Source organism: Photobacterium rosenbergii (genome assembly GCF_003026455.1).
Taxonomy (GTDB): domain Bacteria; phylum Pseudomonadota; class Gammaproteobacteria; order Enterobacterales; family Vibrionaceae; genus Photobacterium; species Photobacterium rosenbergii.
Window position 1 is genome coordinate 346,030 of sequence record NZ_PYMB01000003.1, and the last position, 57,671, is coordinate 403,700.

The window sequence follows — 57,671 nt, forward strand, 5'->3', positions numbered from 1 at the left end:
GGTTAGAAATGGGAGTGTATCGAATGTGGAGCTATCTTGAAGATGAGTCTATATGGGAAGTGAGCTTTAAAATAAAACAACGCCAATGCTCTAGGGAGCATTGGCGTTTAAAGTAGCTAACAGAGGTTACTCTACTGGCGCCCAGACTTTGTAATCAACGTCCACATCTTCCTGTGCGTAGACTACCAAAGGAAGCTTTGAATTGTAGCGCAACAAATCACTGTGGAACTGCAGTTCTGTATCTGCCGCTTCTTTCTCACATGCCATCATAGTGCTGGCATAGTTAGTTTGTTTTTCCAGTACATAGTAAGAATAACCCCACCCTTCCAGTGAACGTCGCTCAATATCCATCGGCAGCGCTTTGATGTTGCAATCTACCTTCATAACACTGTTAGCGACAAGTTGAACACGGCGGTCTAGGTTCTCATTCTCAACTGCATCGAGCTGGATAACATGCTTGGTAAAGCCTGGCATTTCAGGGAACATATCAGCATTATCACTCGCGAAAACGTGAGGGGCTGAAATCAATAAAGCTGCAGTCAAAAGTGTCTTTTTCATTGTTATTCCTATTATTTTGGATTGCCCTAGTTTTACCATCTTATCCTGAACCTTGGCTGTTCAGTGCCACTTACAAGTATTTTTCTATCGGGAAAAGCTGTAAAAATCGCGACTTTACTCGATCCCACTGGCTAGTATCAGGCTCGGTCTCCCAGCTTTTTGTACCGGAATACCACCTGACGCTGCCTTCCTCTAGACTCAGGTGCCAACTGTTTTCCTCTTCCATCGCCACCTCTATGTCGTCAGCCAATGAAGCTGCAATACTTTCATTTTCGATGACTAAAATAGATTCGGTATTAAGGTACGTTGAACGCAAATTAAAGTTGAAGGAGCCAACCCCTGCGATTTGCCTGTCAAAGACAACAGACTTTGAATGCAGGCCATAAGGCGTTGTGGGTGCGCATTTAGCAGTATCTTTTGTTGATTGCTCACATAACTTGGTATCAGGTTTTAATTCAAACAACTGCATACCATTCTCAAGCATGTCCTGACGCCTTCCTGCATAACCCGAATGGTTAGTGATAAGGTCATTGGAGACCATAGAATTGGTCAACGCCCTTACCTCAACACCATCATTGGTTAGATCTTGAAGACTTGCCAACTGGCCATCATCGAAAACGAGATAAGCCGATTCCACAACAATTTCTTGTTCAGACTTCAACGCTAAATCCGCCAAAGCTCTGGCTGTCTTCTTGGGTGTGTCGGTATTATCAACATCATCTGGGACAGGTTGGTCGGCGATGTAGCGCGCTTTGACCCAAGTGATCTCCCCCATTAACTCCTTTAGAAACTGATAGGCAACCTCGCTTCCTTCAGGCAATGCCGGGTAATATTTGTAACGAGGAGCATAAACCCGATCTAACGCCGCCAGTTCAATAGAGGCTTCCCCGCCCAACATACTGACAGGGTAAGACCAACGGCTATCCCAATATTCAACAAAGCTCGTTTGGATATCATTGACTACATCCCCCATCACCAACACATCGCGATCGCGGAAATTAATATCATCAGAGAGATCAAAGTACTCATCGCCGATATTACGCCCTCCGACAACTGACATCGCCCCATCCACGGTGAAAGATTTATTGTGCATACGGCGATTGAGGCGGGAGAAATCACCCAACACATTGAGCCACTTTGCAACTCCACGTCGGGTCGGAATTGGATTAAATACACGTATCTCTATATAAGGGTGTGAGTCTAACGCTATTAACAGGTCTTCTCTTTCGTTTAGGTTTATGTCATCAAGCATGACACGCACTTTGACACCGCGATTCGCAGCAGCAATCAAGCGGGTAGCCAAGTATCTGCCCGAATCATCTGAGTTCCAAATGTAGTACTGGATGTCGATGCTATGTTCAGCCGTTTCAATAAGGGCTAAGCGCTGGGCCAAGGCGTCCCAACCGGTATCTTGCAGTACAACGGCACTGTTAGTTGGCGTTAAACCTTCAGGCTGATAAGTCTCAACCAATGCCGATAAAGTGCTAGCCTGCTGCGAAGCCTGTGACTCAATGGGGTGCTCGATTTCATCGGATATAGATGCGCAACCATGCAGAAACGTAAAAATAAAAATGGTAAGACTAATGCGTTGCAGCAAAGACATGTATAAATGATCCTTTTTCTATTTCTTGTAACCCATACTGAGTTTTTCAGCTGACATCTAATTAAATGCACTGAAATATTTGGGCTTTATCCATGAAGAATTGTATACCAAGAAAGGCAATGAGAGATGAACAAAAGAAGAGTGAGGTCTGTATTCCCCCACTCTAACCAACAAAACTGAAGATACATAAGATAAAAGGAAGGCTTGCAACGACTCGTGCGGCTTTTATCGCATTCTCCTTCAGCCGTTCGGATTGCATTTCAATATCCAACAGCATCTTTTCCTCAGAGGGTGACTGTTCGATAAAAACCGTCTTCTCAACCTTAAGCATCGCTTTTTGATTGATTTTTTCTATCGCAACTTTTGCCTTAATGTCTCCCTCCATTAAGGCTCGTTCAACTAATTGATCAACTTTGTTGCTCAGCATCGCCTAGTCCAACCCTATACACAGAGATTACTTGGATATGGCTCTATTGCCGGTAATTTTTCACCGTTGAGTACTTCAGTTTAACCGGCCGCTTAATTGGCCTGTCATAGCCATAAATATCTTCTCGCAATTGTAGCTGATTATTCTCATCAACCCATGCGGTTACGTAAGTCACATCCACATCAAGTTTGCGCGGTAAAGTGATGGTATCAGTACTTCTATCACTGACTAGCTGTTGGTAATTGCGCCAACTTGGCCGCTGCTGGTAGTCCAACACATATTCAGCCAGTTCTGCAGCCTTTTCTACACGCACACACCCAGAGCTTAGGTTGCGCTTGGCCTTGTTAAACAGGCTTCGTGTCGGCGTATCATGCAAGTAGACAGAGTAATCATTGGGCATTAAGAATTTCACATTTCCAAGCGCATTCCCGCGACCCGGCCTTTGCATAAATTCATACGGAAATGTATGGGGGTTCACAGTGCTCCACTCCACCATTTCAGGAGAAATCTCAGTACGATCCCGCCAGCTGCGGATCATGGTTAAGTTCTTCTGCTGCAAATAATCCGATGATGCCTTCATACCGGGTATCACATCTTTCTTCTTAATTGTTTCCGGAACATTCCAGCGTGGGTTGACCACCATGATATTCATTGAAGAAGAAAACAGATTCGTTGGCCGTGTTGTCTGCCCTACTATGACTTTTGACTCAAAAACGACTTGCTGATTATGGGTAATTTGCATTCGGTAGTCGGGAATATTAACCCGGATACTTGGGCGTTCATCACCGGTAGCACCCAATTGGCTGCGATAATGATTTAGAGCAATTAAACGGGAAACTTCTTGATAAGGCAGCGCAATTTGCCTAGACGTTGAGGGGCCAAGGATGCCGTCGTCCTCTAAGCCATTTCTTAACTGAAACCGCCTGATAGCTTGGTTAACAACACCACTATTTGAAATCGTCTGTTGTTCCCTCACGATTAAGTAATCATCGATATCGATATCACCATAAGTGTTCAACACATCAAGTAAATCATGGCCATCAGGTATAGATTGTCCTTGTTTGATTAAACCTCGCTTAAGGGGTTGATAACTGTGAGAGGCCAAATCATTGAACGATTCAGCAAGGTGAATCGCCGTCTTGGTTGATGAGGGCAGCAAAAGATCGGCATAGACCTGATTTAAAAATCGCGTCTGCTCCAATTCAAAGTAGCCATAGCTTGTGGAGAAAATGGATATATCATCTTTATGCAAAGGCTGTACAGTTTGGTGTCGAAATAGGATTGTTGGCTTATTTTCAATATTTTGCTCTATGGCCTTAAGAGCCAAATAACTGTCTGTAGCAAGGATATCAAACCCACGCTTATCTTGGCGGGCTTCTAGCCTTTTCAACTCAGATAAACGTTGGTTAGCCCCAGAAAACAGACCAGAAAGATGCAAAGCAGAGAGTTTGGTGTATAAACCTTGTCGTAGTGCGGTATCATCCCAAATCGGTAAAAAGCCATTGTTTACATAGATTTTCTCGGTAAGTTCGGAAAAGCACACTGAACTGCCTGCGTCTGGGCAAATTTGTTGGGAACTGTAGATATCAACGGAGTCAATCAAAGAATAGTCCAGCCTGACATCCGTGTTAACAGGCTGTGCACTGATGGCATTAACATATAAAAAGCCGCCTAACAAAAAGGCAGTGTTTACTGATGGCATTTTTTTTCTTTTATTAGCGCAAAACATCACGAATTCCCGATCAGATAAGCCTAAGCTGCTGTTGCTTCCTGCATTGCAGCATCAAACAAATTCGTTTTGCTTCATCCTTGTTATATCAAGTTTTAGTCAAAAAATTGACAAAACAGCAACTTTTTGACCGCATAATTTCACAAGAATATGACTTACTTTTATTTAAGCACTTCAAATGACATGCTTTATTTTTCTTACAGGGACCAACAAAAATTTCGTGATCAAGCATACTTAATTTCCATATAGGAAATTAGATTTTGACTTCTTTTCACTTCAAGAAATCGTTCTGACCACTTATGTTATTAACCATAATTCAAACATGGTTAATAACATGAGCATTCAAGAAAAATTCAGACAGATCATCAATGATCCGACGCTTTCTCCCAAGCAGAAGAGCCAATACCTTGCGTTAGAAGCCGATGCCAGCCTGCCCTACCTCGAAGTTTCGGAGTCGGTCAAAGCCGCCATTGAAGACAATATCATGTGTGATATGTTTGAAGGCAATGCTCCATTTAAGCCTCGCTACGTACTGCCTGATTACGCCAAGTTTCTAAAACAAGGCTCTGAATATCTGGAATTGCCTCCTGCACAGAATTTCGACGAAGCGCTTAACCATCTCTCGATCATTTATCATCATGTGCCATCGGTAACAAACATCCCGGTTTATCTCGGCCAACTCGATGATGTATTGCTTCCATACGTCGAAGAATTAGACGCAGAAACGATTTACCGTAAATTGCGCCTGTTCTGGATCATGCTAGATCGCACCCTGCCAGATGCTTTTATGCATGTGAATATCGGCCCGACTGACAATGTGATCTGCCGGACAATTTTGCGTGTTGATGCCGAGCTCAAGCAAGTCGCTCCTAACCTGACCTTTATGTATGATCCTGAAATCACCCCAGACGATCTACTGCGACAGGCCAGTCACAACATCTGCGAATGCAGTAAACCGCATATTGCGAATTATCCTATCCATGCCAAGGCTTATGACAATAGCGGTTTTGGTATCGTGAGTTGCTACAACTCTCTACCTTTGGCGGGCGGTGCAAACACCCTGGTTCGTATGAACCTTAAAGAGGTCGCCAACAAAGCATCATCTACTGATGATTTCTTTCGCACGGTCTTGCCAAATTACTGCCAAACCATGTACGAGCTAATTGAAGCCCGCTCTGCTTACCTCCATGAAGAGTCGGGTTTCTTTAACAGCTTCTTGATTGAGGAAGGTTTGATTGATGAAGACCGATTTGCGCCAATGTTCGGCATCTATGGCATGGCTGAAGCGGTCAATATCTTGGTTGCTAAAGATGACCTTGACGGACAATACGGCCACCAGCAAGGTGCTAATGAGCTAGGACACCGAATTTCCAAAACCTTAAGTGACATTGTCACATCCACACCAGTGAAATATGGCTACCATGGTCGTGCCCTACTTCATGCCCAAGGCGGTATCAGTTTAGATGAAGATGTCACTCCGGGAGTACGTATCCCTTATGGTACTGAGCCAGACCCAGTTAGCCACATCCAAGCGCTAGCTGAACACCACCAGTACTACACATCGGGTATCAGCGACATTTTGACCATTGATGAAACCGTCAAATCAAACCCTGAAGCTATGTATCAATTGTGTAAAGGTGCGCTGGCTATTGGCTTTCGCGAGTTTACCGCTAACGTACACTCTAACGATTTGGTCAGGGTGACAGGCTATATGATCAAACTGTCTGATATCGCTAAGTTCAAGGAGCAAGGCTCTCGAACCAACACCACAGGTCTCGGTGCAGAAGCCGCAGAGAATACCGGAATCCTCAATCGCAAACCACGAGTTGTGAGTCATGAGCAAGCGCCGCGCTACTGCGACAGTCAGTAAAATCCTCAATTTCTCGTGTGTCGACGGGCCTGGCAACAGGCTCGTTATCTTCATGCAAGGGTGCAACTACCAATGCAAGAATTGCCACAATCCACACACTATCGGTATCTGCAACCATTGTGGAGATTGCGTTAAACCCTGCCCGAGTCATGCATTATCACTGAGCGAAGGCAAAATACATTGGGATGCTGCGCTATGTACCCATTGTGATCGCTGCTTAGAAGTTTGTCCTAACCAGTCCAATCCCAAGACCCAGTTGATGGGCGTTGAGGACATTTTGCAGCTTGTCCGCAAGCACCAGCTGTTTTTATCAGGGATCACTGTCAGTGGTGGCGAGGCAACACTCCAGTTGCCTTTCATTGTTGAGTTGTTCAGTGCAATCAAAGCCGATCCAACGCTACGCCACCTGACCTGCATGATCGACACTAACGGCAGTCTCAGCCTGACCGGATGGGAGAAAGTACTGCCGGTATTGGACGGTGCCATGGTTGATTTAAAAGCTTGGCAGGAAGAAACCCACGCTTGGCTAACCAGTCGCAGCCATCACAGGGTCATACAGACTATAGATATGCTCGCAAAACACGATAAACTGGAAGAGGTCCGCTTGTTACATATACCGGGTATCACAGACTTCGAGCAAGAAATTGATGCCCTAGCCCATTTCTTGGGCTCACTGCCTCAGAGGACATCAGTAAGGCTCAATGCGTTCCAGCATCACGGTGTTGCCGGGGAGGCATTACAATGGCAGACATGCAGTCAAAAGCAGATTGAATCATTAGCCAATGCGCTTGGCCAAAGAGGCATCGACACTCTTTATCGAAAGCCCATTGGATAATTTTTATTAAATCTAGCCTTTTGACTCAGACTCATGCGATACCGCAACGATCTGTTCATACAGCCAACGCTGGGCAGGATCGTTCATACTCGGTTGGTGCCAAACTAGGCTGTAGGACACCTCACCATAATTGAATGGCAGTGGCTTGGTGATCAATTCTCTTGCCTGTAGCGCGACATCCGCCCATTGGCGTGAACAAGTGAACAGCAGGTCACTGTGGTGACACATCAAGGCAGCACCACCGAAATCAGGTACGTTTACCGCAATTTTTCGTTTTTGGTGTTGCTGGGCAAGCTGAAGCTCAAAAAACGGCACATTCAAATCGTTATCAGTTATGCCGATATGACCGTAGCTCAGGTAGTCATCAATCGTCAGGGTTTTCTCTGCCAACGGGTGATTGGGGTTCATTAAGCACACCATTTCATCATCCAGCAAGGTTTCCCATACTAGGTTATTCTGGGTGCTCGGCGGCTGGCTTTTATCATGCGGTAGGATAATAAAATCCAACTGACCTTTGGCAAGGCTGTCAAAGCCCATATTGTCCCGCGACCAAATCTCCAATCGCATACCCGGTGCTTGCTCCAACACCCTGGCACTGAGCTTGGCAGCCAATAATTCGAAAGTACTTTCGCGCATCGCCAGCGAAAAGCGACCTTGATATGACGCCGGGTCAAAGGCTTCCTGCGTCAGCATCTGGTTCATTTCGTTAATCATCTGGTGCACGGTCGGCCCTAGACGTCGCGCGAGAGGCGTAGCTACTAGCTGGTTACCATGACGGTAGAACAACTCATCATTAAGGTTGTCCCGCAGTTGGGTCAGAGTTTTACTCACAGAGGAAGGGCTCAGGCATAACCGCTCAGCACTGGCAGTAACACTAAGCGTGTCCAGCATCACGTGAAGAGTGATGAGGTGCTTCATGCTGATTCGAGACAGTTTAATTAAATCCATAAGCCTTAATATCCAGATGAGATGGCAATAGCTACAAAAAAGCCAGTAGATTACCTACTGGCTTGTTTCATAATAAATTATTCTGGATGAGCGTCAAATAAAGATTAACGCAGACCGTTCAGAAATTCAGCGCGAGTGGCAGGGTTTCGCTTGAAAATACCGCCCAATGCTGTCGTTGTCGTGGTGCTAGTGGCATCCATTACACCACGTGCTTTCACACAATAGTGGGTAGCATCCATTGTCACTGCCACATCATCGCTTTCCAGCAAGGTTTGAAGAGCAACAAGGATCTGCTGTGTCATACGCTCTTGTACCTGTGGACGCTGAGCGAAGAAGCGGACAATACGGTTAATCTTTGACAAGCCAATGATCTTACCGCGAGGGATGTAAGCAACGGTCGCAGTACCGTCAATGGTCACCAAATGGTGCTCACAGGTACTGGTCAAGGTAATATCTTTAACACGAACCATTTCATCACAGTTCATCTTGTTTTCAATGACAGTGATCTTAGGGAAGTTGGCGTAATCTAGGCCAGAAAACACTTCATCAACATACATTTTCGCGATTCGATGGGGAGTCTCAATCAAACTATCGTCGGTTAGATCCAGTGAAAGAAGTTCAAGGATCTCACGCATGTGATACTCGATTTTTTCTTTCTTCTCTTCGCGGCTTACCACCTTATCAGTCATTGGGGTTTCTAAGCCACGCTCAACCAGTGCTTGGCGCACCTTCAATGCAGATTCGCTTAATGCAGTCATTCTTTTCCTCCAACCGGCTGGGCTTAAGGCAAACATCAAGTACTTTAGATACTTATATGTATAAATCGTGCCCAAATACGAGTGCCAGCAAACTTTAAGACGGAAGGATACCCGTAATTGATCAAAATTACACTACAAAACTAGTCAGGTATTAGTGCTAGTGGCCTTTTTTTGTCATAATTACCCCACTAAAACCTATAACGACAATAGACGGATAACCTATTATGGGATGTTGTGACACTCCAGGCTTAATGCCAGTCGAAACCGCACTGACTAAAATTCTTGACCAAGTTGAACCGCTGAAAGACGTTACCTCAGTTGCTCTTTCGGAGGGAATGGGCTTGGTACTTGCTGAAGATATTTGCTCGCCAATTAACGTACCGCCTTTTGCGAACTCGGCGATGGACGGCTACGCCCTGCGCATTGAAGACTTGGAAAACACCGATACCTTACGTATGGCAGGTAAATCGTTTGCCGGTATCCCTTATGACGGTGTTTGCCAGCCTGGTGAATGTATTCGCATTATGACCGGGGCCCAAATGCCAGAAGGTGCCGATACCGTTATCATGCAAGAAGAAACCGAAGTCGACGGCGACAACATCCGTTTTACGGCTAAAGTTTCTCACGGTGAAAACGTCCGCCCTATTGGTGACGATGTTCACCAAGGGGATGTGGTTGTCGCCAAAGGTAACCGCATTACCGCACGTGAAATGCCCCTGCTAGCTTCACTGGGCATCGCGACCCTGCCGGTATACCGCCGCCCAGTTGTTGCATTTTTCTCTACCGGCGATGAGCTACGTCCTGTTGGCGAGCCTTTGGAAGCTGGTCAGATTTACGACAGCAACCGTTACGGTATCCGCGCACTGCTGGAAAAATTCGGCTGTGACGTTATGGATCTGGGCATTATCCCAGATTCTCCTGAAAAACTCCGTGAAGCATTTGATAAAGCCACCACCGCAGATGTGCTGGTGACCTCCGGCGGTGTTAGCGTGGGTGAAGCGGACTACACCAAAGATATCCTTGATGAACAGGGTGAAATCGGTTTCTGGAAAATTGCAATGAAGCCAGGTAAGCCGTTTGCCTTTGGCACAATCAAAAATACCTGGTTCTGTGGCCTTCCGGGTAACCCTGTCTCTGCGATGGTAACGTTATACCAATTGGTCCAGCCAATGCTTGCCAAACTGTCGGGCCATAGCCAATACCAAGCGCCGCAGCGCCTAAAAGCCAAAGCAACCACGGTATTCAAAAAACGTCCTGGTCGCGCTGATTACCAACGCGGTATCTACCAAATTAACAGTGAAGGCCAAGTTGAGGTCGCGACAACGGGTAACCAAGGTTCAGGCGCATTTAGCTCCATGCACCAAGCAAACTGCTTTGTGGTACTCGAGCAAGAGCGTGGTCGTGTGATGCCGGGTGAAGATGTCACGATCGAACTTTTCAACCACGCCATGTATTAATCAATGATTGTGTCCGCTCTATTCGGCGGACACAACACTCTCAATTTAGAACTCCCTACAGGAATACACAGTGGTAGAACTTACCGACGCAGAAATGCTGCGCTATAACCGCCAGATTATTCTTAAACAATTTGACTTTGACGGACAGGAAGCACTCAAAGCCACTTCCATGCTAATCCTTGGTGCTGGTGGATTGGGCTGCGCATCAACCCAATACCTTGCTGCGGCAGGTGTTGGCAAACTAACGTTGATTGATGACGATAAAGTTGAGGTTTCCAACCTTCAGCGACAGGTTCTGCACAACGACAATACGGTTGGCATGTTGAAAGTTGACTCAGCCAAGCAAGCCCTGCAACTAATCAACCCGAACACCGTTGTTGAGACCGTTGCCAAGCGCCTTGATGACGATGCGCTGAAAGCGCTTATCGAACAGCATGATATGGTGCTGGACTGCTGCGATAACGTAGATACCCGAAACCAGTTAAACCGTTTGTGTTTCGAGACCAAAACACCGTTGATCTCTGGTGCAGCTATCCGTATGGAAGGCCAAATCAGTGTTTATACCTATCAAGACAATGAGCCTTGCTACCAGTGCCTGAGTGCTCTATTCGGCCAGCAAGCCCTGACCTGTGTTGAAGCCGGGATCATGTCTCCGGTAGTTGGCATTGTCGGTGCGGTACAAGCAATGGAAGCCATTAAGGTCGCCGCTAATATGGGGCAACCGTTGACGGGTAAAATCCTAATGCTTGATGCGATGACAATGAACTGGCGCGAAATGAAACTAGGTAAGCAAGCTAGTTGTCAGGTTTGTGGTTAAAACCCAAAAAAAGGAAGCGTCCGCTTCCTTTTTTGCTACTGCACCAAAACATCGAAAATTGGGGTGATCCTGAGCTCGACTCGTCGGTTAATTTTACGCCCTTCCGTTTTCACTTCCGAGCAATTGTAGGCAAAACATCTATCCCCTTTTAAAGTGTTAATTTCTTTCCCTTCTGCTCCACTTCCCCGTACCGGTCGATTACCACCAAGAAAGCTATGACCGCAGACTGTCTCTATCGACCACGTCATCATTCATCAAATGTATGAGTTTGTATGAATCGCCTGTCAGAGCAATGAATAACATTAAATTAATGCTACTATCCCAGAAACATAATGAACAGTGTTTTATAGTGCAAATATAATGAAAAAAATGGGACTAATCGCGTGTGGTTTGAGTGCATTGCTACTGGCTGGTTGTGCAACCCCGTATGATACCGATCGTGACTCTTTTTGGTCATTCGGTAAAGGCTTTGAAGTGACTCCCCTAGCACAAGATACTTGGCAAATCAGCTTCATCGGCAATGAAAACACCGACCGTACCCTAGCGAGAAACTACCTTCTTCACAAAGCAGCAGAACTTGCTCAAGGTGCTGGCTACCCTTACTTCGCTCTTCGTGGTGAGCAGAACTTCCGAGATCAAACAGGCAGCTCCTCTGGTATCGGTTATTCCAGCAGCGACTTCCTATACGGTATCGGCAGCACAATTTCAGAAACCACTGTTATGGTTGAGGTGATCGGCATGAACGAAAAGCCAGCAGAAAGCAGCCTTCCCGTTTACGAGTCTGACTTCATCTTGAAAAATGTTGATGTGAATTCATAATTCACCATTCAAAAAATCAAATTCATGTCATTGTCGGTTCTGTTGCCGGCAATGACCTGTTATGAACAATATTTCATCATACTCGCAAGGTCTCTGACATAAAGATTCAGATAATTTTGTATTAAGTATCGGTAAGAAAGTAGTAATGAATAAATTGTGTAAGGTTGGTATTCAAAACAAAAAATTAAAGCATTGCTAATACTGCACGCTAGAAAAAAGGGGCACCAAGGGATAGTGCCCGCTCCCAAATGGGTAAATTTATTTTAGCTATAACACAAAATATATGTCGACTCTAGGAACGGTCTGTCTTTATTGGAAATTGGCCAACGTCCAACAAAACAGTGTAGCTACCCGTCCTTAACAACAGGATTAATATTACTGCCTCAATGTAGCACGAACAAATTGTACCTATCTATTAATCCAATAGCCCATACCTTCCTTATTTTAATTCTGGGTTACGCCGATGAAGAATAAGTCATGTTGATCTCTGAAATGATAAACCCCTCTCATTTATCACTAAGATTCTTTACCCTCCCAGCATTCAAACTAAGCTTCATTAAAACAACAAGTTAAACTTGAGCTTAGAGGTCTGCCCAATGCACGACATACTGACTGTTAGCGTTACCGTTTTTATGGGTTTCTTCGCCATCATGAACCCTATCGCTAACACCGCTGTATTTATCGGCTTAACCAGTAATCAAACCCACCAGCAGCAAAAGGCGACGGCCTTCAAAGCCCTGTTTACCGCCTTTTGCATTGTTGCGGCTTTCAGTTTGCTCGGAAAAGGGATCTTCCAAGTCTTTGGGATCACCCTGCCGGCACTGCGCATTTCTGGGGGGATTTTAGTGTTCTTGGTGGGTTACCACATGTTACAAGGCAGTAGCTCTTCAATGCACAGTGAACAATCAGAGGGAGACAGCAAAAATACCCCCCCAAGTGAAGGTCAGGATGTGGCGATATCACCACTCGCACTACCAATACTTGCAGGGCCCGGGACCATAGCAACAGCCATGAACTATTCAGCTGCTGGCGGTTTCTTAAGTATTGCTGTCACTATTTCAGCCTTTGCTTTGTTGTGCCTTATCAGTTTAGTTTGCTTTATTTATGGCCAAAAACTGGTGAGCTTGCTTGGAGAGAACGGCATCAGTATTGTTACGCGACTGATGGGATTGATCCTTACCGTGATCGGCATGCAAATGGGCATTCAGGGAATACATGATGCAAGAGAATTACTTAATCAAGTACCCAAATAGCTTTACCCCACGAGCTCTACCCTGTAATCGCTTTCCCTAATCAATGCGCTTGAAATAGTGGCCAGGCGTTGTACCGAAGTGCCTTTTGAACAAGCGGTTGAAGGCACTCAAACTAACGAACCCAACATCAAGCGCGACTGATGTCACTGATTGTCCACTCGCAAGACGCTTCAAGGCTTGAAATAACCTTACCTGATTTCGGTATTCAATAAACGACATGCCCATTTCTTGCCGAAATAAGCGACTTAGCGTGCGGCTACTAATATTCAGACTCTTTGACCAATCGCTGAGTGATTTATTTTCCGCTGGCTGGGCCATAATCGACTCACACACCATAACAAGCCTTTTATCCTTAGTAAGCGGCAAACTCAGTTCTGCTTGATCGGCGATCTTGAGTTGATCTAACAGCACACCTACCAACCTTTCTTTCTCGCCAGTATTTCCTTGCTCAAACCGCCCGGTAGTCATATAAGCAATGATCTCGCCTAGTAAACTCGAGACATTCACCACAGTACTGCTATTAGGAAGATGGGGTGAGCAATGAGGCTTGAGGTAAACATTCCTCATTTCAGCAAGCCCGTACATTTCAACCTTGTGGCTAATCCCTGCTGGTATCCATACCGCCCTTTGCGGCGGGATCACCCACAAGCTTTGCTCAGCCTCAACCACCATCACACCACTACAGGCGTAGACTAACTGGCAATAATCATGGTTATGCCAACCTATGGTATATCCATCCGGATAAGTTTTCGGCACAACCACAACAGGTATGTCCGCTTCTGGGAAAAAGATGTCGCGTTTCATCAACCTTGTGTCTCATATGGGCAATAAGTTGTCATGATATAGGCTATGAGACAAAGCGGTGCTCTGTAAACTGATTTCTATCATTTAACAGCTAGAAGCCGAACCATGCACAAATACCATTTCCAGCTCATGAATTTAGGCCATGCGCTGAACCACTTTTTCATTCTGATTTTTCCAACGGCTATATTAGGGATTCAACAAGACTGGGGAATGTCTTACGACGAATTATTACGACTGGGTAGCTTGGGCATGCTCGCCTATGGGTTAGGTTCATTGCCCAGCGGCTGGTTGGGCGATCGCTGGAGCAAAAGAGCCATGATGCTACTCTTTTTCTTTGGCATGGGGATTGCCGCTATGTTTACCGCGCTCGCACAAACCCCGTTTCAGCTATCGATCGGGGTAATAGCTATTGGCCTGTTTGCTTCTATTTACCATCCCGTCGGCATCGCCTTAGTTTTCGCTACCACCGAAAAGACAGGCCGGGCAATTGCCGTCAATGGTCTGGCAGGTAATATTGGGCTTGCCTGCGCAACTGCAGTGACAGCTTTCCTGACCCAAACCATTAACTGGCAATCATCTTTTTTTATCCCGGGCATCCTTTGTGTACTCACTGGTATGGTTTATAGCAGAGTGTCAAAGGATGTGTCCTACCAACAGCAGAATAGAAAACAACAATCATCGGTGAGCCAAAACCAACTACTTCGTTTGCTGTTGGCAATTGCTATCATTGCCACATTCGGTGGGCTCGTTTTTCAAACTATCACGGCGGCACTGCCCAAGATCCTGCAAGACACCTTTACCCTGCCACTCAGCCAAATTGGCTTACTCGCGACAGGTATTTTCACACTGGCGGCCTTCGCCCAACTTATCATTGGCGAATTGATCGATCGCGTATCAGCGAAACAACTATTATTTTGCGTGGTAGGCGGCCAAACCTCTTTTCTGTTACTGGCCTCAGTCACATCAGGATGGACGCTTGTACTTTGTTTAACTGGACTCGTTTTCAGCACCTACGCTCAGATCCCTATTAACGACTGGCTCATTGGCAAAAGCACCTCCGATAAATGGCGCTCAACTGTTTATGCTGTGAAATATATGCTGAGCTTCACTACCGGTCCTATAGCCTACTGGTTGATTGCCTATAGCTATTCAACCCCAAGCGAAACTACTAACCATTTCTCTTCCTTGTATTGGCTTTTAGCTGGTGTCATGTGCCTATCGGTGGCAGCAGTTGTATTCATGCCTGGCGAGAAAACGTCCAGTGTAAAGCAAAGTACAAGAAGTGTTGTTCCTAACCGCTAAGCACTAAAAAGCCGGACAATCGTCCGGCTTTATATTCAATGGCAAATTGAAAGCGGCTTACTGCATCAAATATAAGTCGCGGGTGTAACGCGCTTCAGCCGCATTAGTTTTAGAATAGCCACCGACCTTGGTATTCTTCAGCACAGAGCGCGTGTAGTGATACAGCGGAATAGCTGGCATCTCTTCTGAGAAAACCTGCTCTGCCTGCTGGTAATACTTGTTACGCTCATCATTACTTGGCGATTGAATAGCTTTCGCCATTGCCTCGTCATAGGCATCACTCGACCAGCGCGAGTAGTTCATGCCCGTGCTTTCGAAATATGACAAGAAGGTTGATGCTTCATTGTAATCTCCTACCCAAGCATAGCGGGCAACGGTAAAGTCTTTCTGGCCCAGTTTCTGGAGGAAGGTCTTCCACTCTTGGTTAGCCAGATCAACCTTGGCTCCCAATGTCTTGTTCCACATTGATGACATGACAATAGCCAGCTTCTTGTGGGATTCAGACGTGTTATAAACTAGCTCGAAAGAAAGCGGGTTGGATTTGTCATACCCAGCCTCTGCCAGCAACTCTTTGGCTTTCTGGTCACGCTCTTTCTGCTTCAACTCACCCCATGCTTGTTTCGGTGGTACAAACCCGTCAACTGAAGGAGGCGTGACACCATAGGCTGGCACCTGACCCTGCCCAAGGATCACTTTAGTGACAACGTCACGGTCAATCGCATATGCCAGCGCTTTACGAACTCTTGGATCATCAAATGGCGCTTTGCTTACATTGAACAGGTAATAGTAGGTGCCCAGTGAAGGCATGGTCAGCAACTCATCCGGACGCTGTTTCTTGATCGCATTGTATTGCTCTAGCGGGAACGAAGAAGTGATGTGGATTTCACCGGTTCTAAAGCGGTTATATTCAGCCGTCATATCTGCGATAGGCAGGTATGTCACCTTGTTGATCACTGTTTTATCGTTGTTCCAGTATTGCGGGTTTCGCTCTAACACAATACGTTCGTTGAGCGTCCAGTTCGCGAGTTTATAGGCGCTACTGGTGACGATATTTTCAGGTTTAGTCCAAGCGTCACCGTGGGCTTCGATAGCTGGGCGGTAGACCGGGAAGGTTGACTCGTGGACCATCATCTTGACGAAATACGGAACGGGCTTATCGAGAGTGACCTGGAAGGTTTTATCATCAAGCGCTTTTACGCCGAGCTGATCGACCGGCAGTTTGCCTTCATTGATTTTATCGGCATTCAAAATATGTGCGGTGCTGTAATACCACGCATACGGCGCGCCCGTTTTAGGGTCTACCACCCGCTTGAAGCTGTATTCAAAATCGCTGGCGACAATCGGCTCACCGTTTGACCATTTAATGTCATCGCGCAGATGGAAAGTGAAGACTTTACCGTCCTCTGATTGCTCCCAATGAGTCGCTAAAGCAGGGATGATTTCACCATCCGGGCTTTGAGTAACCAAGCCTTCGAACATATCAGCTATGACACGGGCGCTCGAGGTATCTGAAGAATAAGAAGGATCTAACGTAGGGACTTCATCGCCATTACCACGCACTATCTCCTGAACCTTGGCTAACGACACTTTGGCGGGGACATCTGCTGCCCAGATAGGGCTTGTCGTTAACATAGCGACAGCTGCGGCGATCACTGTTAGCTTACTTCCTTGCATAATCTATCCTTGTGATGTTTGTAATAAAAGGGTTAAACCGCTTTTAACATACACATATATTCACTTGGTTGATATGCTACCGCTCACAAAAAAGCCGGTGACAAACACCGGCTTCTGAATCAATATCGCAACCATTTGCTGGTTAATTATCGTTAAGGCGAATTCCATCTCGTTCGATGACGATAAGGCCTTTCTTGTAAAGGCCACCAATGGTCTTCTTGAACGTTGCTTTACTGGTGCGGAACTCTTTGAAGATCGCATCCGGTGATGACTTATCACTCAGTGGCACGAAACCGCCCTTGCGTTCAAGGGTCGTTAAAATTTTATCGGCCAAGTCATCAACCTTTGCCTTACCCGCTTTTTGTAGCGATAGGTTAATTTTACCATCTGGGCGGATCTCTTTGATGTAGGCTTTTAACTTCTTGCCCGGGAACAACTTACCGAATGATTCGGTCTTGAACAGCAGGCCCCAGTGCTGCTCTTCGATCACGGCTTTGTAACCCAAGTCGGTCGTTTCAGCGATCTGAACCTGCACTTCCTGGCCCACTTTGTAGTTAGCCGGTGTTTTGTCCAAGAAGCGGTTGAATTTGGTAGAGCCAACAATACGGCCTGATGCTTTATCGGTGTAAACACGCACCATGATATCCTGGCCTTCTTCTAGGCGGCGACGTTGCTCACTAAATGGAACGAGCAGATCTTTCTCTAGGCCCCAATCCACAAAAGCACCCACACCACAGATACCCACAACACGTAACAGGGCAAAGTCACCCACTACGGCATAAGGCTGCTTGGTGGTGGCAATAATGTCATCTTCAGAGTCGAAATAAACAAAGACTTCCAGCTTATCCCCCAGCTCAGTGCCAGCAGGAACACAAGCTTTAGGCAATAGGATATTGCCAAAGTCTTCACCACCATCTAGGAAAACGCCAAAATCTACCAGCTTGACGACTTCTAGCGTGTTGTATTGTCCAATTCTAATCATTCTTTCGACACTCTCTGGGTAAATAAAACGGCTTGTTTATCTCACAGCCGATAGCATGCGTTAGTCCGTCATGCCTTCATCGTAACATCAGGCGGCGCATTATACGTGATGTTAACCCAATACGCCTGACCTATCTTTCATTTTTTGCTTACTTTTCACTCTAATAAAGCGCTAAATACCAATTAACTCTGCTATTAACTGACTAATTCATCTAAAATTAATTTTAATTCCAATAGTTAACGCTACATTTACAGCGTTGCATATCCAGTTCCCCCATCCCTTGAGAGGTAATGTAGTAGAGTGATCACAGTTGAAAAAAAAGACGGGCATAAGCTAAAAATCTCCCACGTCATCCCTGAAACAACTAACCGTCAACTGGATCTCTTTATTTTTGTCCCCGGCGAACTGGGCCTCAACAGCAATATCATTGCTGAAGATGAATTTTTCCATAATGCCATTCAGGGCAAACGAACCTATTACAGTGATGTGAACCATTTGCCGCTGGTTCACAGCCGACTTGCCAGCCGTGGCAAGCTCTCGACTGAACAATACCGTTTGAGCTTGAGCCTTTATGCCTATCAGTATGCTCTGGCGCTGGAAAAAACTACCCAGCAGCTTCTTGATGTCAAAGAAGAACGCTCCCGGGAAGAAGTCGAGGAAGTGGCCCAGCTTACCATGCGCATCCTCAAGCGACTTCGCCGAAACATCCCGACGGATAAAAAGCTGCTCAAGTATTACGAGAACGTTGATAATTACCTGTCGTGGTTTACCGAGCAACGGTTGCTTGAACTCGTCGCCCACCTACCTCGTGGCAATGATTACAGCGAGATAAAATCACTACTTTTCGAGGTCTGCGAAAAGGAATCAGAACACCGCAGCAAACACAACTACAACTCCTCCAAGGCAATGGAAGATCCCACGCGGATGTCGAACAAGATGCGCCTATTGCGCCGCTTGATTGAATACCCTGTCACCATGAAGGAAAAAACCAGCGAACTGGGCCAGAATACCCGTAAAATCGTTACTGGCTTTGCAGCGGGTTTCGTGATGATTTTCGTTACCTTGATGCTTATCAAAGCTCGAGGGGTGCTTGGCGATATTACCGCTTCTTTCATTTTGGTACTGTCGGTTATCTATGCCGCCCGTGAAGTTTTCAAGGATGACTTAAAAACCATTCTTTGGCGCTGGGTGCGTAAAGGTAAGCCAAAGTGGCGCAAACAGTTTTTCGATGTGAACTCCAATCAGTTGATTGGCCGACAGCTTGAGTGGATGGAATACTGCGCCTTTAAGGCTCTGGATAAAGAGATCAGAAAGATTCGCAAGCACAAGGTATCCCAGCATGAGGAAACGGTCTTGCATTACAAGAGCACAACCCGGATGTCTCCGACTAAGTTCCTCACGGGTTACGAACAAACCCGTGAATCCATTATGTTGGATCTCCGCACCATCACCCGTTTGATGGAGAAAGGCTCGCAGAAAATCTACCAGCTCAAAGACGGGCAAGTTTCCAAAGAATCAGTAGAGAAGCGCCACCTGATCAACTTGGTAACCCGCGAAAAAGTGGATGACAAGACCATATCGATCCAACGCTGGAAAGTTATCATGAACCGTTCGAAAATTGTCGATATCGAGCCGATTGAAACCTACAACGGGGAATAACCCTACACTCTCTCCGTTGTAAGCCTGCGGACAGTTGATACGCTTAAAGGGAAGCCATTGTGATGATCCCTCTATGAAAAAACTGTCCGAGCTTGTTTTCAGCAACACCTACAGCGCCCTACCAAGCAGCTTTGGGGCATTTATCCAACCGCAGCCGCTTGATGATCCTTTTCTCGTCAGTGTGAACCCACAAGTCAGTGAAATGCTTGAGCTCGATCCCGCTCAGGCAAACACCCAATACTTTGTCGACCTATTTACTGGCAATGATGATCACCCAGCGATGTCGCCTTTCGCCATGAAATATACCGGTCATCAATTCGGCCAATACAACCCCGACATAGGCGACGGGCGGGGCTTGTTGATGGGCGAAGTACAGACCTCAACTGGGCAAAAATGGGATATTCACCTTAAAGGCTCCGGCCTTACCCCCTACTCTCGTCAGGGCGATGGCCGGGCGGTATTACGCTCCAGCATCCGTGAATATTTAGCTAGCGCAGCTATGGCTGGACTCAACATCAAAACCACCCACGCTTTGGCAGTGCTTTCAAGTAATACCCCCGTATATAGAGAAACCGTTGAGCGGGGTGCAACCCTTATCCGTGTCGCAGAGAGCCATTTACGCTTCGGCCATTTTGAGTATTTCTTTTATAGCCAACAGCACGGCGAACTTAAAATGTTGGCCGACTACCTTATCAAACATCATTTCCCTGACATCGACTCACAGCTAGATGATGCAGATCGTTACAACCAGATGTTCAAAAAGATCGTCAACCTGACCGCCGAGATGATTGCCGACTGGCAATCGGTAGGATTTGCTCACGGAGTAATGAATACCGATAACATGTCAGTACTTGGCCTGACGTTTGATTACGGCCCATACGGCTTTCTTGATGACTACCAACCCGGCTTTATCTGTAACCATTCCGACTATTCCGGCCGGTACGCATTCAACCAGCAGCCAACCGTTGCCTTGTGGAACCTTTCTGCCCTTGGTTATGCTTTAACGCCGTTGCTTGCTAAAGAGCAGATAGACCACGCTCTCGAGCAATACCAACCAATCCTGCAAAAGGCCTACAGTGCCAATATGCGCGCTAAACTCGGCCTTAAGGAAAAGCTTAAAGAAGACACAGCGCTATTTTCAGCTATGTTTGATATGCTGAAAACGCAAGGCATCGACTACACCCTCTTCTTTCGTACCTTATCGTCCATTCCGCATTGCGAACTCAAAACTTCGGGCCATTTGTTTGAAGACCTATCCCAAGATATTGGCCCCCTGAAATCATGGCTTTCTTTATATTCAGAACGACTTGAGAAAGAGGCATTGGCGGATAGTGATCGACTTGATCTGATGCGATCCACCAACCCTAAATTTATCTTAAGAAATTACCTTGCCCAACAAGCTATCGAACATGCAGAAAAAGGTGATTTCACAATGATCGAGCAACTGATGGCAGTACTGCAAAGCCCCTTTGATGAGCACCCAGAGTTGTCTCATTTTGCCGAACGTCCGCCAGAATGGGGCAAAAAGTTAGAAATTAGCTGCTCTTCATAGCACTTATTTACTGGCACCCTAGCCGTTGAAACCAAAGTGCTGAGACATAGTTCACGAAACAAATAAACACTCTCCCCAGCTAAACGATACCTATCAATTCCGATAGGTATCTCTGGTAAAGTCGCTCAAAACGTTTTAAGCAGTAGTAACCATGTCAAACAACCGCATTGCCAGTTTCGAAGTCGGTAGGCTTATTGCCCTTCTCGGCGTTATCGCTATCCATAGCCAACTTTTCATGACAGCCCCCTTAATCAACGGTGAACCTTGGTTAGGGTTACTTATCAATCAGCTCAGCCGTTTCGCAGTGCCACTTTTCTTCATCCTGGCCGGATATTTCATCGCACCGAAGCTTGTAGCACTTCCGACAAGTACTCTTAAGCAGTACAGCTTACCGTTACTGAAAGTGTGGCTGGTTTGGAGTGTGATATTTTTCCTCGTACCATTCAACCTACAACTGGCCTTGGAATCAGGCTACCTTGCAGAGCGCAGCGGCTATTGGCAATACCTCCTTTCCCAACCGCTCAATACCCTGTTCGAGGGAAGCTTGGTGCACCTTTGGTATATCCCCGGCTTGGTCTGCGGCCTTTTGGTGATAACCGCTTGTTGCTATAAAAAGAAACTCAACCTGATCTTGCCGGTTGCAATTGCACTTTATCTATTTGGTCTAGCGGCGGGCAGTTACGCACCACTGACTGGTATCGAGTCGCCGCTGTTTACCCGCAACGGACCATTCATGAGTACACTGATGCTGACAATTGGCTTCCTGATCCGGCAGAAAGATTGGCAACTCAGTTTTAGCAAGGCTTTGATGCTTGCCCTTATAGGAATGGGGATGCACTTAGTTGAGGCGCTGTACTTAACGCGATACGACGTGCCGTTCAATATGCATGACTTCTTAACCGGAACACCACTCTGGGCGACGGGTATCTTCTTCATGCTTAAGCAACGCCCACAATTTGGTCAAGCGATGGCAAAACTTAATATCAGCAAGCACGTACTGGGTATTTACCTCATTCACCTGCTGATTATTATCTACCTCATGCGCTTATTACCAATGCTAGGCTTCACAGGCTACGCCAACGACATTCTGCGTTTTGTGCTTACCTGTTTCATTAGTTACGGCCTAATCGCGCTTATTAATAAAACGCCACTTAGAAACTGGCTCCTGAGATAAAAAGAAACCCGGCATACAGGAGAGTATGCCGGGTTATAAATTTAAGTATTTACCCTTCTTTATTACTGCGTGATCACCTTAGACACATTGTGCTCAAGCAACCACAACTGTAAGTTTGGTGCTTTATTGATGTAATGGCTGACCACATCACAGGGTTTATTCGTCGAGGATGCAGCTTTCAGAGCATGATCAATAAGTGCCAAAACCGCTTCATTTTGATCATCATGCAGATATTCGAGAGATGGATGAGTTTGATCCAACCCCAATGCAAACTGAGCCAACTGATCAATATCGACCACAAGCCCGTCAAAGTACTGCAGGAACTTTTCTGCCATTAAAGCATTGGCCGGCAATTCAGCAAGCAAATGAACCCGAAGGCCATTTGCACCACGACACAAGCCTTGTTCAGCAAGTAGATCAATCGCCGTAGCCGATTCACTGAAAGTACGGACAAACGGAATAACCAATTCAATATTCGCCATTCCCTCGGCAATGCGAGCGCGTTTGATAGCCTCGCACTCAAGTTCAAAAGCTTTACGAAACGCTTTATCAGCCCAGCGCGAAACACCTCGCTTACCAATGAGTGGATTAACCTCTTGAGTTTCAAGCTCTGAGCCCAATAATGCCAATCTTTGATGAGAGTCTGCTCCTGCCAAGCGTACCTTCAATGGCTTTTCTCCCGCTTTCTGGGCGGCAGAAATAAGCTTCGCAGCCAATGCAGAGACAAAAAACTCAGCAGGGTTATTGTCTGTCTTTGCCAATAACTGCTGTTGGACATCTTCTGGCAATTCCGCTGGGTATGCGGCCGCGTATGGGTGAATCCCTATTTCTTGTAATAGATCATCTACGGAGACCAAGCCTATATCAGCCTGTAAATTAGAAAACTGGTCAGAAGATTTGAGAATTTCTGAAAACTGTAGACCTGACTGAGCGCTATTTGTCATAAACCACCATAACTGCTTTAACTTGGGTTTTAATCAATCAGGAAGAAAATATAGGGATAGATACGAGCACCAAGGCTTGTGATTCCGTTTGTATATCGACTTCCATTATTACCCATAATGAATGGGTAGATATTCACATAGACCCAACATACTGACTCAATACGCTTGACGCAAGTGGGGAATCAGAAAGTTTTATCGCTTTGATTGATGAAACGCGTTGTCTTATCCGCTTATCCATTTTTCAGCTCTGGCTGTATACCAGCAAGGTATTGCTTTACCCACTGGACAAAATGGCAGCAATCATTGATCTATCTTGAGAAAAGGCGAAGTAAAACAGAAAGCGCTAGAATAAAAATCTAAGTGATATCACAAGTTTGGTTTATTCCTGCCGACTTTTGGGCTATCTTTACGCGTCAATAATTTTTGTTATACCGAGATAGGCAACACTATGCCAATGAAAACAGATGAACTCCGCACCGTTAGCCTTGGGCTTATGCCAACGCCAGCTGCGGTAGAAGCTGCTTACCCAATCACAGATGAAATTGCGGAGCATGTCGCCCACTCTCGTCGTCAAGTTGAAGCGATTCTAACGGGCCAGGACTCCCGTCTTCTTGTTGTCGTTGGTCCTTGCTCTGTCCACGACCCTGATGCAGCCATCGACTATGCAAAACGCCTGCATGCCGTCCAAGAGAAATATAAAGATACGTTATTCATTGTGATGCGTACCTACTTCGAAAAGCCACGTACGGTTGTTGGCTGGAAAGGACTGGTTTCCGACCCTAACCTAGACGGTAGCCTGGACCTAGCCAAAGGCCTTCACACTGCCCGTAAGTTGCTAGTTGATATCAACGCATTGGGCATGCCAACCGCCACTGAATTCTTGGATATGATCACAGGCCAATACTTGGCTGATTTGATCAGTTGGGGCGCAATCGGTGCGCGTACGACCGAATCTCAAATTCACCGTGAAATGGCGTCTGCCCTATCTTGCCCAGTCGGCTTTAAAAACGGCACCGACGGTAACATCAAGATTGCGATTGATGCTATCCGCGCCACTCGTGCGTCACACGTCTTCTGTTCACCAGCGAAAAGCGGTGAAATGACGATTTACCGTACATCAGGTAACCCGCACGGCCACGTGATCCTCCGTGGCGGTAAAATGCCAAACTACCATGCAGAAGATATTCAAGCGTCTTGTGATACTTTGGCATCCTTCGACCTACCGACCCGTTTGGTTGTCGACTTCAGCCACGGTAACTGCCAAAAGCAACATAAACGCCAACTTGATGTCGCTGCCGACATTTGCCAGCAAATTAAATCTGGTAGCCGGTATGTTGCTGGTATTATGGCTGAAAGCTTTATTGTTGAAGGCAACCAGCCAGTTGATACCGACAATTTATGCGCACTAACTTACGGCCAGTCAATTACTGATCCATGCATTAACTGGGACGATACTGTCACCATGCTGGACATGCTTTCTGAAGCTGTAGGCAGCCAACAATAAAACCAATAGCCGGGCCAAAGAAGGCCCTGCTTATATTACAATTACATCAACATACAATTGGGATTACGCACATGCCATCTTTTGACATTGTTTCTGAAGTCGACTTCGTAGAGATCCGAAATGCGGTAGAAAACTCATCTCGTGAACTAGACACTCGTTTTGATTTCCGTGGTGTCGAAGCTAGCTTCAAGCTAGAAAAAGAAGTCGTTAAAATCACAACGGAATCAGATTACCAGCTAAGCCAGTTGGTCACTATCCTTCGTGGTAACCTAGCTAAGCGCCATGTTGATGCGCAATCAATGGATCAGAAAGAGACAACCCGCACAGGTAAGTCTTTTGCTTGTAATGTTGAGTTCAAGCAAGGTGTCGATACTACCGTTGCCAAGAAAATCGTTAAGATGATCAAAGATGAGAAGCTAAAGGTACAAGCTTCTATCCAAGGTGATAAGGTTCGTGTAACCGGTAAGAAGCGCGATGACCTACAAGCAGCTATGGCTTTGGTACGTGGCGCAGAACTGGGCCAATCATTCCAGTTCGACAACTTCCGCGATTAATTCATTAGCCTGAAGTCATACAAAAACCGCCAGCAGGCGGTTTTTGTCTTTTAGCAACCACCGAATTTTCTGAAAATCTTCAAACCATCAGTTTCTGTTTCACTATCTTGGTATTGCATTAATTGTATATAGCACTGATCAGCTTTGAACCTTTCACCATCTCTCTCTTCACCGAAGTAAATAAACGTCCAATCGTCATATTCACTCACTGTTAATCCGTCAATACTCATTGCGCTATGCAAGTGTGTTGGCTTTACGCTTATGTAATTATCTCGTACATAGAGATCGGTACCTGGGATATTTTTCTCTTTTCCCGTACCATCCAAAATCCCTGCCACTTCCGCTTTTGCCATCACAATCTCATTGGCTGCATAAAATGCAGCTTCAAACCCTTTAAGCACCGCAATTCTGGCATCCGCTTGGCTGTTCATGAATTTTGGAGCTGCTGTCAATGCCAACACACCAATAAGTACAATGACAACAACCATTTCTATCAGAGTATACCCCGTCGACAGATATTTATTACTACATTGAATATTATTCAAAACATATTCCACTTGTCACATATGTAATTTAAATGAATTATACTGAATGCTGTTAGTCAATCAATCTTACAGTCAAAAAAATGACGATATAATTCCTTATTACTTAATTTCCACTCTTAAATTAGCCATCATTCAAACTACTCCTTTTTGACTAGTTAAAAATACATCTAAAGCACCTCTCTGATAATTGTACCTACACCACATATCAATCTGGTCAAATAACACACAACCGGCGCTCATGATTACGTTTAATGCCTTTTAACATTAACAATATTTAATACATTTTCACCATCAGACATAAAACCTCATAACTGGATATTTTATGGTTTTAAACAAGTGCACGAATATTGTGCAAACAGACGCCTAAAAGCGAAAAACCATAGTTGTGCTACGGATAATCCCCTATACTTGCCCGCGTCCTATTTAGGGTTCCAATTGTCATTATTAAAGGTTTTAATAAGTTAGAGATTTAGAGCAGTCATTACCAAGTAGCATTGTGCATGCATGGAATTAGCGCTTTTAGACCCAGGACGTCACCATAATCACTTTACCGTTTGAAGTGATTCTCTCCCACAATTCGCTCCTTACTTTGTTCATCTGAACTGCAAATAGTTGTTTGCAAAACTGCTCTTACTCCTTTACTGACGTTCCATCAGTAAAGCAGGGAAGATACACAGAAGAGAACCCTTTGAAGGCTATATAAACTATACCTATAAAGGAGATGTCCATAATGGACACTGTGAAAAACAATACCGTTCATTCTCAATCAACCACAAAAGCCAAGCTTGGCTGGAAAAAAGCCGATACCCTTTGGGTACTTGGTCTTTTCGGTACTGCTGTTGGCGCAGGTACCTTGTTCCTACCAATCAACGCAGGTGTTGGTGGCCTGATCCCACTATTGGTAATGGCTGTACTAGCACTACCAATGACCTACTTTGCACACCGTGGTATGACACGTTTCGTGCTATCAAGCTCCAACCCTGGTGCCGACATCACTGAAGTGGTTGAAGAACACTTCGGGGCCGGTATGGGTAAAGTGATCACCCTACTTTACTTCTTTGCTATCTATCCAATTCTATTGGTGTACAGTGTTGCCCTAACCAATACGGTTGAAAGCTTTATGATCAACCAGCTAGACATAGTTCCACCAGCACGTTGGATCCTTGCTCTGCTACTGATTGTTGGTCTAATGGCGGTAGTTCGCCTAGGTGAAGAACTGATTGTAAAAGCAATGAGTATGCTGGTATTCCCGTTCGTCGCGGTTCTACTAGCTCTTGCTCTATACCTAGTTCCTGAGTGGAACGGTGAGATTTTCAATCATGTTGTGCCTGCTGAAGGTGGTATGACGTCTGTCTTCATGGCGGTATGGTTGATCCTTCCGGTTATGGTCTTCTCATTTAACCACTCACCAGTGATTTCATCATTTGCCGTTGCAATGCAAAAAGAACACGGTGAAAACGCCGAGCCTCAAGCACGCCGTGTACTTCAGCGCGCCCACATCATGATGGTTGTGACTGTGATGTTCTTCGTATTCAGTTGCGTACTTTCCCTGTCTCCGGCTAACCTTGCAGAAGCAAAAGCACAGAACGTATCTATCCTTACGTACCTGTCTAACCACTTCAACACGCCAATGATTGCTTATGCTGCACCTATTGTGGCTATTATCGCGATTACTAAGTCTTTCCTAGGCCACTACCTAGGTGCAAGCGAAGGCTTGAACGGTTTGATTGTAAAAGTTGCACGTGACCAAGGTAAGAAAATGGGTCCTAAAGCACTGAATACTTTCACAGCAGGCTTCATGCTTATTACAACTTGGGCGGTAGCAACTATCAACCCAAGTATCCTGGGTATGATTGAAAGCCTAGGTGGCCCAATCATCGCAATGCTGCTATTCATCATGCCGATGTACGCAATCAAGAAAGTACCGGCAATGCGCAAGTACTCAGGTGCAATCAGCAACGTATTTATCGTTGTTATCGGCCTGATTTCTATCTCAGCGATCTTCTACTCTTTGGCACAGTAAGCCATATAGTCGAACATGCAAAAGGCCATCTCTGGATGGCCTTTTTTTATTCCTGCCCCTAACTCATTCCCCTGCCAATTAAATCCATTCGATTTTTTTAAACATCTTGTTCGCCAATGCCTACTGTTTGTCACGCTAAAGTCTGCTTACACTGAAACCATAAATAAATCAGGAGGCAAACATGGCTATTCGACAAATACAGTCCCTTATTCCCGCCCATCCTTCTTCCGATGGTGACGGCGTTCGTATCCAACGAGTCCATGGCTTTAACAATGCGCAATTTTCGCCTTTTTTGATGATTGATGAATTGAAGTCAGAAAGCGCAGCTGACTATATTGGCGGTTTTCCCCCTCACCCCCACCGCGGCATAGAGACGCTGACATATATGCTTAAAGGCCACTTCCAACACAAGGATCATATGGGTAATGTGGGCGAACTCAATGATGGTGGCGCGCAATGGATGTCTGCTGGGCGCGGGGTGATCCACAGCGAAATGCCAATCATGACAGACGGCGAACTGCACGGCTTTCAGATTTGGATTAACCTACCGGCAGCAAAGAAAATGCAGCCCGCAGATTACCATGACTTCCAGCCAGATGTGATCACTCAGCACCGTCAGGACGATGGTAGCCTTGTGCGCGTTATTGCCGGTGACCTAACCATCAAAGGAACAACTCTTGCTGGTCCACTGCAGCAAACAGGGGTTCCAGTAACCATTGCAGACTGGCAATCAGAGCAAGCCGGTAGCCTTAACAGTTGCCTTAACCCTGATTTTCAGGCCATGCTCTATGTCTACAAGGGCGCAATAAATATTGAAGGGAAAGAGGTAAATGCAGGTAATCTTGCCATACTCGGTAAAGGTGAAGGCTTAGCGATTTCAACAGATAAGCAGGCTGGCGTATTGTTATTATCGGGCCATCCAATAGACGAGCCCATAGTACATTACGGCCCGTTTGTGATGAACAGTATGGATGAAATAGAGCAAGCCATACAAGATTACCAACAAGGTACACTGGTATAAGCTTCATCCACAGATACTAATTGCCGACTTACCTGTATCTTCTGCGTAAGTCGGCATTTATATATGGTTAGTCTGGATCTGAGCCTTTCATTTTCTCTTGAGCAAGCAACTCAAAATATTCCTTAGTCAGCTTGAACACAACTGGGCTCAACAGCAATAACGCTATTAAGTTCGGGATCGCCATCATGGCATTGAGGGTATCTGCAAGTAACCAAATAAATTCTAGCGAACTGGTCGCCCCAATTGGCACCGCAATAATCCATAGCACTCGAAATGGCACGATTGCCTTTACCCCAAACAAATATTGGATACATTTTTCACTATAAAAGCTCCAGCCTAATATGGTAGTAAAGGCAAAAATAGACAGTGCGATGGCAACAACATAATTCCCGATCCCCGGCAATGCAGAAGCAAATGCCGCTGAAGTCAGAGCAGCGCCGGTTTCACCACTGAGCCAACTTCCCGATACAACAATCGCTAAGCCAGTAATACTGCAGACAACAATGGTATCAATGAAGGTACCGAGCATCGCAACTAAACCCTGCGCAACAGGGTTTTTCGTTTGAGCGGCAGCGTGGGCGATAGGCGCACTGCCCAACCCCGCCTCATTGGAAAAAATACCCCTTGCAACACCAAAACGGATGGCGGCCCATACCGCTGCACCAGCAAAACCACCTTGTGCTGCAACCGGCGTAAACGCACTAGTCACGATTAAGCTAAAGGCTGCCGGTATTTCAGAGATATTCATAATCAGAACGATAAGCCCTGATGCGATATAAAACGCCGCCATCAAAGGCACCAACTTACCGGCAACATCAGCAATACGCTTGATCCCGCCCATCAGTACCAGCCCGACTAAAATCATCATCACCAAGCCTGAAATCATTGGTGATATGCCAAAGCTTGATTCAACCGCTGCAGCAACAGAGTTTGACTGTACCGTATTACCAATGCCAAAACCTGCTAAGCCACCAAAAATGGCAAATGCCGTTCCGAGCCATGCCCACTTACTGCTCAAGCCATTTTTGATGTAATACATCGGGCCACCAACATGGTTGCCATTGGCATCCGTCTCACGGTATTTCACTGCGCATACCGCTTCGGCAAACTTGGTCGCCATCCCAACTAATGCCGTGCACCACATCCAAAATAATGCGCCTGGGCCACCCAAGAATATTGCCGTTGCTACCCCGGCAATATTACCGGTACCAATCGTTGCAGAAAGAGAGGTCATCAAGGCATTGAACGGGCTTATCTCCCCTTTGGCTTCCTCTTCTTTTTCAGGGATCCTACCCGTCCAAAGTAACTTAAAGCCGGCTCCAATTTTCGCAATCGGCATTAGCTTCAAGCCAAGAGTAAGATATATACCTACCCCGAGGATAAGTACCAGCATGGGGACACCCCACACAAAGCCATTTATGGCTGAGATAAAATTCGCTAATGACTCCATCCTTACCCTCTCTTTTATAGTTTCATATCAAAAAAACATAGGCGTCCTTGTCTATAACTTCAACATAGAGATGAACAATGTTGCTAAATACAAAAGCTGAAAAGATAAGTAGATACAGCCCTGAACCTAACCTTTAGATATAAAAAAAGCTTCCAGAGGAAGCTTTTTATTCACATCAAATAGCTCTATTAGTCATACAATGATGGTTCACCTTCAGGGCGTGTTTTAAAGCGGCGGTGCAACCACATATATTGCTCAGGCGCTTCCATAATTGAACGCTCAACTGCTTTATTCACATAAGCGGCAGCGGCATCTGGATCGTTGTGAGGGAACGCATCCAACGGTGGGAAAACTTTCAGGGTATAACGACCGGAGTCGGTATTACGCACCATAGCAAACGGAACAACTGCGCAGTGTGAAGCATCAACCAATAGGCTAGTACCCGTGGTTGTACAGGCCTTCTCTACCGCAAACAGAGGCGCGAACGTCGAACGGCGCTTACCATAGTCATGGTCAGGGGCATACCATACCCGCTCGCCTTTACGAAGGGCACGCAGCATACCTTTCACATCTTTACGATCAATCATGTATTTGTTTGAACGGATGCGGCCATTAAACTGGAAAAAGTCAAAACAAGGGTTCTTGTTTGGTCGATAAACACCTACACCTGGCGTTTTCATACCAAAAGCACGAGCGCCAAGCTCTAGGTTCAAGGAGTGAACAGCAACAAGCAATACCCCTTTGCCTTCAGCTTCAAGCTTATGGATGTGCTCCAAGCCTTCATAGGTCACGTGGCGTTCCACTCGAATATCAGGCCAGAACCAAGCCATACCGGTTTCAAACATTGCCAAACCAGTATTATCAATATTCTTCTTCATCAGCACATCACGTTCTTCTTGCGACATGTCTGGAAAACAAAGCTCCAAGTTGCGAGCAATGGTCTTCTTGCGCTTCTTAATAATGCGCATCGCCAAGCGCCCAAGCCCTTGCCCCATTCGAAACTGAATAAAATATGGCAACCAGCTGATGAGGTACATCAAACCAATCATCAGTAATGTTAGCCAATATCGAGGGTGTAAAAGCGATTTAGTAAACGTAGGCGCTGTAAATTTACTCATTAGCGATGATATCCCTTTATTATTTTTATTCCGCACTCACATTATGACTCATTAAAGCATGCCTTAGTGGAAGATCTATTTACGGAAGTTATATCGAACACTGCATTCTATTGCGTGGGGATAGGCTATGCAAGTGGCTGAAGTTTTGTACCGTTAATTTTCAGTATTCATTAAGCCAGTGAGTAGAGATAAGGCGATTGTCGTAGCAAAACTAAGCAACCAATGAGCGGTAATGCATTGATGACTAAAAATATAGCGCAAATATGGATGAAGGGATAAAGAGGAAAGTGGCTTGTTGATTCCAAGCCACTAAGGGTCTACGCCGAGTTTAAGGGTGGTGCTATTGCGACATTATGCTGCGCGGGAGTTCAACTCAGTTCTCGCTTTCTGATATAGAGAAACTTCACCTTCTGGCCGGGTTTTAAAGCGTCGGTGAAGCCACATATACTGACAAGGCGCAGCAAGGATTGATCTCTCAACCGCTTTATTAACAACAATCGCCGCTCGTTCAGGTTCATTACGTGGAAATGCCTCCTGAAGCGGTTCAATCGTAATTACGTAATCACCAGAATTAGACTCACGCACCATTCTAAAGGTCATCACCTCACACCCGCTGCCATCTACCAATAAGCTTGTACCTGTTGTCGTGCAGGCTTGCTCAACGGCAAAAAGTGGAGCAAATGTAGAACGTCGAACACCATAATCATGATCTGGGGCATACCATACACGCTGCCCCGTACTCAGTGCATTGAGCATACCTTTTACATCTTTACGATCGATTAAAGTACGGTTTGAGCGGGCTCGACCTCGATATTGCACAAAGTCAAAACAAGGATTGTTGTTAGGGCGATATATGCCTGTACCAGATTTATGGATACCAAATGCCCGTGCAGCCAACTCTAAGTTTAATGAATGAACAGCAATAAACAGCGCACCTTTACCTTCAGCTTCGAGTTGTTCGATATGCTCCATGCCCTCAATGCGAACGTGGCGTTTCACGCGGGCATCAGACCAGAACCAAGCCATACCAGTTTCAAACAAGGCAAGGCCCGTATTGTCAATATTGGCCTTGATAATTTGCTCCCGTCTCTCCTTTGTCATATCTGGGAAACAAAGTTCGAGATTTCGCTCAATGGTAAAACGCCGCTTCTTCATTATTGTCAAAGCCAATCGGCCAATCCCCTGCCCTAAACGACGCTGAACAACATAAGGCAGCCAACTTAGCAAATACATAACAAGGATTAATAGCAGTGTTGGCCAGTAACGCGGTCCCAACAGTTTCATTGAGAAGCGAGGTGCAGCATATTTGCTCATAAAAAAGGTATCGCCGTAGGTAATTTCAGAAATATTTACCGCCTCTAAATGACGCAGTAAATCGCTGCGAATTCTACCCTTGATAACCTTACAAGCACAGTAAAATTATAAGCTTCAAGCCATTATTTGGCTGCAGCACGCAAAACAATAAGATTCATGAATAATCTGCTGTACTTTAGGGCAATTGAACAATAAAAAGCACAGATAAAAAAAGGGCCAAAATCGACACAATGCAATAAAAATGTCAATTTTGGCCGTTTAATTTTACTAATCAATCCTACACGCTATATCTATAACTAAATGCAGGCTTAAAACCCTTCAACACCTTTCATATCTGGTAGGCGATGAGCAATACCTTTATGACAGTCGATACAGGTTTTCGAACCATCAGCCAGTGAGCTTGAGTGTTGAACTGAGGCGCGTTGTGACTGCTGCGTAAAGTCCATATAGCTAAACTCATGACAGTTACGGCACTCAAGGGAGTCGTTTTTCTGCATCCTGGTCCATTCTCGCTCCGCCATATGCAAACGGCGGGCTTCGAATTTCTCTGGAGTAGAAATTGCCCCGGTTACCCAAGCCCAAACCTCTTTGGAGGCTTGCATCTTACGGGCCATTTTATCCGTCCAGTCATGTGGCACATGACAATCAGAACAAATCGCCCTAACCCCTGTACGGTTAGTGAAATGAATGGTTCCCTGTATCTCCTGATAGACATTATCCTCATGGCAACTAACACAGAATGGCTCTGAGTTAGTAAACTCCATCCCAGTATTAAACGCCCCCCAGAAAATCACCCCAGCGATAAAACCACCGAGTGTCAAAAAACCAAGACTAAAATACTTTGCCGGTGAACGGATTAGCGCCCACCATTTTTTCAACCATTGCCACATACGCTTCCTCCCTTACTTCTCTTGATCGAGCAGCGTATCGAGATCGGTAAATGAGGTACCAACCAATGGTTTAGCATCAGTCTGTACCACATGACACTGCTCGCAGAAGTAACGCCGTGGCGAGAGCTCTGCAAGGAAGTTACCGTCTCTATCCATATAGTGAGTGACACTGATCATTCTCGCCTGGGTTTCTTCCACTCGACTACGTGCGTGGCAGGCCATACATTTGTTCGCATTCAAATCAACTTGGTAATTATCGATCTTATGTGGGATCACCGGCGGCTGCATTGGGTAGTTTCGCTTAGGGATCCTATCGTCGTTAATGGTTTTGTTCATCATTGGCGGTTTAGGTTCACCGTTAAGAGCATGTTGCCGGGTCGTCGCTAGCTCATCTCCTCTAATCGCTTCAGTCGCCGCAATGACAACCCCTGTGGTAAACAACATCAAAAGCACAGCAAGTATTCTGTTCATGATTAACCTCCTATGCCTTTACCACTTTGACAGCACACTTTTTAAAGTCTGTCTGTTTGGAAAGCGGATCGGTTGCATCAAGTGTTACCTTGTTGATCAGCTGGCTAGAATCAAACCAAGGGACATACACCAAGCCTTTCGGTGGTTTATTTCTCCCCCTAGTTTCAACTCGGGTAATGATCTCCCCCCTTCGTGAGATCACTTTCACCGCATCACCGCGCCGCATGCCTCGTGCCTTTGCGTCATCTGGATGCATAAACACCTGGGCGTTCGGGTAAGATTTGTGTAGTTCAGGGACACGGCGGGTCATTGAGCCTGAATGCCAGTGCTCAAGTACACGACCAGTGGAAAGCCATAGATCGTATTCTTCATCCGGGCTTTCTGCAGGTGGCTCATAAGGCAGGGCAAAAATAACCGCCCGGCCATCAGGTTTACCATAAAACTCATAACCGCTACCCGGCTTGACGTAAGGGTCAGAACCTTCCTTGAATCGCCACAGGGTTTCCTTTCCATCTACAACCGGCCAACGTAACCCCCGTACTTCATGGTAAACCTCAAATGGCGCCAAATCATGGGCATGGCCACGGCCAAACTGGGCGTATTCTTCAAACAGCCCTTTCTGCAAGTAATAGCCGTATTGTGTTGATTCGTCGTTGCTGTGCCCTTCTGTGATATCTTCCAGTGGATACTGGTTGACTTGACCGTTGGCAAACAAGACGTCATATAACGTTTTGTCTTTGTAGTCTGGGTTCGCATCAAGCAGTTCTTTCGGCCACACTTCATCCGTTTTGAAGCGTTTAGAAAACTCAACCAATTGCCACAGGTCAGACATTGCCTCTCCCGGTGCATCGACCATCTTGTGCCACAGTTGGGTACGACGTTCTGCGTTACCGTATGCTCCCTCTTTTTCCACCCACATAGCGGTTGGCAAGATTAGATCGCCAGCCTGTGCCGTGGCTGTAGGATAAGCATCGGATACCACTATGAAATTGTCTGGATTACGGTAACCTGGCAGGATTTCTTCATTGATATTTGGTCCGGCCTGGAGGTTATTGTTAACCTGGATCCAATACGCATTGATCTTACTGTCTTTGAGCATCCGGGCTTGCAATACCGCATGTGCCCCGACTTTCTCAGGAATCGTGCCATCAGGCAGTTTCCAGATTTTTTCAGCGACTTTACGGTGTTCTGGGTTGTTCACCACCATATCAGCAGGCAGGCGGTGAGAGAAGGTACCGACTTCACGGGCCGTACCACATGCCGATGGCTGACCTGTCAGCGAGAATGGGCTATTGCCCGGAGTAGATATTTTACCGGTAAGCAGGTGGATGTTATAAACCAGGTTATTACACCATACCCCTCGGGTGTGCTGGTTAAAGCCCATAGTCCAGAAAGAGGTCACTCTAGTATCTGGGTCAGCATAGAGTTCAGCAAGTTCAATGAGTCGTTCAGGTTTCACACCAGACATCTCACTGGCTTTTTCAACCGTGTACTCCGAGACAAACTCTTTGAATTCCTCAAAGGTCATTGGGTCAGAGTCACCGCTGTCAGGGTTCTTGGCTTGTTGCTGAAGCGGATTTTCAGGGCGTAGTCCATACCCAATATCGGTTGCACCTCGGCGGAAGTTAACATGCTTGTCGACAAAGTCTTTATTCACTTTGTCGTTGGTGATGATGTAATTGGCAATGAAGTTGAGGATAGCCAAATCAGTTTGTGGTTCGAACACAATCGGAATGTCAGCCAACTCAAAACTGCGGTGTTCAAAAGTAGAGAGAACTGACACTTTCACATCGGGGTTAGACAGTCTGCGGTCCGTGACCCTCGTCCAGAGTATCGGGTGCATCTCTGCCATGTTTGAACCCCAGAGGACGAAAGCATCAGCTGATTCGATATCATCGTAACAACCCATTGGCTCATCAATACCAAAAGTACGCATGAAGCCTACTACGGCAGATGCCATACAGTGTCGAGCATTCGGGTCGATATTGTTTGAGCGGAACCCGGCTTTCATCAGCTTAGCAGCAGCGTAACCTTCATAGATTGTCCACTGTCCTGAGCCAAACATACCAATCGCTTCGGGCCCTTTTTCTTTCAACACCGCTTTCCATTTTTCGGTCATGATATCGAAAGCTTGATCCCAGCTAATCGGGGTGAAGTCGCCTTCTTTATCGTATTTCCCGTCTTTCATTCTCAGCAGGGGCTGAGTCAGGCGATCATCACCGTACATGATCTTCGATAGGAAATAGCCTTTCACACAATTGAGGCCGCGATTAACAGGCGATTTAATATCACCATGGGTGGCGACAACCTTGTCATCTTTTACACCCACATTTACCGAACACCCTACACCACAGAATCGACAAGGTGCTTTCTCCCAGGTGATCTGGGTTTTCGATGCATCCGTAACTACATTACTGGCTACAACCGGTATCGAAATACCTGCTGCTGCAGCTGCACTGGCCGCGGCCTGTGCTTTGATAAACTTACGCCGGGAACATTTCATTGCTTCCTCACTCAACTATTGCTTCACGGTAAAGACAATCACACAAGCTGTTGATTATTTTTATTACTAGCCTGTCACTACCTGTAAAAACCAAACAAAAAACCCATAGCCACCAACAACGGCAACAGCAAGAATGGGAAACAGTACAACGGTAATAAACAGAAAAGCCTTCAACTCAGAACGGTGCTGGTTAGCATCACTCATCTTATTCTCCAAATTTGATGGATACCTATAACTCTAGCTAGCTTCAGAGAAATTGATAACTTGATGAGATCAAAAACCTTAATTGAGAATGAGTCGTATTAGTTGAATCAAGATTTATTAGTGCAACGGTAATGGTTTTAATGCTAGTGTGATAGTTAAGAGGTTGTTTAGAAAGGAGTCATGGAGTGACTATCAGCAAAACCAAGTCTAGTTTTTATCGACGGCTTTATGTTGCCCACCTTATTGATTCAGGTATAGCAACGGTGCCGGGCATTTTGGAGTATACCGGCATGCCACGAAGGACCGCGCAAGATACCATCAAAAGCTTGGCTGATCTTGATATCGTTTGTACCTTCAAACAAACGAAAGGCGAACGTAACCGGAGTGGAAAGTATGAAATAGAGGATTGGGGGGCGATCAACAAAACGTGGATCGCCGAAAATATTGCAGATATAAAAGGGGTACTCAATTACCCTTGATCCCTGCTTACCTTGTTGGTTACTTTTTCTTTTCCATCATTGCTTTGAGATCAGCAAAAGGATTGAATGTCGCAGCTTGGTGATCATCTTCACCCGCTTTAACTACACTGCCCATCTGGTTGTCGTGCTCAGTGTATTTTTCGTGCTCATGATCATGGCAGAACAAACAGAGTAGTTCCCAGTTGCTGCCATCTTCAGGGTTATTCGTGTGGTCATGGTCAACATGGTGGACCGTCAACTCTCTTAGGTTTGAATAGACAAACTCACGGGCACAACGACCACAAACCCAAGGAAATAGTTTCAGCGCTTTTTCACGGTAGCCTTGCTCTTTACGAGCATACGCTGCACTGGTTCCATAAAAATCAGAAGACATTCTCTCACCTAAGATTGATAGATTTCGGCGCTAGTCTACCGAAAATTCGCTTGAGGCGCTGCTAAACAATAGCAAATTCATGAATAGTCTCACTGAATGAAACACTCAGGCGACAAAATGGCAGCTATGTTTATGCAAAAAGCAGCGCAAAAACAGTGTATCATTTTATAAACGACCAAATGACAGAGCAATGTAAACCTTATTTGGTGTTAAATTAAGCGATAAGGTAGCTAAATGCTTAATAGAGGGCAAAAAAATACCCCCCTTAGATGTATTGCACCTTGATTATGATAATATTCGCCCTAATTTGTGAATTAAACTCTCACTTTATAGAGAAGACGACATATGGCTTTTGATTTTTCTGAATTAACTGTGGACTTATCGGCAATGCCGACAACGATTGATATGGGACATGCTTGGTTGGGCGGTTTGTTGCTCGTCATGCTGGTACTTTATATCTCGAAGAAAGGTAAACCTGTCGAAGTCGAGAAAGTTGTTGAGAAAGAAGTCGAGAAAATCGTTGAGGTTGAAAAACCTGTCGAGAAAATCATCGAGGTCGAAAAAGTTGTCGAAGTTGAAAAGGTAGTCGAGAAGATTGTCGAAGTTGAGCCTAAGCTAAAAACTTCTACACCTGACGCGGCACTGCAACTTCTATCACTGCTTCAACAAGAAGCACGTTTTATCGACTTCATGCAAGAAGACCTTAAAGGTTTCAGCGATGCTGAAATCGGCGCTGCTGCCCGCGTCATTCACGAAGGCGGCCAGAAAGTGCTATCAGAATACTTCAGCTTTGCCCCAGTACGTGCCGAAGAAGAAGAAACACGTATTACATTACCAAAAGGCTTTAACGCTTCTGAAGTGCGCCTAACAGGTAATGTCGTTGGCGAAGCACCATTTACCGGAACCCTAATCCACCGCGGCTGGAAAGTGACTGACATTAAACTGCCTAAACTGGCAGAAGGTCACGATGCGAAAATTGTTGCCGCCGCTGAGGTAGAACTGTGATGCAAGAAATTCAAGAACACCGTTACAGTGTTGGTATCGACTTAGGTACCACCCACTGCGTATTATCTTATGTAGATTTGCAAGACGAAGACGCCAGCGTCAACGTTATGCCAATTGCCCAGCTAACGACGCCGGGCAACGTTGAAGAAAAGAGCCAACTGCCTTCTTTCATGTATCAGGCCCATGAGTCTGAACTTGCGGAAGGTGATACTGCCCTACCTTGGTCTGCGCAGCCAAACGCGATTGTTGGTGCTATGGCTCGTAACCTAGGTAGCAAAACCCCGATTCGTTTGATTGCTAGTGCAAAAAGCTGGCTATGCCATGGTGGTGTCAACCGCCGTGATGCCTTCCTGCCATTGAACAGCCCTGACGAAGTCACCAAGGCTTCACCGCTAGAGGCGACCCGTCAATACCTTGCCCACCTAGCAGAAGCTTGGAACCACCAACACCCTGAAACGCCGCTTTTTGATCAGGACGTAACAATTACCGTTCCTGCATCCTTTGACCCTGCAGCTCGTGATCTTACGGCTGAGGCGGCACGAGAAGTTGGCTTCAAGCACATGACACTGCTGGAAGAGCCGCAAGCGGCCGTATACAGCTGGTTGAGAAACAACGACGATACATGGCGTGATCAGGTCACTGTCGGCGATGTGATCTTGGTGGTTGATATCGGTGGTGGTACGACTGACCTTTCATTGGTTGCTGTAACCGAGGAAGAAGGTAACCTGACACTTAACCGCGTTGCTGTTGGTGACCATATCCTGCTTGGCGGCGACAACATGGACCTTGCTTTGGCCTACCGCTTGAAGATGAAGCTTGCACAAGAAGGCAAGCAGCTTCAACCTTGGCAGATCCAAGCCATCACACACGCTTGCCGTGATGCTAAAGAAGCACTGCTAAGCGATGCTGAGCTTCAGGCTGTGCCGATTGTTGTCCCAAGCCGTGGCTCTAAACTGCTTGGCGGCACTCTGCAAACTGAGCTTACTCAGGAAGAAGTTCAGCAGACGCTGGTTGAAGGTTTCTTCCCTCGCAACACTGTTGAGCAGCACCCTGTCGAGATGCAGCGTGGTGCATTGACCCAAATGGGCCTGCCATACGCTCAAGATGCTGCGGTTTCTCGCCATGTTGCTGGCTTCCTAAGCCGTCAGTCTTCGGCTGTCGATGAGCTATTCGAGAAATACGACCAGCTTCACGAAGGCTTTATCCGCCCTACAGCTATCCTGTTCAACGGTGGTGTGCTGAAATCAGATCTACTGTCTGAGCGTCTGCTTTCTATCATCAATAGCTGGCTGACAACAGCAGGTAGCCCTGAAGCAAAACTTCTTGAAGGTCTGGATCTCGATCTTGCTGTTGCAAGCGGTGCGTCTTACTACGGCTCTGTGCGTAAAGGCAAAGGCGTACGTATTCGTGGCGGTATCGCAAGTAGCTACTACGTCGGTATCGAGAGCGCTATGCCTGCAATCCCAGGTATGGAACCACCACTAGAAGCACTCTGTGTTGCCCCATTCGGTATGGAAGAAGGAACCCACGCCGACGTACCTAGCCGTGAGTTCGGCCTGGTCATTGGCCAACCTGTTCAGTTCAAGTTCTTCGGTTCAACAGTGCGCCGTGATGACCCAGCAGGTACTCACCTTGACTGGTGGCAACCAGAAGAACTAGAGGAACTTCCTGCTATTCAGGTCACTCTACCTGTATCTGATGGCCGCACTGCAGGCGAAATCGTTCCAGTTCGCCTGGCCTCTCGTGTCACTGAGCTTGGCAGCCTTTGCCTTGAAGCGATTCCGACCGATGGCGGTCAGAAGTGGCAAGTCGAATTCGACGTTCGCGAGAAATAACACTTTGTTATCTAAAACGGCGCCTCAGGGCGCCGTTTTTATTTGCGTTTAGATAGGACATTTTCTTTTTTTGAAATCAAAGATTTGATCATAAAGATAGCACCTTCATTAATGCACTCAATCCCCTTTTGGGATACTATCGAAAACCTTAAAAAGTATTAAAACAACACGTCTGGAGTGATGCATGACTTCTCCTCGCTACCTTGTCGGTATTGATCTCGGTACAACACACACCGTTGTCGCCTACACACCGATTTCAGATAACCTAGAATCAAGCCCAATACAGATTTTTGAAATCGACCAGCTTATCGCCCCGGGTGAGGTTGCACGTAAACCACTTCTTCCTTCATTTCGCTATCACCCAGCCGAAGGCGAAATTGATCCCGCTTTAATGGTGCTACCTTGGGATATCGAACCTGTCGCAGGGGATATTCAACATGCGATTATCGGTGAGCTCGCAAGGGAAATGGGCGCAAAGGTGGAAGGCCGGCAAGTCGTCAGTGCCAAAAGCTGGTTATCACACACCGGCGTTGACAGAACCGAGGCCATCCTTCCTTGGTCGTCCAATGCAAGTGTCGAAAAAGTCTCTCCTGTTATCGCAAGTGCCAGCTACTTAAACCATGTTCGTCAGGCATGGGATTACCATCACCCTAGTGACAAACTCAAAGATCAGGAAGTCGTGATCACAGTTCCTGCTTCTTTTGATGAGGGAGCAAGGGCGCTAACGCTAGAAGCGGCGAAACTGGCTGGCTTTGGCAATATTCTACTATTGGAAGAGCCTCAAGCTGTCTGTTATGACTGGTACGCCAAACACAAAGATAACGCCGAAGATATCCTCAAAGATATTCCATTACTCATGGTCTGCGATGTAGGTGGTGGTACGACCGACCTTAGCCTGATCAAAGTCGGTACCAAGGATGAAAAGCTCACTCTTGACCGAATTGGTGTTGGTGACCACCTAATGCTAGGGGGTGATAACATTGACCTTGCCCTCGCCCACCTTGCCGAGCAACGCCTGCATGGCGGTAGCAAAAAGTTAAGTGCCTCTGGTCTTTCGAAGCTGATTCAACAGACACGCAAGGTTAAAGAACAATTGCTGTCAGGTAACGCTCCTGATACGGCCAAAGTCACTATGCTGGGCAGTGGTTCGCGGTTAATCGGCGGGTCGAAAAGCATTGATATGACTCGCGATGAAGTCCATCAAATCGCCCTTGATGGCTTCTTCCCCCAAACTGACTTCAGTGACCAACCAAGCCACCGTCAGGCTGCAGTGATTGAGTTCGGTCTTCCATATGCAGCCGACCCAGCTATCAGCAAACACCTAGCCCAATTCATTAGCCTGCATGATTCAGTCTGTCGTGAGTCCCTAAAAGGCAGTTCACAAGCACCGCAAGACGACCAACCAGCCATTCCGGTAGCAGTATTGCTTAACGGTGGTGTCTTCAACAGCCCGCTGCTATCTAATCGAGTGCTTGATACTTTCTCTAACTGGAAAGGTGACAGCGTCACCCAGCTTGATAATCCGCATCCAGACCTTGCTGTCGCCTATGGCGCAGTCGCTTACGCCAAAGCTCGTCACGGTGCCCAACTTAAGATTGGCGGCGGCTCTGCCCGTTCATTCTTCTTGGTACTTGAAAATAAAAAGCGCCAGAAGCAAGGCCTCTGCCTATTACCTAAAGGCATTGATGAAAGCACTGAAATTCGCCTGAAAGACCGCAAATTTGCACTAACACTAGGTGAGCCCGTTAGGTTTAACCTTGTGTCATCTACCGATGACAGTCACACACAAGCAGGTGAAATATTCACGGTTGATGAGGAGAGTTTCGTATCGTTGCCACCATTTATTGCAACGCTTGACAGTGATCGTGATCGGGCAGAGCTTGCAGCTAACCAAAAAGATCGCGAAGAAGTCACCCTCGCCTGTCAACTGACAGAAGTGGGTACACTGCAACTAGAGTGCGTGAGCATCCATGATGACAACAAACGCTGGAAAGTAGAATTTGCCATCCGTAAGGATTTAGCAAAACTCAGCCGTGAGGGCGACGACTCTACCCTTGCGCAATCTGCCTTACCAGCACGCATGGATGATGCGATTTCGCTAGTGAAACAAGCTTACGGCGGCAGTACCAAGAACAATGATCCGAAAACCATCAAGACCCTCCGTAACCAGTTAGAGAAAACCCTCGGCAAACGTGACGATTGGGAAACCCCGTGCCTCAGAGAACTCGCCAATGCATTGCTAGAAAGCAAGAAAAGGCGTCGCCGCTCTGATCTCCACGAGCGGAACTGGTTGAAACTGACCGGCTTTACCATGCGCCCGGGCTTTGGCTACCCATCTGATGAATGGCGAATGGAGCAAATCTGGCAGTTGTACCAACATGGCGTCCAATCAAACACTAGTGCTCAGACATGGAGTGATTGGTGGACGTTCTGGCGCCGGGTATCAGGCGGGCTAAGCCAAGAGCAGCAACTTGTTATCTACAAAGACATCGCGAAGTACATCAACCCTACGGCAAGCCGTAACAGCAAACTTGCCAAAGAGATGCAAGAGCGAAGCTATGAAGATATGGTTCGCTTGGCGGCTAGCCTTGAAAACCTGCCGTTTGACAAAAAACTTCAGCTAATCGAATGGATTTTTGGCCGCCTACAAAAAACCCAGTACTCGCAGGCACATTGGTGGGCGATTGGCCGTATTGCCACACGCAGTCCGTTTTATGGTAGTGCTCACAATTTGCTCACCCCGCAGCATGTTGCCTACTGCTTGCCGGAGCTTATGGACTTCGACTGGCGTAAAGACTCGAACATCGCTTTTGCCGCAGTAATGATGTGCCGGATGACTGGAGACCGCACTTTGGACATCGATGAAAAGAATCGAAATGACGTAATTTCGAAGCTAAAATCGAGCAAAGCGCCAGAAAGTTGGATAGAAATGGTATCGAGCGTCAAAGTGCTGACGGAGAGTGAAACTAAGCGCGTATTCGGTGATGCACTACCAACAGGATTACGCTTAATCGATTAAGGTTCTGTTAGGGTTCAGCTGGTAATCTCATCAATCATAAATGAGAACTAACTTTTCTTCCTTAGAGATTTCCTCTGGGAATGTTTTTTGCCTAGCGAGTACACAACACATGAACCGTTCACAATATAAAATTATTGCACAACGCATCTTCAAATCTGAAAACCAGCGTATTGCTGTTGAAGCTGTGATTTTCGAAGGCCTATCTAGCTATGAAGCAGAGAAGCGTTTCGATGTGCCTAAAGGTACCCTTTCACGCAACGTACGTAAGTACAAGCGTGAGGTAGAGTACCTAAACACTGTTGTAGCGGCATAGTTAAACCCGCTCGAATCCATAATTAAAAAAACGGAGAATGACAACATTCTCCGTTTTTTTATATCTGAGGGTAGTACTTGGACTACATCATCCTTAGCATATCATCCCGCCCTCTCAGCCAGCAGCTCATCAAGAACAAACCCACTCCAACCAACAACATAACCAGATGGGAAAAAACACCGAAACCAGCAAAAACGCTCAAGGCAGACGATCCCGTCAAAATTGAGAACGGTAAGCCATAAATCTCTGAAAGCACATTGCCGACTTCGCTTGAGCCTGTCGCCTGAAACATCGCAATTTTAAATAAGATCACCACTAAAATCGCTGCAAGAAGTGGGTAGCGAGTAAGCTGTGACAGTGCCATAAACCCTGCGCCAAGGGGAAACAACGCAATACTCATTAATCCCAACCGACCTAGAAACTCAAACCAATGAGAAACTAAATTGGCAAAAGAAATCCCCCAACTCGCCATCAGGTCTTGAGTTAACCAAATGGTTGCCATTATCCAGATAATAAAATCGGCGGCCAGCATCAAGATAGATGCAATCAACGGGATGACTATTAGGGCAAAAACCATTTTGGCCGCTACGGCCTGATAATCTGAAACCGGCATTGAACGCCAAAACAGCAAGCTTCCCTCTTGCTTTTCTTTGCGTAGTGTTTTGGGTACGTATATAAAAAACAAAACTAAGTAGACAACACCAGCCACAACTTCATTTAGTTTGCCGATAAGGCCCGCAAATGTTCCTTGAGCAATCCCCCAATCAATGATCCCTTGCCCACTTGATTGAACGGAGAATGAGACATTGTCTCCTTGCATGACAAAAACAAAATTGATAATGGCAAAAGCCAGCAATAAAAGCGGAAGCCGAACGACAATACGGTGTTCAATCAGCTCTTTTTCCAGCAGAGTAAACCAAGCTCTCATGCTTCCTCCTGCTGCAGCGCAATAAACACTTCGGACATGGAAGGCTCGCTGACCTCGCCTAACGCTACAAGCTTATCTGCTTTAACATTTTCATATATATACATAGATTCTTTTACCCCTTGCTGAATATATAGGGGCCTTGCAGCTTCAGCTTGGCGCTTGTTTTCTTCTATTACACAGACCTTTTGAAAACGGCCCATTATCTCTTCAACCGTACCAGCAGCTACTGATTTCCCTTTCTTTAAAATCAGCAAGTCTGTCAGTAGATGAGCGACTTCTTCAATTTCATGGCTGGCAATAACCATTGAACGCTCACCTTGCTTCAGCCAGTCCATCAACTGATTATAGAAGCGCTCTCTGAACATCAAATCCAGACCTAACGTAGGTTCGTCCAATATCAACAAACGGACATCAGCAGACATAACTAAAGCTAAATGGAGTTGTACCTTCATTCCCTTTGAAAGGCGGCCAATCTTAGTCGATGACTTAATGTCGGTTTGAGATAAATATTTTTCTGCTAAAGCAAGATCGAAATTAGGGTGTACACCAGCACTATATTTAATTATCTGTTTTACTGTCATCCACTCTGGAAGAACAGCAACATCGGAGAGATAGGCCAAGTCACGTACTACTTTAACGCGCTCTTTCCTTGGCTCGAGACCAAAAACACTTAATGCTCCATCGTAGTCATGAGCACCGAGTAAACATTTAATTAGCGATGACTTACCAGCACCATTATGGCCGAGGATACCTAACACCTGCCCCGGTTGAATGGTAAGATTAATGCCCATTAACGCTCGAAACTTACCGTAACTTTTTCCAAGCTGTTGCGCTTCTACCAACGTATCCACTATTTAACCTTTTCAGCTAATGTTATTTCTTACATAAGCATACTATCAGGAACACATTCGCCCTAATACCGTTAATGTGGATACGAGTATATGTATTTAGAGACAATGCACGCTGTGTAGTAACAGTGTGCATATAATATAAAGAAAGAAATGTGCCAATTGATTGATTGACACATTTAAGAGGCATATAAGGGGTTACTCTAAGTCAAATAGAGTAAAAGTTCTGAAGCTAGGATGTTCAGAAGACTTTAAATTAGCTTAACCACACTCTACCGAATGCTGGCTAATATCTACAATTAACAGTTAGAAGCGCGATTGTTATTCTTCGAATTGATCAACCAAATCTTCAGGAACGACACCATCTTTTTCCATAAGGGCCAAGATTTCCATCATTCTTACCTGGCGGGCTTCTTCTTTAAACTCATGAAGAACAGCAATAAGGTTGTTAATTTTGTGTAGAGGCATGCGTTTAATCACAGCCTTTTGGCGACCCGGTACTTCATCAGCAAAATCAATCAGTACTTGGCGGTAGTCAACACGCTCTTCTTTTACGACACCGGTTTTTGTATCAACTTTAACGGTTTTCGCTTCAACACTATTAAGCATTGCTGATAAAGCTTTTTCAGCAGCTGCAAAGTTATCCATCAATATTACCTCTTAAACTGAATATCAAGCAGAGTGATCACAAGCAATTATATGAGCTTTTTCGTGATGTCATGATGATACGCAAATAACATTCTAAAATATTGTACCTTGCATCAAGGCAAGAGAATTCTTGTCATATTGAACCACATCCAATGCAGCACAGAAGTTGTTAGAAGCAATGAGTGGCAATAGTTAAGGAACTACTAAGGGTAGATGCGCTGATAATACCTCTTGTTAGAATCCTTGTGAACATAAATTTAAGGAAATTATCAAATATTCAGCAATCAGAAGGGTTTGATTGCATATTGTCATTGTGGACTAGGGTGAACACTTTAGCAAATTGATTCGTCACAACTAATTCATGAACCTTTGAGCAACAGGCCCAATCAAACGGCAAAACAAAATTCCCAAGTAAGAAACAATAACTTTCAATATCTTAGCTTGTACTTCAATTCCCTACTTTGGGATCACACTTTTCTACTATCACTTTGTTGAGACCTTAACGATAACGTTTGGTTTCAGGTTATTCAGGGTTTTATTGTCCTGCACTTCAGTCATTACGCAAAAAAAAGCATCCAGGCAATATCCTTATCTCCCCTTCACAGCACTACGTTATCAAAGCATGAATAAGCCTAACGGAAAATGGCTTCAAGTTAGCATCGAAAACGCTAACCCATCGATATACCGAGTGAAGCTATCGCAAGAATGCTGGCACCAGGTCCAACCACTAGCCCTTTTCTAGTAATTGTCCGTCTCGTGTAACAATAAAGGATTGATTACTTTTAAATCAGATAGATAGTTTTATCACGAATAATGAGAGGCAGGTTTTATTTTGGATTAACCGCCTATTGCATTCTTTCCTTTGTATTGTAGAATTTAAAACGATTCTCAGCTAAAGCAATGAATATAAAGCCTTTTGGCGGACATTAGCGCAGTTTGGTAGCGCACTACTCTGGGGGAGTAGGGGTCGCTGGTTCAAATCCAGTATGTCCGACCAAAAGGCTTTTGTTTTTCCCGCCATCTGACCCACAGCACCCTTGCAAGCGTAATCATTATATTAGGCGCGTATTTGACGCTGATTTTACACAACAGACTCAATCGATTAGGTTAAACTACTGAAACGCAGAATCGTATTTTTTCGCTATTAGCAACACAAGGGAATTAGTCGCACATGTACTATCTTGACAGCCAGAGAGGCATTTTTTCTCTGGCCGCATTTTCAGCCAAGTCAGATGCCGAGACGTTATGAAGATATTGAATATCATACGTTTCAGTGCAATAGGCTGTATTCTCGTCATCTCAAGCATATTATTGATCGACAGATGGTTCTCCGATCAGGCTTCATCTCGTATTTTTGACAACACGCAGGCCACCCCTGCCCGATCTATTGGTTTAGTCTTAGGGACAAGTAAATACATTGCGAAATCCCTTAACCCCTACTACCAGTATCGAATCGATGCCGCTTTGCAGCTTTATCAAGAAGGGAAAGTCAATATCTTGCTGCTAAGTGGTGATAATGCCCATCGTTCCTACAATGAACCATGGACGATGAAACGTGACTTGTTGAGGTCTGGCATACCAGAGCAAGACATTGTGTTGGATTATGCCGGTTTTCGAACCCTCGATTCAGTAGTAAGGGCTAAGAGTGTTTTTGATGCTAACCACTTTGTCATCATTACTCAGCGCTTTCACTGTGAGCGGGCCCTCTTCATTGCAGACCGAAATCAAATTGATGCGATTTGCCTTTCTGTCCCTGAGCCAAAAGGCTTAGCCGGGCTTAAAATACGAACCCGTGAAGTGCTTGCTAGGATCAAAGCGCTTATCGATGTGTATATCCTTGATATGAAGCCTAAATTTGCAGGCCCGAAAGAGCCGATTGAAAAAGAGCCCATTGAGTTAGAAGGTCCGAACCTCCCTACTTGACGCTCAATACTTCTCTTAATAAAAATACATACCCAGTCATGCGCTGGGTATGTATTTTTATCACATCATGATTGAGCTTTCTCTTATTTCAAAGTAGAAGTGCCATTAGTTATAACCTGGCTTGCTTTGGATAAACTCCCAAATGACTTAATAAATTTTGCTCTTACATTACGAACATGTACCTGTGCATCCTGCCTTATACGCTTCCTGGTTCCTTCCTGTTTCATACTTCCTGCCAACAATTAATAATCAAAACTATATCACTGGCGCTTATGATACCTTTAGCATAAAGACAGGCAACAAGCATAAACGAGAACACGCAATCTATGAGAGCGATATCACAATGATTGATACCAAAAAGTAAAAAGCCAATTCAGCGATATTTGTATGATATTTATTAATAAAAATCAGAAATAAAAATGGGTACTTTTCTACACATTCCCACTTAATAACCTCACAATTCATTCAATCAAATCGTCAAACGACCAACAATTAGACACACAGGCATTAACAAAATCAAAACAGTTGATAACATTCATCTCGAGTCACCTTAGTGCAAAAGATTGCATGTGATAACTATAATCAGATGAAAGGAAACAACTATGACAGCCTTGACTATGACACTACGCAAGTGGCTGTTTGACCGGAACAGTATTATTCTGCTGGCAGACATCGCCCTCTTTACCCTACTATTAAATACCTTACCTTTTGAAAAAGAAGTGGTTGTTGGTCTTAGTATTCTTGCTTTCGTTGCAGTACTTTGGCTGACAGAAGCACTGCATGTCAGCATTACTGCGATTTTGGTCCCCATCCTTGCCGTCGGCTTTGATATTTTCCCAACGCCCGCAGCGCTGAGTAATTTTGCCAACCCTATCATCTTCCTCTTCCTTGGCGGCTTTGCACTTGCTGCGGCGCTGCACAAACAAGAGCTAGATAAAGCCATAGCTGATAAGGTGCTACTCATCGCTCAAGGCCGTATGTCGGTTGCTGTATTTATGTTATTTGGTGTTTCAGCAGCCCTTTCAATGTGGATCAGTAACACGGCGACAACCGCAATGATGCTTCCGCTGGTACTTGGTGTACTAAATAAAGTTAACGCTAAGAGCGAACGCAGTACTTATGTCTTCGTACTACTTGGTATTGCCTACTGTGCAAGTATCGGTGGTATCGCAACAGTTGTTGGTAGCCCCCCTAATGCTATTGCAGCAGCAGAGGTTGGCTTGAGCTTCACTGAGTGGATGGCGTTCGGTCTACCTGTCTCGATTGTATTGTTACCGATTACCGTTGCTCTGCTTTACTTCATCCTGAAACCAAACCTTAAACATACCTTCGAATTAGACCACAAACCTGTTGAATGGAATAACAGTAAACTTGCCACTCTAATTATCTTCGGTATCACGGTTATGCTGTGGATCTTCAGCAAGCCAATCAATGGCATGTTGGGTGGCTTCAAGAACTTCGACACCTTGGTTGCCCTGTCAGCTATCGTTATGCTGGGTGCATCTCGCGTAGTTCAATGGAAAGATATTGAAAAATCAACAGATTGGGGTGTGTTACTACTGTTCGGTGGTGGTATCTGTCTAAGTAACGTATTAAAAGCGACAGGCACCAGTGTATTCCTAGCGCACAGCTTGAGTGGCTTCCTTGAGCAAGCAGGTCTGTTCTTTACCATCTTGGTTATCGCAGGTTTCGTAGTATTCCTGACTGAATTTGCGAGTAACACAGCGAGTGCGGCACTACTAGTTCCTGTCTTTGCGACTGTTGCAGAAGCACTTGGCGTATCCCCAGTTATTCTGTCAGCGCTAATTGCCGTTGCTGCTTCTTGCGCATTCATGTTACCGGTTGCGACACCACCTAACGCCATCGTGTTTGGCTCAGGTCACATCAAGCAATCTGACATGATGAAAGTCGGTATTTACTTGAACATTCTTTGTATTGCGGCCCTATCAGCACTTGCATATCTGTTCTGGTAATCACTAGCCGTTCAAGTATTCAAAATCAAAAAGGGTGGTCATTGACCACCCTTTCTTTATTGGCTGATTTACATTTCATCTGCCGGGAAACGGACACCTATAATGCCCCTTGCCTGCGTAGTAATAGCGCTGACTATCTGGGTACGTAGCAGCCCATCATGGTTAACCACACCGGCCTGATACAAACGGGCAAACTCTTCTGCTTCGTAACGCATCGCATTTTCATCTTGTTCAACGCTTAAGTCGACCACAGGCTCATCACGGCGACAAAGCTTAACCCCATGACATTCAGATATAAAATCAATCAGTAAGGTCCCCTGCTCTCCTTGGATTTCACTCGGGATAACCCCATCACTGACTTTTGAGTGAGCAATAGTGACATCAAAATCTTGATAGTGAAGCACTAACGTACCGTGGGCATCTACCCCGGAATCGAGCAAACTTCCTTGCGCCGTCATACTGCTTGGCTCACCAAACAATGCAATGGCACTGCTCAGTGGATATACGCCAATATCCATTAAGGAGCCGTTGGAAAACGCCGGGTTAAAGGTATTGGGATTCTCACCATTAAGGTATTTTTGGTAACGTGAAGAGTATTGGCAATATGAAAAGTAGGCTTTACGGACACGGCCAAGTTTAGGTAACGCTTTTTTAATCACTTCAAAGTTAGGCACATAGGTGGCTTTCATCGCCTCAAACAGCAGTACCTGCTTTTCAACAGCAAGCTCAACCAACTCCTGAACTTCGGTAATATTTGACGCCAGTGGTTTCTCACCAATGACATGTTTACCTGCATTGATAAACACTTTAGCTTGAGGAGCATGCAGTGAATTAGGGCTCGCGATATACACCGCATCGATCACATCACTGTTTGCAAGATCGTCCAACGAGTCATAACATTCTACTTGACCATACTTACTGGCAAACTCCGCCGCTTTTTCCAGTTTTCTTGAGTAAACCGCTGCCAATTGATATTGCCCAGTCGATAGTGCCGCACTGATAAAGCGATCCGTTATCCAGTTAGTACCGATTACACCCAAACGAATCATTGGTTATTTCCTTATGGTTATTAGCTATGCACAGTGTAACAAATAGTGACTTCTGACATAACCTCAAGTTCTGTACAGAGAATAACCGTAACCCTTGTGTTAACAGTCAGTTATAGTTTATTTTGGTTTAGCCAAATAAAAATACGAGTGAAGTTATGTACTACGCGGAAATTACTGGATGGGGAAAGTGCCTCCCCCCTACAGAGCTCAGCAATACCGAGCTTAGCCAATTTGTTGATACTTCTGATGAATGGATTCGAACGCGTACCGGAATAGAATCTAGACGCATTAGTCATGTGAATACCTCTGAACTTGCCCGAGTCGCAGGCGCGAGAGCACTCGCGGCTGCAGGTGTCGATGCCTCAGAGCTCGATTTAATCATTATTGCCACCTGCTCTCCTGATACCCTAGTCCCGAATATTGCCTCTAAAGTACAGCTTGACCTTGGTGCTACCAAGGCTGCAGCCTTTGACATGAACGCTGCTTGTACTGGTTTTCTTTATGGTTTGGAAACAGCCACCAAAATGATCCAAGCCGGGAACTACCAGCACGTATTAGTGATCGGCGCAGAGCGCCTTTCATGGTACCTAGACTGGAGCCAACGAGATACTGCCGTGCTTTTCGGTGATGGCGCAGGGGCTGCTGTTTTAAGCCGCTCCACTCAAATGTCAGGCTTACTTGATGCCCAGCTAGGTTGCGATCCTGAAGGTAGAGACGTGCTGGCTATTCCAGAGTTCGGCACAGCCATGGACCGCTTCAATCCTGATGCCGGCCATTTTGCCTTTAACTTTGTGGGCAGGGAAATCTTCCGCCGCGCTGTTCGCGGTATGGGAACTGCGGCCAATACTGTGTTGCACCGTGCCAACCTAACGCAAGACGATATAGATGTGGTTATTCCCCATCAGGCAAACCAAAGGATCATTGAAGCCCTGTGTGATCACGCAAAGATCCCTCAAGAAAAAGCGTTTATCAATATTCACCAGTACGGCAATACCTCCGCAGCTACCGTCCCTATTGCGTTATGCGAAGCCGTTGAACAAGGCCGAATTAAACCTGGTGACACCATTTTATCTGCCGCTTTTGGTGCGGGGTTAACTTGGGGGGCATCGGTTATCAAGTGGGGTCAACGTGTCACACCAGTAAATGAAACCGATATCTCACTGCCAGAATGCCACCAAACAGCAACTGAGCTACTAGCAAACGCAATCAAGCATTGCACCAAATAATAAAGAAATAGAGCCCCTTAATAAAAAACCAGCAATCATGGTTGCTGGTTTTTCTCAATAACTTAAGGCCCTATCACTTCCACAACTCGATTTCGCCCTTGTTGTTTTGCTTTGTACAGCGCATTGTCTGCCCGCTGTATAAAGACCTCAATATCTTCACCAGAAAGGTATTCAGTAACCCCGATACTACAGGTAATGGGAAGCCGATTCGTCCACTGATAATTTTCAACAATTTCACGAACCATTTCTGCGAACTCCCGAGCTCCACGTAGGTTCGTAGCGGGGCAAAAAATAATAAACTCCTCCCCTCCCCAGCGAACAACCACATCGGTTTTTCTGGCGCGTAAATTTAGAACGCGCCCAAACTCTTTCAGCACTTCATCGCCACCATGATGCCCCAAGGTATCGTTGATACGCTTGAAATAATCAATATCGATATAAACCAAAGACAGCGCATGGCAGTTGCGTTGCGAAAAGTCGACAATATCCTTTAACCACCGATCGACGGCATGGCGATTTTGAGTCCCTGTCAGGTTGTCGGTAAATGCCATCTCTTCAAAAGCCAAAGATTGCTGGTAGAGTTGCTGGTTCACCTGTTTCAAATAATCCGCTTTGGCTCCCATCTCATTAACTTGCTCAGCCAAACGGCGACGCTCTGCCACCAAAAAATAGATAGCCGTTAATATCCACATCAAAATATTAACCTTAAGCAGCGCCGTCTCCGATAACCAGTGGCCATAAAACACCAAGCGGTTTAACTTGAGTGTGTAATGTGCAGGCTTGATATGGCTACCCGTCGCAATCTCAATTTTTACTATGTTGTCAAACTGAGGGCCTGAGTTTTCAATAGGGACTTCGTATTCGGCGATCCACCACGAGAGAACCTGAAAGGATTCCAGAGGAATAACCTTAATGCCGTTGTCTAGCCCTGGAGCATATTCAATGGCATTGAATTTATATGAGACAGGATCCGCTTCAGTCGAGTAGGCTGGATCAAAGTTGCGAAGGTACACCCGAAGTCGTTCACCATCAACTGGGCTGAAATAATCAACATCAATGCCCATAGAGTGAAAAGATGAAAGGTCCAATGCCGCGAGATTATTGTTGAGCTCTAGAGATATCTCGCAAAAAGGCCATTTCCCCTCTTCGCCAATATCACAATTCAGTACGACCGACTTTCCATTAAAGTCGATAAATGATTGCGTATTTCCTCCCTGTGTACTGTCATCGACACTAGAATAAAGGACATTTCTAACGTCAACTTCAAGTGTTTTCTCAAACCCACCCAAAAGATGGAGAATAGTCGTTAACGATGAAAACGTAAGCAGGAGGTAAGCTGCTAGTCGTATACGTCGTCTTAAGTTATCCACTGAGTACCTATGAGAATGAAGTAAGATGAAACGGGTGGGTTACCACAAGAAATAAGGCGAAAAACAGTACCAGAAACTGCTTCCATCACCAACATCATTAGTTCACCAAGCGAAAAAACCCTTTATAAATAGCGCTTCAGTCACAAGCTTTCACTAAAATAATCTACTTCAGAGTATATTTTGACACAAAAAAAGCACCACATTGCGTGGTGCTTTTTGTACTTATTTCTCGGGCGTCATTAACCGTTATTTTCTCTGACGGTGACGGCCTCTGTTTTTATGAATTTGAGATTTCGCCTTGGCACGGCGCTTGTCACTTGACCGTCCACGTCGACGGTTCTCTGGTGGTTCAATCGTTGGATCGGGTTCATAACCTTCCAACCATTGCTGCGGCAAACGTGTATCTAACAACTCTTCAATTGCACGCAACGCCCATTCTTCATCGAGGCTCATCAATGAAATGGCATGCCCAGTTTGCCCTGCTCGGCCAGTACGACCAATGCGGTGAACGTAATCTTCTGCCTTAAAAGGCATCTCATAGTTAACCACATATTCCAGTTGCTCTATATCTAGGCCACGGGCAGCCACATCGGTAGCAACCAGCACCCTAGCCTTGCCGGATTTAAAATCATCAAGAGCTCGTTGGCGGGCACCTTGGCTCTTATCGCCATTAATGGAAACAGCCTTGATGCCATCCTTGCCCAACTCTTTAGCAAGTTCATCAGAACCCTGCTTAGTTTTGGTGAACACCAATACTTGTTGCCAGTTACGTGAACCAATTAAGTACGCCAGTAATTCACTTTTACGATGTTTATCAACCGGATAAACCATCTGCTCAACCGTAACAGCCGTGCTATTGCTCGGTGTGACTTCAATTAGCTTTGGATCATCAAGAATATCATAGGCCAGCTTTTTCACCTGCTTACCAAACGTCGCCGAGAAAAAAGATGTCTGACGCTGGGTATGCATACGCTTAAGAATACGTTTGATGTCATCGATAAAGCCCATATCCAACATCCGGTCTGCTTCATCAAGAACCAGATAGTTGACCTTACGAAGGTCGACCGTGCGGACGTGGGCATGGTCAAGCAGGCGACCAGGTGTCGCAACAAGGACATCAACACCGGACTCCAGCGCCTTTACCTGTACCTTCATACTTGTGCCACCATAAGCAACGGCAACTTTCAGTCCAGTCTCATTAGCATATTGGCTCATGCTATCGAAAACTTGTTGCGCAAGCTCGCGGGTTGGAGTCAGGATCAACGCTTTGACCTGTTTGGCCTCAGTCGCGTTAGAGTTGTCTTCCAACAGGCGATGTAATAATGGAAGCCCAAAAGCAGCAGTCTTACCCGTGCCGGTTTGCGCGCCAGCAAGTACATCATGGCCTGCCAAAATTTCGGGAATAGCCTGTGACTGCACCGGTGTTGGTACTTCGAAACCGAGTGAAGAGACATTTTCAACGAGTTGGCCATTCAGCCCCAAGGATTGGAAAGACATGCGCAATACCGACAATTTTCAAAAGAGGCGGGATTTTAGCAAAAAAGTCGCGTAAGTGTGAGATAAAAAAAGCACCGTTAAGACGGTGCTTTATAGTTAGCGAATAGTGTTAGCAGAGTGGTAAATTACTTAATATTCAGGAATGCAGCACCACGAACACCGCCTGAGTCGCCATGTTTGGCCTTGATGATTTTCGGGCACTTGGCAACAGAAAGCAGGTACTTAGGAATACGCTTTGGCATTTCTTCGTAAATCAAATCGAAGTTTGACAGGCCACCACCCAACGCAACGACATGCGGGTCGTTGGCTGAAAACAGGTTGGCAAAACAGATAGCCAAAAGCTCCATGAAACGTTCTACGTGCTCTACTGCCTTGGCTTCACCCTCGGCATGTGCCTTGATGATCTCGATGGCTTTCTTCTCTTCGCCGTAATAATGGGCATAGATCAGCTCGAAGCCACGGCCAGACAGGTAGCTGTCCAAACAACCTTTCTTCCCACAACCACAACCTAGCAGAGGGGCATTTTCACCAAGATGGAACCACGCATCGATTGGTAGGCGCGTATGGCCCACTTCACCCGCAACGTGGTTACGACCAGAGAAAACTTTGCCTTCATAAATGAAGCCGCCACCAAACCCCGTACCAAGGATTAAACCCAGTACTGATGGCTCATCTTGCAACTCTTCGTCCCAAGCTTCTGACAGCGCAAAACAGTTAGCATCATTCTCGATTTTTACTGCACGACCAATCTTGGCTTCAAGATCTTTACGCAGAGGTTTGCCTTTAGCAGCAGGTACATTAACTGTAAGTACTGTGCCATCATCGGCATCTTCCATACCAGGTAGACCCAAGCCAATAGTGCCTTCACGCCCAAACTCAGCATCGTATTTGCTTACCAAGCCAGCAATAGTCTCAACCAGTAGGTCATAGTTATCGGTTGGTGTTGGTACACGTTCAGTCGCTACGCGCTCAAGTTTTTCGTTAAACGCACCGAACTCAATTTTGGTTCCACCCACATCAAAGCCGTAGTACATCCTGCACTCCAAAAAAATAAGAAAAAAACAAAACTGAAAAAATTATCCACATATCTACACCTACAGACTGTGACGAGGTGCAGATTTAGCGGGGATGTATGGTGCTATCTATCGCGTTTGCTGAAAGAAACATCAAAATGTTGCATAATTTTAACCACAACATCATACACTTGCACAATGCTACGACTTAGGCGTAACTCGCCATATATTCACGTAAGTGGATGATCGCATTATCATCAGGCAAGGCCCGGTTCATCTTGCCTGTCATGTAGTTTTCACGAAAAACATCAAACCACAAATCCAATACATCTGCATTCTTTTGTTCACCGAACAGGTCAATAATCCGCGCCGCAACCTCAGCAGTACCTAACTGATTTTCTTTTGACGCTTCTCGCACTTTATAACGAGAAGGTTTCTCTGGGTTAATTGACAATACAGGGAACCGATTCAAATAGGGGCTCTTACGAAACATCTTCTTAGCCTCTGCCCAACTGCCATCAAGCATGATGAATAATGGACGCTTACCCGGCTCCATCGCCACCTGCTCAGCAACGCGCTCCGGCGCGGCATATTCTGCAGGGAAAACGACGTATGGTTGCCATTGTGGGTCTTCAAGCAAAGCTAACATGTCTGGGTTTGGCTCTGTCCGAGACCAAATATAGGCATAAGTATCTTCAAATAAGTCGGCGATTAAACGGCCAGTATTACTTGGCTTAAGGATCTCATCGTCATACATCACCAACAGGAAAGCGGCGTTAGAGGAAATTTCAGGTTTGCTGGAGCAGATACATAAGTGTTTTCGTAACATGCAGAATAAGCAGCGCTCTACTTTACCTCCACGGGCGAGGAATGGACGAGTAGAACGAGCAAGACGCTCATCATATAACTTATGGACAGCATGGATTCGCATAGCAGCTTTACCTAAAAACAAAAAACGCCAGCATTTTACTGGCGTTTGTGTTGATTACAATGAATATTCGCTGTTATGACTGTAATCGGTACTTAGACAACAAGTCCTGCTGCTGGTGAGCGACATCCGATACCATACCGGCTTGCTCCACCAGCGTCTTAAGCTCTCGGCTATTTGTCTGTGCTTTCAACGAAACCTGCTCAACACTGTGTCCGACTTCAATGGAGGCATTTTCCTGCTGCTGAGTGGCTGCAGCAATCGCGATCACCTTGTCATTGATACTGGCAATCATCGATTTGATCTGATGGATTGATGCTTGGACTTCACTACTCAAATCTATCGAAGAGGTCATCTCCTCCCGACTGACAACCATAGCATCATTCACATCCTGGGCTGCCTTATGGAGCTCATTGATGGTGTTGCGTATAGACGCGGTCTGCATATTGGTTTCACTGGCCAATTTACGGACTTCATCAGCA

At 45.7% G+C, this 57,671-nt stretch carries 50 protein-coding genes and 1 tRNA gene (1 of these 51 running past the window's edge); 23 read left to right on the forward strand and 28 right to left on the reverse strand.

Annotated features, from left to right (window positions below):
* Nucleotides 1-126 precede the first annotated feature (126 nt).
* From C9J01_RS11445 to C9J01_RS11460, 4 genes are all read right to left on the reverse strand, one after another.
* A complete protein-coding gene (locus C9J01_RS11445; RefSeq protein ID WP_158264527.1) occupies nt 127-558 on the reverse strand; it encodes an ecotin family protein in 432 nt (143 codons plus the stop codon).
* Between the two features lie 70 nt (nt 559-628).
* Nucleotides 629-2,161, reverse strand: a complete 1,533-nt coding sequence (locus C9J01_RS11450; protein WP_107298263.1) for a phospholipase D family protein — start codon at nt 2,159-2,161, stop codon at nt 629-631.
* A 163-nt stretch (nt 2,162-2,324) separates the two neighbouring features.
* The gene (locus tag C9J01_RS11455) at nt 2,325-2,588 is read right to left on the reverse strand and encodes a hypothetical protein (protein ID WP_107298264.1); all 264 of its coding nucleotides are present in this window, start codon (nt 2,586-2,588) and stop codon (nt 2,325-2,327) included.
* Nucleotides 2,589-2,631: 43 nt separating this feature from the next.
* Nucleotides 2,632-4,317 carry a L,D-transpeptidase family protein gene (locus C9J01_RS11460; RefSeq protein WP_107298265.1) on the reverse strand — a complete coding sequence of 562 codons (1,686 nt, stop codon included), beginning with the start codon at nt 4,315-4,317 and terminating at the stop codon, nt 2,632-2,634.
* Between the two features lie 322 nt (nt 4,318-4,639).
* Between C9J01_RS11460 and C9J01_RS11465 the strand changes: the two genes are divergently transcribed.
* Complete coding sequence (locus C9J01_RS11465) at nt 4,640-6,187, forward strand: YjjI family glycine radical enzyme (RefSeq protein WP_419686722.1); 1,548 nt, start codon at nt 4,640-4,642, stop codon at nt 6,185-6,187.
* The gene (locus C9J01_RS11470; RefSeq protein WP_107298267.1) at nt 6,153-7,022 is read left to right on the forward strand and encodes a YjjW family glycine radical enzyme activase; all 870 of its coding nucleotides are present in this window, start codon (nt 6,153-6,155) and stop codon (nt 7,020-7,022) included. The genes C9J01_RS11465 and C9J01_RS11470 overlap by 35 nt, the downstream gene beginning before the upstream one ends.
* A 12-nt stretch (nt 7,023-7,034) precedes the next feature.
* On the opposite strand, the gene C9J01_RS11475 is transcribed toward C9J01_RS11470, so the two are convergent.
* A complete protein-coding gene (locus C9J01_RS11475) occupies nt 7,035-7,970 on the reverse strand; it encodes a LysR family transcriptional regulator (protein ID WP_107298268.1) in 936 nt (311 codons plus the stop codon).
* 104 nt (nt 7,971-8,074) lie between these two features.
* Nucleotides 8,075-8,728 (reverse strand): GTP cyclohydrolase I FolE, encoded by a 654-nt coding sequence (folE, locus tag C9J01_RS11480; protein ID WP_107298269.1) that lies wholly within the window; start codon nt 8,726-8,728, stop codon nt 8,075-8,077.
* Nucleotides 8,729-8,952: 224 nt separating this feature from the next.
* Between folE and moeA the strand changes: the two genes are divergently transcribed.
* From moeA to C9J01_RS11500, 4 genes are all read left to right on the forward strand, one after another.
* Nucleotides 8,953-10,185: a molybdopterin molybdotransferase MoeA gene (gene moeA, locus C9J01_RS11485; protein WP_107298270.1), complete on the forward strand. Its 1,233-nt coding sequence runs from the start codon at nt 8,953-8,955 to the stop codon at nt 10,183-10,185.
* Between the two features lie 70 nt (nt 10,186-10,255).
* Entirely contained in the window at nt 10,256-11,002 is a 747-nt protein-coding gene (gene moeB, locus C9J01_RS11490; RefSeq protein WP_107298271.1) for a molybdopterin-synthase adenylyltransferase MoeB, read from the forward strand.
* 369 nt (nt 11,003-11,371) lie between these two features.
* The gene (locus C9J01_RS11495) at nt 11,372-11,821 is read left to right on the forward strand and encodes a CC0125/CC1285 family lipoprotein (protein WP_201797819.1); all 450 of its coding nucleotides are present in this window, start codon (nt 11,372-11,374) and stop codon (nt 11,819-11,821) included.
* Nucleotides 11,822-12,417: 596 nt separating this feature from the next.
* Nucleotides 12,418-13,074 (forward strand): MarC family protein, encoded by a 657-nt coding sequence (locus C9J01_RS11500; protein ID WP_107298273.1) that lies wholly within the window; start codon nt 12,418-12,420, stop codon nt 13,072-13,074.
* 36 nt (nt 13,075-13,110) lie between these two features.
* On the opposite strand, the gene C9J01_RS11505 is transcribed toward C9J01_RS11500, so the two are convergent.
* The gene (locus tag C9J01_RS11505) at nt 13,111-13,878 is read right to left on the reverse strand and encodes an AraC family transcriptional regulator (protein ID WP_107298274.1); all 768 of its coding nucleotides are present in this window, start codon (nt 13,876-13,878) and stop codon (nt 13,111-13,113) included.
* Between the two features lie 105 nt (nt 13,879-13,983).
* Between C9J01_RS11505 and C9J01_RS11510 the strand changes: the two genes are divergently transcribed.
* Entirely contained in the window at nt 13,984-15,180 is a 1,197-nt protein-coding gene (locus C9J01_RS11510; protein ID WP_107298275.1) for an MFS transporter, read from the forward strand.
* 57 nt (nt 15,181-15,237) lie between these two features.
* Here the strand turns inward: C9J01_RS11510 and C9J01_RS11515 are convergent, their stop codons facing one another.
* Nucleotides 15,238-16,854 (reverse strand): peptide ABC transporter substrate-binding protein, encoded by a 1,617-nt coding sequence (locus C9J01_RS11515; RefSeq protein ID WP_107298276.1) that lies wholly within the window; start codon nt 16,852-16,854, stop codon nt 15,238-15,240.
* Between the two features lie 142 nt (nt 16,855-16,996).
* Nucleotides 16,997-17,836 (reverse strand): CvfB family protein, encoded by an 840-nt coding sequence (locus C9J01_RS11520; protein WP_107298277.1) that lies wholly within the window; start codon nt 17,834-17,836, stop codon nt 16,997-16,999.
* A 300-nt stretch (nt 17,837-18,136) separates the two neighbouring features.
* On the opposite strand from C9J01_RS11520, the gene C9J01_RS11525 reads away from it, so the two are divergent.
* From C9J01_RS11525 to C9J01_RS11535, 3 genes are all read left to right on the forward strand, one after another.
* Nucleotides 18,137-19,495, forward strand: a complete 1,359-nt coding sequence (locus C9J01_RS11525; RefSeq protein ID WP_107298278.1) for a hypothetical protein — start codon at nt 18,137-18,139, stop codon at nt 19,493-19,495.
* Between the two features lie 73 nt (nt 19,496-19,568).
* Nucleotides 19,569-21,047, forward strand: coding sequence for a protein adenylyltransferase SelO (locus tag C9J01_RS11530; protein ID WP_107298279.1), 1,479 nt, complete (start codon nt 19,569-19,571; stop codon nt 21,045-21,047).
* A gap of 151 nt (nt 21,048-21,198) precedes the next feature.
* Nucleotides 21,199-22,221 (forward strand): acyltransferase, encoded by a 1,023-nt coding sequence (locus tag C9J01_RS11535; RefSeq protein ID WP_107298280.1) that lies wholly within the window; start codon nt 21,199-21,201, stop codon nt 22,219-22,221.
* 62 nt (nt 22,222-22,283) lie between these two features.
* Here C9J01_RS11535 and C9J01_RS11540 read toward each other — a convergent pair whose 3' ends face one another.
* Nucleotides 22,284-23,165 (reverse strand): putative PEP-binding protein, encoded by an 882-nt coding sequence (locus tag C9J01_RS11540; RefSeq protein ID WP_107298281.1) that lies wholly within the window; start codon nt 23,163-23,165, stop codon nt 22,284-22,286.
* 448 nt (nt 23,166-23,613) lie between these two features.
* Here C9J01_RS11540 and C9J01_RS11545 point away from each other — a divergent pair, with 448 nt between their 5' ends.
* The gene (locus C9J01_RS11545; protein WP_107298282.1) at nt 23,614-24,669 is read left to right on the forward strand and encodes a 3-deoxy-7-phosphoheptulonate synthase; all 1,056 of its coding nucleotides are present in this window, start codon (nt 23,614-23,616) and stop codon (nt 24,667-24,669) included.
* Nucleotides 24,670-24,740: 71 nt separating this feature from the next.
* Nucleotides 24,741-25,223: a YajQ family cyclic di-GMP-binding protein gene (locus C9J01_RS11550; protein ID WP_107298283.1), complete on the forward strand. Its 483-nt coding sequence runs from the start codon at nt 24,741-24,743 to the stop codon at nt 25,221-25,223.
* Nucleotides 25,224-25,273: 50 nt separating this feature from the next.
* On the opposite strand, the gene C9J01_RS30025 is transcribed toward C9J01_RS11550, so the two are convergent.
* Complete coding sequence (locus C9J01_RS30025; protein ID WP_272898718.1) at nt 25,274-25,768, reverse strand: prepilin-type N-terminal cleavage/methylation domain-containing protein; 495 nt, start codon at nt 25,766-25,768, stop codon at nt 25,274-25,276.
* 730 nt (nt 25,769-26,498) lie between these two features.
* Here C9J01_RS30025 and C9J01_RS11560 point away from each other — a divergent pair.
* Nucleotides 26,499-27,791, forward strand: a complete 1,293-nt coding sequence (locus C9J01_RS11560; RefSeq protein WP_107298285.1) for a serine/threonine transporter — start codon at nt 26,499-26,501, stop codon at nt 27,789-27,791.
* Nucleotides 27,792-27,972: 181 nt separating this feature from the next.
* Nucleotides 27,973-28,812 (forward strand): pirin family protein, encoded by an 840-nt coding sequence (locus C9J01_RS11565; protein WP_107298286.1) that lies wholly within the window; start codon nt 27,973-27,975, stop codon nt 28,810-28,812.
* Nucleotides 28,813-28,879: 67 nt separating this feature from the next.
* On the opposite strand, the gene C9J01_RS11570 is transcribed toward C9J01_RS11565, so the two are convergent.
* From C9J01_RS11570 to C9J01_RS11600, 7 genes are all read right to left on the reverse strand, one after another.
* Nucleotides 28,880-30,262 carry an alanine/glycine:cation symporter family protein gene (locus C9J01_RS11570; protein WP_107298287.1) on the reverse strand — a complete coding sequence of 461 codons (1,383 nt, stop codon included), beginning with the start codon at nt 30,260-30,262 and terminating at the stop codon, nt 28,880-28,882.
* A 188-nt stretch (nt 30,263-30,450) separates the two neighbouring features.
* A complete protein-coding gene (locus C9J01_RS11575; protein WP_107298288.1) occupies nt 30,451-31,380 on the reverse strand; it encodes a Kdo(2)-lipid IV(A) acyltransferase in 930 nt (309 codons plus the stop codon).
* Between the two features lie 351 nt (nt 31,381-31,731).
* Nucleotides 31,732-32,694: an LpxL/LpxP family Kdo(2)-lipid IV(A) lauroyl/palmitoleoyl acyltransferase gene (lpxL, locus tag C9J01_RS11580; RefSeq protein ID WP_107298289.1), complete on the reverse strand. Its 963-nt coding sequence runs from the start codon at nt 32,692-32,694 to the stop codon at nt 31,732-31,734.
* A 308-nt stretch (nt 32,695-33,002) separates the two neighbouring features.
* Nucleotides 33,003-33,584, reverse strand: a complete 582-nt coding sequence (locus C9J01_RS11585; protein ID WP_107298290.1) for a NapC/NirT family cytochrome c — start codon at nt 33,582-33,584, stop codon at nt 33,003-33,005.
* A 12-nt stretch (nt 33,585-33,596) separates the two neighbouring features.
* Entirely contained in the window at nt 33,597-34,055 is a 459-nt protein-coding gene (locus tag C9J01_RS11590) for a nitrate reductase cytochrome c-type subunit (protein WP_107298291.1), read from the reverse strand.
* Nucleotides 34,056-34,065: 10 nt separating this feature from the next.
* Nucleotides 34,066-36,558 carry a nitrate reductase catalytic subunit NapA gene (gene napA / locus C9J01_RS11595; RefSeq protein ID WP_107298292.1) on the reverse strand — a complete coding sequence of 831 codons (2,493 nt, stop codon included), beginning with the start codon at nt 36,556-36,558 and terminating at the stop codon, nt 34,066-34,068.
* A gap of 66 nt (nt 36,559-36,624) precedes the next feature.
* Nucleotides 36,625-36,762, reverse strand: coding sequence for a periplasmic nitrate reductase, NapE protein (locus C9J01_RS11600; RefSeq protein ID WP_107298293.1), 138 nt, complete (start codon nt 36,760-36,762; stop codon nt 36,625-36,627).
* A 185-nt stretch (nt 36,763-36,947) separates the two neighbouring features.
* On the opposite strand from C9J01_RS11600, the gene C9J01_RS11605 reads away from it, so the two are divergent.
* The gene (locus C9J01_RS11605) at nt 36,948-37,241 is read left to right on the forward strand and encodes a winged helix-turn-helix domain-containing protein (RefSeq protein WP_107298294.1); all 294 of its coding nucleotides are present in this window, start codon (nt 36,948-36,950) and stop codon (nt 37,239-37,241) included.
* Between the two features lie 19 nt (nt 37,242-37,260).
* Here the strand turns inward: C9J01_RS11605 and C9J01_RS11610 are convergent, their stop codons facing one another.
* The gene (locus C9J01_RS11610) at nt 37,261-37,614 is read right to left on the reverse strand and encodes a YajD family HNH nuclease (RefSeq protein WP_039459615.1); all 354 of its coding nucleotides are present in this window, start codon (nt 37,612-37,614) and stop codon (nt 37,261-37,263) included.
* 345 nt (nt 37,615-37,959) lie between these two features.
* Here C9J01_RS11610 and C9J01_RS11615 point away from each other — a divergent pair, with 345 nt between their 5' ends.
* The 4 genes from C9J01_RS11615 to C9J01_RS11630 all read left to right on the forward strand — a co-directional run bounded on the left by C9J01_RS11615 (nt 37,960) and on the right by C9J01_RS11630 (nt 43,786).
* Nucleotides 37,960-38,619, forward strand: a complete 660-nt coding sequence (locus C9J01_RS11615) for a DUF2760 domain-containing protein (protein ID WP_107298295.1) — start codon at nt 37,960-37,962, stop codon at nt 38,617-38,619.
* Nucleotides 38,619-40,454, forward strand: coding sequence for an Hsp70 family protein (locus C9J01_RS11620; protein WP_158264535.1), 1,836 nt, complete (start codon nt 38,619-38,621; stop codon nt 40,452-40,454). The genes C9J01_RS11615 and C9J01_RS11620 overlap by 1 nt, the downstream gene beginning before the upstream one ends.
* Nucleotides 40,455-40,638: 184 nt before the next feature.
* Nucleotides 40,639-43,473, forward strand: a complete 2,835-nt coding sequence (locus C9J01_RS11625; RefSeq protein WP_107298296.1) for an Hsp70 family protein — start codon at nt 40,639-40,641, stop codon at nt 43,471-43,473.
* Nucleotides 43,474-43,582: 109 nt separating this feature from the next.
* A complete protein-coding gene (locus C9J01_RS11630) occupies nt 43,583-43,786 on the forward strand; it encodes a helix-turn-helix domain-containing protein (RefSeq protein WP_107298297.1) in 204 nt (67 codons plus the stop codon).
* An 82-nt stretch (nt 43,787-43,868) separates the two neighbouring features.
* On the opposite strand, the gene C9J01_RS11635 is transcribed toward C9J01_RS11630, so the two are convergent.
* From C9J01_RS11635 to C9J01_RS11645, 3 genes are all read right to left on the reverse strand, one after another.
* Nucleotides 43,869-44,714 (reverse strand): ABC transporter, encoded by an 846-nt coding sequence (locus tag C9J01_RS11635; RefSeq protein ID WP_107298298.1) that lies wholly within the window; start codon nt 44,712-44,714, stop codon nt 43,869-43,871.
* Complete coding sequence (locus C9J01_RS11640) at nt 44,711-45,565, reverse strand: ABC transporter ATP-binding protein (protein WP_107298299.1); 855 nt, start codon at nt 45,563-45,565, stop codon at nt 44,711-44,713. The genes C9J01_RS11635 and C9J01_RS11640 overlap by 4 nt, the downstream gene beginning before the upstream one ends.
* Before the next feature lie 318 nt (nt 45,566-45,883).
* On the reverse strand, nt 45,884-46,210 hold the full coding sequence (locus C9J01_RS11645; protein ID WP_107298300.1) for a hypothetical protein: 327 nt from the start codon (nt 46,208-46,210) through the stop codon (nt 45,884-45,886).
* A 920-nt stretch (nt 46,211-47,130) separates the two neighbouring features.
* On the opposite strand from C9J01_RS11645, the gene C9J01_RS11650 reads away from it, so the two are divergent.
* The 3 genes from C9J01_RS11650 (at nt 47,131) to C9J01_RS11660 (ending at nt 50,106) form a co-directional block, all read left to right on the forward strand.
* Nucleotides 47,131-47,207, forward strand: a tRNA-Pro gene (locus C9J01_RS11650).
* 248 nt (nt 47,208-47,455) lie between these two features.
* Entirely contained in the window at nt 47,456-48,133 is a 678-nt protein-coding gene (locus tag C9J01_RS11655; protein ID WP_107298301.1) for a SanA/YdcF family protein, read from the forward strand.
* Between the two features lie 602 nt (nt 48,134-48,735).
* Nucleotides 48,736-50,106 carry an SLC13 family permease gene (locus C9J01_RS11660; RefSeq protein ID WP_107298302.1) on the forward strand — a complete coding sequence of 457 codons (1,371 nt, stop codon included), beginning with the start codon at nt 48,736-48,738 and terminating at the stop codon, nt 50,104-50,106.
* Nucleotides 50,107-50,174: 68 nt separating this feature from the next.
* Here C9J01_RS11660 and C9J01_RS11665 read toward each other — a convergent pair whose 3' ends face one another.
* Nucleotides 50,175-51,155, reverse strand: coding sequence for a Gfo/Idh/MocA family protein (locus C9J01_RS11665; RefSeq protein WP_107298303.1), 981 nt, complete (start codon nt 51,153-51,155; stop codon nt 50,175-50,177).
* A 155-nt stretch (nt 51,156-51,310) separates the two neighbouring features.
* Here C9J01_RS11665 and C9J01_RS11670 point away from each other — a divergent pair, with 155 nt between their 5' ends.
* On the forward strand, nt 51,311-52,381 hold the full coding sequence (locus C9J01_RS11670; protein ID WP_107298304.1) for a ketoacyl-ACP synthase III: 1,071 nt from the start codon (nt 51,311-51,313) through the stop codon (nt 52,379-52,381).
* Nucleotides 52,382-52,443: 62 nt separating this feature from the next.
* Here the strand turns inward: C9J01_RS11670 and C9J01_RS11675 are convergent, their stop codons facing one another.
* The 5 genes from C9J01_RS11675 to C9J01_RS11695 form a co-directional block, all read right to left on the reverse strand.
* Nucleotides 52,444-53,751, reverse strand: a complete 1,308-nt coding sequence (locus tag C9J01_RS11675) for a GGDEF domain-containing protein (RefSeq protein WP_237156944.1) — start codon at nt 53,749-53,751, stop codon at nt 52,444-52,446.
* A 246-nt stretch (nt 53,752-53,997) separates the two neighbouring features.
* Nucleotides 53,998-55,248, reverse strand: a complete 1,251-nt coding sequence (locus tag C9J01_RS11680; protein WP_107298306.1) for a DEAD/DEAH box helicase — start codon at nt 55,246-55,248, stop codon at nt 53,998-54,000.
* Nucleotides 55,249-55,373: 125 nt separating this feature from the next.
* A complete protein-coding gene (nagK, locus tag C9J01_RS11685) occupies nt 55,374-56,282 on the reverse strand; it encodes an N-acetylglucosamine kinase (protein ID WP_107298307.1) in 909 nt (302 codons plus the stop codon).
* 187 nt (nt 56,283-56,469) lie between these two features.
* A complete protein-coding gene (locus tag C9J01_RS11690) occupies nt 56,470-57,192 on the reverse strand; it encodes a tRNA-uridine aminocarboxypropyltransferase (RefSeq protein ID WP_107298308.1) in 723 nt (240 codons plus the stop codon).
* 73 nt (nt 57,193-57,265) lie between these two features.
* Nucleotides 57,266-57,671 carry the end of a methyl-accepting chemotaxis protein gene (locus C9J01_RS11695; RefSeq protein WP_237156945.1) on the reverse strand. It continues 1,634 nt past the right edge of the window, so only the last 406 of its 2,040 coding nucleotides appear in the window; its start codon lies beyond the right edge, outside the window — the gene reads right to left on this strand; it ends in the stop codon at nt 57,266-57,268.

Coding starts and splice junctions, on each gene's coding strand:
- C9J01_RS11505 (WP_107298274.1), bottom strand. CDS start 13,878: ATGAAACGCGACATCTTTTTCCCAGAAGCGGACATACCTGTTGTGGTT.
- C9J01_RS11445 (WP_158264527.1), bottom strand. CDS start 558: ATGAAAAAGACACTTTTGACTGCAGCTTTATTGATTTCAGCCCCTCAC.
- lpxL (WP_107298289.1), bottom strand. CDS start 32,694: ATGAGCAAATATGCTGCACCTCGCTTCTCAATGAAACTGTTGGGACCG.
- C9J01_RS11600 (WP_107298293.1), bottom strand. CDS start 36,762: ATGAGTGATGCTAACCAGCACCGTTCTGAGTTGAAGGCTTTTCTGTTT.
- C9J01_RS11575 (WP_107298288.1), bottom strand. CDS start 31,380: ATGAGTAAATTTACAGCGCCTACGTTTACTAAATCGCTTTTACACCCT.
- C9J01_RS11615 (WP_107298295.1), top strand. CDS start 37,960: ATGGCTTTTGATTTTTCTGAATTAACTGTGGACTTATCGGCAATGCCG.
- C9J01_RS11515 (WP_107298276.1), bottom strand. CDS start 16,854: ATGCAAGGAAGTAAGCTAACAGTGATCGCCGCAGCTGTCGCTATGTTA.
- C9J01_RS11620 (WP_158264535.1), top strand. CDS start 38,619: ATGCAAGAAATTCAAGAACACCGTTACAGTGTTGGTATCGACTTAGGT.
- C9J01_RS11475 (WP_107298268.1), bottom strand. CDS start 7,970: ATGGATTTAATTAAACTGTCTCGAATCAGCATGAAGCACCTCATCACT.
- moeA (WP_107298270.1), top strand. CDS start 8,953: ATGGGATGTTGTGACACTCCAGGCTTAATGCCAGTCGAAACCGCACTG.
- C9J01_RS11460 (WP_107298265.1), bottom strand. CDS start 4,317: ATGTTTTGCGCTAATAAAAGAAAAAAAATGCCATCAGTAAACACTGCC.
- C9J01_RS11550 (WP_107298283.1), top strand. CDS start 24,741: ATGCCATCTTTTGACATTGTTTCTGAAGTCGACTTCGTAGAGATCCGA.
- C9J01_RS11670 (WP_107298304.1), top strand. CDS start 51,311: ATGTACTACGCGGAAATTACTGGATGGGGAAAGTGCCTCCCCCCTACA.
- C9J01_RS11635 (WP_107298298.1), bottom strand. CDS start 44,714: ATGAGAGCTTGGTTTACTCTGCTGGAAAAAGAGCTGATTGAACACCGT.
- C9J01_RS11680 (WP_107298306.1), bottom strand. CDS start 55,248: ATGTCTTTCCAATCCTTGGGGCTGAATGGCCAACTCGTTGAAAATGTC.
- C9J01_RS11510 (WP_107298275.1), top strand. CDS start 13,984: ATGCACAAATACCATTTCCAGCTCATGAATTTAGGCCATGCGCTGAAC.
- C9J01_RS11585 (WP_107298290.1), bottom strand. CDS start 33,584: ATGTGGCAATGGTTGAAAAAATGGTGGGCGCTAATCCGTTCACCGGCA.
- C9J01_RS11520 (WP_107298277.1), bottom strand. CDS start 17,836: ATGATTAGAATTGGACAATACAACACGCTAGAAGTCGTCAAGCTGGTA.
- C9J01_RS11500 (WP_107298273.1), top strand. CDS start 12,418: ATGCACGACATACTGACTGTTAGCGTTACCGTTTTTATGGGTTTCTTC.
- C9J01_RS11610 (WP_039459615.1), bottom strand. CDS start 37,614: ATGTCTTCTGATTTTTATGGAACCAGTGCAGCGTATGCTCGTAAAGAG.
- C9J01_RS11665 (WP_107298303.1), bottom strand. CDS start 51,155: ATGATTCGTTTGGGTGTAATCGGTACTAACTGGATAACGGATCGCTTT.
- C9J01_RS11570 (WP_107298287.1), bottom strand. CDS start 30,262: ATGGAGTCATTAGCGAATTTTATCTCAGCCATAAATGGCTTTGTGTGG.
- C9J01_RS11590 (WP_107298291.1), bottom strand. CDS start 34,055: ATGAACAGAATACTTGCTGTGCTTTTGATGTTGTTTACCACAGGGGTT.
- napA (WP_107298292.1), bottom strand. CDS start 36,558: ATGAAATGTTCCCGGCGTAAGTTTATCAAAGCACAGGCCGCGGCCAGT.
- C9J01_RS11625 (WP_107298296.1), top strand. CDS start 40,639: ATGACTTCTCCTCGCTACCTTGTCGGTATTGATCTCGGTACAACACAC.
- C9J01_RS11530 (WP_107298279.1), top strand. CDS start 19,569: ATGAAAAAACTGTCCGAGCTTGTTTTCAGCAACACCTACAGCGCCCTA.
- C9J01_RS11660 (WP_107298302.1), top strand. CDS start 48,736: ATGACAGCCTTGACTATGACACTACGCAAGTGGCTGTTTGACCGGAAC.
- C9J01_RS11565 (WP_107298286.1), top strand. CDS start 27,973: ATGGCTATTCGACAAATACAGTCCCTTATTCCCGCCCATCCTTCTTCC.
- folE (WP_107298269.1), bottom strand. CDS start 8,728: ATGACTGCATTAAGCGAATCTGCATTGAAGGTGCGCCAAGCACTGGTT.
- C9J01_RS11690 (WP_107298308.1), bottom strand. CDS start 57,192: ATGCGAATCCATGCTGTCCATAAGTTATATGATGAGCGTCTTGCTCGT.
- C9J01_RS11545 (WP_107298282.1), top strand. CDS start 23,614: ATGCCAATGAAAACAGATGAACTCCGCACCGTTAGCCTTGGGCTTATG.
- C9J01_RS11535 (WP_107298280.1), top strand. CDS start 21,199: ATGTCAAACAACCGCATTGCCAGTTTCGAAGTCGGTAGGCTTATTGCC.
- C9J01_RS11450 (WP_107298263.1), bottom strand. CDS start 2,161: ATGTCTTTGCTGCAACGCATTAGTCTTACCATTTTTATTTTTACGTTT.
- C9J01_RS11455 (WP_107298264.1), bottom strand. CDS start 2,588: ATGCTGAGCAACAAAGTTGATCAATTAGTTGAACGAGCCTTAATGGAG.
- nagK (WP_107298307.1), bottom strand. CDS start 56,282: ATGTACTACGGCTTTGATGTGGGTGGAACCAAAATTGAGTTCGGTGCG.
- C9J01_RS11645 (WP_107298300.1), bottom strand. CDS start 46,210: ATGGATAACTTTGCAGCTGCTGAAAAAGCTTTATCAGCAATGCTTAAT.
- C9J01_RS11470 (WP_107298267.1), top strand. CDS start 6,153: ATGAGCAAGCGCCGCGCTACTGCGACAGTCAGTAAAATCCTCAATTTC.
- C9J01_RS11465 (WP_419686722.1), top strand. CDS start 4,640: ATGGTTAATAACATGAGCATTCAAGAAAAATTCAGACAGATCATCAAT.
- C9J01_RS11560 (WP_107298285.1), top strand. CDS start 26,499: ATGGACACTGTGAAAAACAATACCGTTCATTCTCAATCAACCACAAAA.
- C9J01_RS11540 (WP_107298281.1), bottom strand. CDS start 23,165: ATGACAAATAGCGCTCAGTCAGGTCTACAGTTTTCAGAAATTCTCAAA.
- C9J01_RS11655 (WP_107298301.1), top strand. CDS start 47,456: ATGAAGATATTGAATATCATACGTTTCAGTGCAATAGGCTGTATTCTC.
- C9J01_RS11630 (WP_107298297.1), top strand. CDS start 43,583: ATGAACCGTTCACAATATAAAATTATTGCACAACGCATCTTCAAATCT.
- C9J01_RS11495 (WP_201797819.1), top strand. CDS start 11,372: ATGGGACTAATCGCGTGTGGTTTGAGTGCATTGCTACTGGCTGGTTGT.